General features: G+C 66.6%; 48 protein-coding genes, 1 tRNA gene and 1 pseudogene (1 of these 50 running past the window's edge). 23 read left to right on the top strand and 27 right to left on the bottom strand.

Annotated features, from left to right (window positions below):
* From VER16_RS17690 to thiS, 4 genes are all read right to left on the bottom strand, one after another.
* On the bottom strand, window positions 1–1,211 hold the 5' portion of the coding sequence (locus VER16_RS17690; protein ID WP_324810263.1) for an SLC13 family permease. Its footprint begins 637 nt before the window's first position; 1,211 of the gene's 1,848 nt are visible here — the first part of the coding sequence; the start codon lies at window positions 1,209–1,211; its stop codon lies off the left edge, out of view.
* A 27-nt stretch (window positions 1,212–1,238) separates the two neighbouring features.
* Window positions 1,239–1,973, bottom strand: a complete 735-nt coding sequence (gene trmB / locus VER16_RS17685) for a tRNA (guanosine(46)-N7)-methyltransferase TrmB (protein ID WP_313441802.1) — start codon at window positions 1,971–1,973, stop codon at window positions 1,239–1,241.
* Window positions 1,973–2,782 carry a thiazole synthase gene (locus VER16_RS17680; protein ID WP_324810260.1) on the bottom strand — a complete coding sequence of 270 codons (810 nt, stop codon included), beginning with the start codon at window positions 2,780–2,782 and terminating at the stop codon, window positions 1,973–1,975. The genes trmB and VER16_RS17680 overlap by 1 nt, the downstream gene beginning before the upstream one ends.
* 92 nt (window positions 2,783–2,874) lie before the next feature.
* Window positions 2,875–3,075 (bottom strand): sulfur carrier protein ThiS, encoded by a 201-nt coding sequence (gene thiS / locus VER16_RS17675; protein ID WP_164073625.1) that lies wholly within the window; start codon window positions 3,073–3,075, stop codon window positions 2,875–2,877.
* A gap of 208 nt (window positions 3,076–3,283) precedes the next feature.
* Here thiS and VER16_RS17670 point away from each other — a divergent pair, with 208 nt between their 5' ends.
* Both VER16_RS17670 and VER16_RS17665 read left to right on the top strand, forming a co-directional pair.
* Window positions 3,284–5,116, top strand: a complete 1,833-nt coding sequence (locus VER16_RS17670; protein ID WP_324810257.1) for an autotransporter outer membrane beta-barrel domain-containing protein — start codon at window positions 3,284–3,286, stop codon at window positions 5,114–5,116.
* Window positions 5,117–5,219: 103 nt separating this feature from the next.
* Window positions 5,220–5,293 (top strand) — tRNA-Gly (locus tag VER16_RS17665).
* 8 nt (window positions 5,294–5,301) lie between these two features.
* On the opposite strand, the pseudogene VER16_RS19450 reads toward VER16_RS17665, so the two are convergent.
* The 3 genes and pseudogenes from VER16_RS19450 to VER16_RS17655 all read right to left on the bottom strand — a co-directional run.
* Window positions 5,302–5,478: pseudogene (locus tag VER16_RS19450) on the bottom strand (XVIPCD domain-containing protein); the annotation flags it as partial.
* A gap of 28 nt (window positions 5,479–5,506) precedes the next feature.
* Window positions 5,507–6,223, bottom strand: coding sequence for a hypothetical protein (locus VER16_RS17660; protein ID WP_324810255.1), 717 nt, complete (start codon window positions 6,221–6,223; stop codon window positions 5,507–5,509).
* Between the two features lie 27 nt (window positions 6,224–6,250).
* Window positions 6,251–6,559, bottom strand: a complete 309-nt coding sequence (locus VER16_RS17655; RefSeq protein WP_324810253.1) for a hypothetical protein — start codon at window positions 6,557–6,559, stop codon at window positions 6,251–6,253.
* A gap of 462 nt (window positions 6,560–7,021) precedes the next feature.
* Here VER16_RS17655 and VER16_RS17650 point away from each other — a divergent pair, with 462 nt between their 5' ends.
* The 7 genes from VER16_RS17650 to VER16_RS17620 all read left to right on the top strand — a co-directional run bounded on the left by VER16_RS17650 (window position 7,022) and on the right by VER16_RS17620 (window position 12,481).
* Window positions 7,022–7,264: a hypothetical protein gene (locus VER16_RS17650; RefSeq protein ID WP_324810251.1), complete on the top strand. Its 243-nt coding sequence runs from the start codon at window positions 7,022–7,024 to the stop codon at window positions 7,262–7,264.
* A gap of 97 nt (window positions 7,265–7,361) precedes the next feature.
* Window positions 7,362–8,240: a 30S ribosomal protein S6--L-glutamate ligase gene (gene rimK / locus VER16_RS17645; RefSeq protein WP_324810249.1), complete on the top strand. Its 879-nt coding sequence runs from the start codon at window positions 7,362–7,364 to the stop codon at window positions 8,238–8,240.
* A 268-nt stretch (window positions 8,241–8,508) separates the two neighbouring features.
* Window positions 8,509–8,988, top strand: coding sequence for a hypothetical protein (locus tag VER16_RS17640; RefSeq protein WP_324810247.1), 480 nt, complete (start codon window positions 8,509–8,511; stop codon window positions 8,986–8,988).
* 96 nt (window positions 8,989–9,084) lie between these two features.
* Window positions 9,085–9,564, top strand: coding sequence for a hypothetical protein (locus VER16_RS17635; protein ID WP_324810245.1), 480 nt, complete (start codon window positions 9,085–9,087; stop codon window positions 9,562–9,564).
* Window positions 9,565–9,708: 144 nt separating this feature from the next.
* Window positions 9,709–10,386, top strand: a complete 678-nt coding sequence (locus VER16_RS17630) for a response regulator transcription factor (protein WP_005410804.1) — start codon at window positions 9,709–9,711, stop codon at window positions 10,384–10,386.
* Window positions 10,349–11,716: a HAMP domain-containing sensor histidine kinase gene (locus VER16_RS17625; RefSeq protein ID WP_324810243.1), complete on the top strand. Its 1,368-nt coding sequence runs from the start codon at window positions 10,349–10,351 to the stop codon at window positions 11,714–11,716. Before VER16_RS17630 ends, VER16_RS17625 begins: the two co-directional genes overlap by 38 nt.
* 348 nt (window positions 11,717–12,064) lie before the next feature.
* Complete coding sequence (locus tag VER16_RS17620) at window positions 12,065–12,481, top strand: hypothetical protein (RefSeq protein WP_324810241.1); 417 nt, start codon at window positions 12,065–12,067, stop codon at window positions 12,479–12,481.
* Between the two features lie 85 nt (window positions 12,482–12,566).
* On the opposite strand, the gene VER16_RS17615 is transcribed toward VER16_RS17620, so the two are convergent.
* The 4 genes from VER16_RS17615 to VER16_RS17600 all read right to left on the bottom strand — a co-directional run bounded on the left by VER16_RS17615 (window position 12,567) and on the right by VER16_RS17600 (window position 16,468).
* On the bottom strand, window positions 12,567–13,610 hold the full coding sequence (locus tag VER16_RS17615) for an AI-2E family transporter (RefSeq protein ID WP_324810239.1): 1,044 nt from the start codon (window positions 13,608–13,610) through the stop codon (window positions 12,567–12,569).
* 104 nt (window positions 13,611–13,714) lie between these two features.
* The gene (coaE, locus tag VER16_RS17610; protein WP_324810237.1) at window positions 13,715–14,326 is read right to left on the bottom strand and encodes a dephospho-CoA kinase; all 612 of its coding nucleotides are present in this window, start codon (window positions 14,324–14,326) and stop codon (window positions 13,715–13,717) included.
* A 10-nt stretch (window positions 14,327–14,336) separates the two neighbouring features.
* Window positions 14,337–15,200: an A24 family peptidase gene (locus VER16_RS17605; protein ID WP_324810235.1), complete on the bottom strand. Its 864-nt coding sequence runs from the start codon at window positions 15,198–15,200 to the stop codon at window positions 14,337–14,339.
* A gap of 8 nt (window positions 15,201–15,208) precedes the next feature.
* The gene (locus tag VER16_RS17600; protein ID WP_324810232.1) at window positions 15,209–16,468 is read right to left on the bottom strand and encodes a type II secretion system F family protein; all 1,260 of its coding nucleotides are present in this window, start codon (window positions 16,466–16,468) and stop codon (window positions 15,209–15,211) included.
* 357 nt (window positions 16,469–16,825) lie between these two features.
* Here VER16_RS17600 and VER16_RS17595 point away from each other — a divergent pair, with 357 nt between their 5' ends.
* The 3 genes from VER16_RS17595 to pilB all read left to right on the top strand — a co-directional run bounded on the left by VER16_RS17595 (window position 16,826) and on the right by pilB (window position 19,765).
* Window positions 16,826–17,269: a pilin gene (locus VER16_RS17595; protein ID WP_324810229.1), complete on the top strand. Its 444-nt coding sequence runs from the start codon at window positions 16,826–16,828 to the stop codon at window positions 17,267–17,269.
* A gap of 128 nt (window positions 17,270–17,397) precedes the next feature.
* Window positions 17,398–17,808, top strand: coding sequence for a pilin (locus VER16_RS17590; protein WP_324810227.1), 411 nt, complete (start codon window positions 17,398–17,400; stop codon window positions 17,806–17,808).
* 226 nt (window positions 17,809–18,034) lie between these two features.
* Window positions 18,035–19,765, top strand: a complete 1,731-nt coding sequence (gene pilB / locus VER16_RS17585) for a type IV-A pilus assembly ATPase PilB (RefSeq protein WP_324810225.1) — start codon at window positions 18,035–18,037, stop codon at window positions 19,763–19,765.
* Between the two features lie 128 nt (window positions 19,766–19,893).
* Here the strand turns inward: pilB and VER16_RS17580 are convergent, their stop codons facing one another.
* Together VER16_RS17580 and VER16_RS17575 are read right to left on the bottom strand one after the other, a co-directional pair.
* Entirely contained in the window at window positions 19,894–21,267 is a 1,374-nt protein-coding gene (locus VER16_RS17580; protein WP_324810223.1) for a sigma-54 dependent transcriptional regulator, read from the bottom strand.
* Window positions 21,268–21,321: 54 nt separating this feature from the next.
* Entirely contained in the window at window positions 21,322–22,935 is a 1,614-nt protein-coding gene (locus tag VER16_RS17575) for a sensor histidine kinase (RefSeq protein WP_324810220.1), read from the bottom strand.
* A gap of 422 nt (window positions 22,936–23,357) precedes the next feature.
* Between VER16_RS17575 and sucC the strand changes: the two genes are divergently transcribed.
* The 3 genes from sucC (at window position 23,358) to VER16_RS17560 (ending at window position 27,264) form a co-directional block, all read left to right on the top strand.
* Window positions 23,358–24,527, top strand: coding sequence for an ADP-forming succinate--CoA ligase subunit beta (gene sucC, locus VER16_RS17570; protein ID WP_324810218.1), 1,170 nt, complete (start codon window positions 23,358–23,360; stop codon window positions 24,525–24,527).
* 21 nt (window positions 24,528–24,548) lie between these two features.
* Window positions 24,549–25,424, top strand: coding sequence for a succinate--CoA ligase subunit alpha (gene sucD, locus VER16_RS17565; RefSeq protein WP_005410793.1), 876 nt, complete (start codon window positions 24,549–24,551; stop codon window positions 25,422–25,424).
* A gap of 205 nt (window positions 25,425–25,629) precedes the next feature.
* Window positions 25,630–27,264: an NAD+ synthase gene (locus tag VER16_RS17560; RefSeq protein WP_324810216.1), complete on the top strand. Its 1,635-nt coding sequence runs from the start codon at window positions 25,630–25,632 to the stop codon at window positions 27,262–27,264.
* A 189-nt stretch (window positions 27,265–27,453) separates the two neighbouring features.
* Here VER16_RS17560 and VER16_RS17555 read toward each other — a convergent pair whose 3' ends face one another.
* Both VER16_RS17555 and VER16_RS17550 read right to left on the bottom strand, forming a co-directional pair.
* Window positions 27,454–28,650, bottom strand: coding sequence for a lipase family protein (locus tag VER16_RS17555; protein ID WP_324810214.1), 1,197 nt, complete (start codon window positions 28,648–28,650; stop codon window positions 27,454–27,456).
* Window positions 28,651–28,810: 160 nt separating this feature from the next.
* Window positions 28,811–29,698: an outer membrane protein assembly factor BamD gene (locus VER16_RS17550; protein WP_324810212.1), complete on the bottom strand. Its 888-nt coding sequence runs from the start codon at window positions 29,696–29,698 to the stop codon at window positions 28,811–28,813.
* Window positions 29,699–29,811: 113 nt separating this feature from the next.
* Between VER16_RS17550 and rluD the strand changes: the two genes are divergently transcribed.
* Genes rluD through VER16_RS17535 form a run of 3 tightly spaced genes read left to right on the top strand, consistent with a single transcriptional unit; the run spans window position 29,812 to window position 31,984 of the window.
* Entirely contained in the window at window positions 29,812–30,801 is a 990-nt protein-coding gene (gene rluD / locus VER16_RS17545; protein ID WP_324810210.1) for a 23S rRNA pseudouridine(1911/1915/1917) synthase RluD, read from the top strand.
* Entirely contained in the window at window positions 30,801–31,568 is a 768-nt protein-coding gene (gene pgeF, locus VER16_RS17540; protein WP_324810208.1) for a peptidoglycan editing factor PgeF, read from the top strand. The genes rluD and pgeF overlap by 1 nt, the downstream gene beginning before the upstream one ends.
* Window positions 31,565–31,984 carry a thiol-disulfide oxidoreductase DCC family protein gene (locus tag VER16_RS17535; protein ID WP_324810206.1) on the top strand — a complete coding sequence of 140 codons (420 nt, stop codon included), beginning with the start codon at window positions 31,565–31,567 and terminating at the stop codon, window positions 31,982–31,984. Before pgeF ends, VER16_RS17535 begins: the two co-directional genes overlap by 4 nt.
* Window positions 31,985–32,069: 85 nt before the next feature.
* Here the strand turns inward: VER16_RS17535 and VER16_RS17530 are convergent, their stop codons facing one another.
* The 5 genes from VER16_RS17530 to VER16_RS17510 form a co-directional block, all read right to left on the bottom strand.
* Window positions 32,070–33,368 carry an OmpA family protein gene (locus VER16_RS17530; RefSeq protein ID WP_324810204.1) on the bottom strand — a complete coding sequence of 433 codons (1,299 nt, stop codon included), beginning with the start codon at window positions 33,366–33,368 and terminating at the stop codon, window positions 32,070–32,072.
* Window positions 33,369–33,755: 387 nt separating this feature from the next.
* On the bottom strand, window positions 33,756–35,120 hold the full coding sequence (gene otsA / locus VER16_RS17525) for an alpha,alpha-trehalose-phosphate synthase (UDP-forming) (protein WP_324810202.1): 1,365 nt from the start codon (window positions 35,118–35,120) through the stop codon (window positions 33,756–33,758).
* Complete coding sequence (locus VER16_RS17520) at window positions 35,117–36,898, bottom strand: glycoside hydrolase family 15 protein (protein ID WP_324810200.1); 1,782 nt, start codon at window positions 36,896–36,898, stop codon at window positions 35,117–35,119. The genes otsA and VER16_RS17520 overlap by 4 nt, the downstream gene beginning before the upstream one ends.
* Window positions 36,899–36,937: 39 nt before the next feature.
* Window positions 36,938–37,696 (bottom strand): trehalose-phosphatase, encoded by a 759-nt coding sequence (otsB, locus tag VER16_RS17515; protein ID WP_324810199.1) that lies wholly within the window; start codon window positions 37,694–37,696, stop codon window positions 36,938–36,940.
* 173 nt (window positions 37,697–37,869) lie between these two features.
* The gene (locus VER16_RS17510) at window positions 37,870–40,302 is read right to left on the bottom strand and encodes a TonB-dependent receptor (RefSeq protein ID WP_324810197.1); all 2,433 of its coding nucleotides are present in this window, start codon (window positions 40,300–40,302) and stop codon (window positions 37,870–37,872) included.
* A gap of 244 nt (window positions 40,303–40,546) precedes the next feature.
* On the opposite strand from VER16_RS17510, the gene VER16_RS17505 reads away from it, so the two are divergent.
* From VER16_RS17505 to VER16_RS17495, 3 genes are all read left to right on the top strand, one after another.
* Entirely contained in the window at window positions 40,547–41,023 is a 477-nt protein-coding gene (locus tag VER16_RS17505; protein WP_324810196.1) for a DUF3574 domain-containing protein, read from the top strand.
* Between the two features lie 135 nt (window positions 41,024–41,158).
* Window positions 41,159–42,877, top strand: coding sequence for a thiamine pyrophosphate-dependent enzyme (locus VER16_RS17500; protein ID WP_324810195.1), 1,719 nt, complete (start codon window positions 41,159–41,161; stop codon window positions 42,875–42,877).
* A gap of 615 nt (window positions 42,878–43,492) precedes the next feature.
* Complete coding sequence (locus VER16_RS17495) at window positions 43,493–45,100, top strand: hypothetical protein (protein WP_324810192.1); 1,608 nt, start codon at window positions 43,493–43,495, stop codon at window positions 45,098–45,100.
* A 26-nt stretch (window positions 45,101–45,126) separates the two neighbouring features.
* Here VER16_RS17495 and VER16_RS17490 read toward each other — a convergent pair whose 3' ends face one another.
* Window positions 45,127–45,837: a glutathione S-transferase gene (locus VER16_RS17490; protein WP_324810190.1), complete on the bottom strand. Its 711-nt coding sequence runs from the start codon at window positions 45,835–45,837 to the stop codon at window positions 45,127–45,129.
* Between the two features lie 164 nt (window positions 45,838–46,001).
* On the opposite strand from VER16_RS17490, the gene VER16_RS17485 reads away from it, so the two are divergent.
* Window positions 46,002–46,826: a DUF3014 domain-containing protein gene (locus VER16_RS17485; RefSeq protein WP_324810188.1), complete on the top strand. Its 825-nt coding sequence runs from the start codon at window positions 46,002–46,004 to the stop codon at window positions 46,824–46,826.
* A 6-nt stretch (window positions 46,827–46,832) separates the two neighbouring features.
* Here VER16_RS17485 and VER16_RS17480 read toward each other — a convergent pair whose 3' ends face one another.
* The 4 genes from VER16_RS17480 to VER16_RS17465 form a co-directional block, all read right to left on the bottom strand.
* Window positions 46,833–47,960 carry a cytochrome-c peroxidase gene (locus VER16_RS17480; protein WP_324810185.1) on the bottom strand — a complete coding sequence of 376 codons (1,128 nt, stop codon included), beginning with the start codon at window positions 47,958–47,960 and terminating at the stop codon, window positions 46,833–46,835.
* A gap of 27 nt (window positions 47,961–47,987) precedes the next feature.
* Window positions 47,988–50,759, bottom strand: coding sequence for a TonB-dependent receptor (locus VER16_RS17475; protein WP_324810184.1), 2,772 nt, complete (start codon window positions 50,757–50,759; stop codon window positions 47,988–47,990).
* A gap of 78 nt (window positions 50,760–50,837) precedes the next feature.
* Entirely contained in the window at window positions 50,838–51,788 is a 951-nt protein-coding gene (locus VER16_RS17470; RefSeq protein WP_324810182.1) for a FecR family protein, read from the bottom strand.
* Between the two features lie 32 nt (window positions 51,789–51,820).
* Window positions 51,821–52,336, bottom strand: a complete 516-nt coding sequence (locus VER16_RS17465; protein ID WP_324810180.1) for a sigma-70 family RNA polymerase sigma factor — start codon at window positions 52,334–52,336, stop codon at window positions 51,821–51,823.
* Between the two features lie 229 nt (window positions 52,337–52,565).
* Between VER16_RS17465 and clpB the strand changes: the two genes are divergently transcribed.
* Window positions 52,566–55,151, top strand: a complete 2,586-nt coding sequence (gene clpB / locus VER16_RS17460; RefSeq protein ID WP_324810178.1) for an ATP-dependent chaperone ClpB — start codon at window positions 52,566–52,568, stop codon at window positions 55,149–55,151.
* A gap of 21 nt (window positions 55,152–55,172) precedes the next feature.
* On the opposite strand, the gene VER16_RS17455 is transcribed toward clpB, so the two are convergent.
* Both VER16_RS17455 and VER16_RS17450 read right to left on the bottom strand, forming a co-directional pair.
* The gene (locus tag VER16_RS17455) at window positions 55,173–55,748 is read right to left on the bottom strand and encodes a hypothetical protein (RefSeq protein WP_324810175.1); all 576 of its coding nucleotides are present in this window, start codon (window positions 55,746–55,748) and stop codon (window positions 55,173–55,175) included.
* 18 nt (window positions 55,749–55,766) lie between these two features.
* Window positions 55,767–56,663: hemolysin (locus VER16_RS17450; RefSeq protein ID WP_324810173.1), on the bottom strand; the 897-nt coding region annotated here is incomplete at its 5' end.

The following is a 56,663-nucleotide window of genomic DNA, read 5'->3' as shown; positions in this document are numbered from 1 at the left end:
GCAGCCTGGGCCAGGTCGGTCCAGATGCTGTGGAAGACCAGCATGTCACCGGCACGCAGCTGCACATCGCGCACGTCTTCGCGGATCACCTGCTTGTCGCGGTTGATCGCCAGCAGGCTGATGCCGCGTTCCTTGCGCAGGCGCAGATCTGCAGCGCTCTTGCCGATGACGTTCGAGGTCGGTGGCACCACCGCCTCGGAAATGCCGGCCCGGCTCGGGTTGAACAGGTCGCCCAGGTGCTTCAGGCGCGAGGACATGCGCAGGAACTGGTTCTGCGCGAAATCGTGCACCTCCTCACGCGGCCCCATCGCACCCAGCACGCTCCCCACCCAGATGCGCATCTCCGCCGGCGGCGCCAGGCGGGTGTCGTTGCCGGTCTTCAGCGCCAGCAGCAGCGGCGCATCGTGCAGGGTCTCGGCCTCGCCCAGGGTCATCCCCACCAGCGGGCTTTCGGCGGTCACCACCAGTTCGAACACATCGCCTTCGATGCCGTAGGTCTTGGCGAAATAGCTCTCGGTGCGCGCCGGGGTCACACCGTCGTTGACCAGGCTTTCCTCTTCCACCAGCTTGCGGTCGCCGTAGTAGCGGAAGTACAGCAACGAGGCGATCAGCAGGGCCACGCCAATCGGCAGCGGCGCGAACATGCGCAGCGGCTCGATGGTGGCCAGGCCGGAGGGCAGGTTGTTGTTGGCCGAGGCCAGCAGATCGTTCAGCAGGATCAGCGGCGAGTTGCCGACCATGGTCAGCGCGCCGCCCATCACGATCGCCGCCGAGATCGGCAGCAGCAGCCGCTGCATCGTCAATCCGGTGCGCGCGGCCAGCCGCGAGGCCACCGGCAGGTACAGCGCCATCACCGACGGGTTCTGCATGAAGGACGAGTTGAGGCCGGCGATGGCCGTGGTCATCATCAGCAACCGCTGCTCGACGCCGTGGCCACGCCGCAGCAGCCAGGCGGCCAGGCGGTTCAGCGCCCCGGTACGGTCCAGGCCCGCACCGAGGATGGTGGTGGCGATGATGCTCATCACCGCGTTACCGGAAAAGCCGCCGAAGATTTCTTCCGGGGCGATCAGGCCGGTGACGCCCAGCACCACCAGCACCACCAGTGCCACCACGTCGGCGCGGATGCGCTCGAACAGGAACATCGCCATCGTGAAGCCGACCAGCCCGAGCACGAGCTTCATGTCGTTGGTCAGCGTCAGCGCGGTATCCATGTGGGGCGCAGCGTCCTCGGTCGTCGGTCAGGTGCGGTCGTACAGCAGGTCCCAGACGCCGTGGCCGAGCTTCTGGCCGCGGGTCTCGAAGTGCGTCTGCGGGCGCCAGTCCGGGCGCGGCACGCTGCCACGCGGGCCGGCGCGGTTGACCAGCCCTGCGGTGGCGTCGAGCACGTCCCACATCTGCTCGGCATAGTCTTCCCAGTCGGTGGCGCAGTGCAGGCGTCCACCCGGGCGCAGCTTGCGCACGATCAGCTCGGCAAATGCCGGCTGCAGCAGGCGGCGCTTGTTGTGGCGCTTCTTGTGCCACGGGTCCGGGAAGTAGATGCGTACTTCGTCCAGCGCACCATCGGCAATCTCGTTCTGCAGCACTTCCACGGCGTCGTGGTGGTACAGGCGCACGTGGTCGGCGTTGTCGTCGGCCAGCGCGTTCAGCAGGCGGCCCACGCCGGGGGCGTGCACTTCAATGCCGATGTAGTCGCGCGACGGATCGTGCTGTGCGGCAAAGCGCAGGGCCGCACCATTGCCGAAGCCGATTTCCAGCACCTTGTGCGCCGGGCGGCCAAAGGTGGCGTCGAGGTCGCGTGGCTGGCCGTTGTAGTCGATGCCGAAGCGCGGCCAGCGTTCGTCGAACGCGCGCTGCTGGGCGGGGGTGAAGCGGCCCTGGCGCAGCACGAAGCTGCGCACCTCGCGGCGGCCCTCGTTCACGGTGAAGGGCTTGGGCGGGGCCTTGGAACCGGCGCTGTCAAAAGGATTGGTCATCAGCCGATCAGCCCATCAAGCGGGGAGGAGGCGCTGGCGTAGCGCTTGCGCGGGATGCGGCCGGCCAGGAACGCCTCGCGGCCGGCTTCGACGGCCTTGCGCATGGCGCTGGCCATCAGCACCGGGTGGCGCGCACCGGCGATGGCGGTGTTCATCAGCACGCCGTCGCAGCCCAGTTCCATCGCGATGGCAGCATCGGAGGCGGTGCCCACGCCGGCATCGACGATGATCGGCACCTTGGCGTCTTCGATGATCTGCAGCAGGTTGTACTTGTTCTGGATGCCCAGGCCCGAACCGATCGGCGCGGCCAGCGGCATCACCGCGGCGCAGCCGATCTCTTCCAGGCGCTTGGCCAGGATCGGGTCGTCGGAGGTGTAGACCATCACTTCGAAGCCGTCCTTGACCAGCTGCTCGGCGGCCTTGAGGGTCTGCACCACGTCCGGGTACAGCGACTTCTGGTCGCCCAGCACTTCCAGCTTGGTCAGGTTGTGGCCGTCCAGCAGCTCACGGGCCAGGCGGCAGGTGCGCACGGCGTCTTCGGCGGTGTAGCAGCCGGCGGTGTTGGGCAGGATGGTGTAGCGGTCCGGCGGCAGCACGTCCAGCAGGTTCGGTTCGCCCGGGTTCTGGCCGACATCCTTATTGAAGAATGGGGTGCGGCGGATGGCCACGGTGACGATCTGGGCGCCAGCGGCCTCGGTGGCCAGGCGGGTTTCTTCCAGATCCTTGAACTTGCCGGTGCCGGTCAGCAGCCGCGAGCCATAGGTCTTGCCGGCGATCACCAGCGAATCGGGGGAGACAGGGAGGTTCATGACGCGATTATCGCTTATCCGCCTGAAGATGGGGTCACCATCCGGCGTCCGCCGGGCCATGCCCGGCGAGCGCCAAGCGCGGGGGTGCTGCCTCAACCACCGCCCAGCGCGTGCACGATCTCCACCACATCGCCTTCGGCCAGCACATGCTCGCCATGGCGGCTGCGGCTGACGATCTCGCCATTGACTTCCACCGCCACCCGGCGCTGCAGCAGCTGCTCGGCGGCGAGCAGGTCGTGGAGGGTCGCCGAAGCGGGCAGGGTGCGGGGTTCGCCATTGAGCTGGATGTTCATCGCGGCATTGTCGCCTACGCCCGGTTCGGATCGGAACTGTTGCATTTTGAGCGGTACGCCACCTCCGGCATACCTCGCCAGCGGGGGAACCGGCGACAATTCATGCGGCGGCGCAGCGTGAGCAATTGGCGACACGGTGAAACCATTCACCGTGCGCCGGCGTACGTGTGCGCTGGATCCCCACCCTTTCCTCCCCAGGAGTTTCTACATGCTGCTCAGCAAACGCCCGATCCGCTCCCTGATGGCGGCCGCGATCGCGCTCGCCGCGCTGCCGGCCATGGCAGGCGAATCCCCCTTCACCCGCACCGTGTTCTTCGGCGACAGCCTGACCGACAGCGGCTACTACCGTCCGCTGCTGCCGGCCGACGTGCGTCCGGTCACCGGCCAGTTCACCACCAACCCGGGTTGGGAGTGGTCGCAGTTCGTCGCCGATTACTACGGCACCAACGCCAGCCCGAACGGCAATGGCCAGACCGGTGACAACTACGCCGTCGGTGGCGCCCGCGTGGGCACCGACCTGACCCAGCCCGCGTTCGGCAACGTCGCAGTGCCGTCGCTGAAGACGCAGATGGCCAACTACCTGGCCGCCAACGGTGGCAAGGCCGACCCGAACGCGCTGTACACCGTGTGGGGCGGCGCCAACGACCTGTTCTCGATCACCGCCCCGGCCCAGGCGCCGGCCGTGATCGGCGCGGCGGTCACCACCCAGATCGGCATCGTGTCCAGCCTGAAGCAGGCCGGCGCGCAGTACGTGATGGTGCCGAACCTGCCCGACGTCGGCATCACCCCGGGGTTCATCGACCGCGGCGCCGCCGGCCAGGCGCAGGGCGCCGCCCTGTCGCAGGCCTACAACAGCGCCCTGTACGGCGGCCTGAAGCAGGCCGGCATCGAGTTCATCCCGCTCGATACCTACACCCTGCTGCACGAAATCATCGCCAACCCGGGCATGTACGGCTTCAGCAACGTCACCGGCCGCGCCTGCCTGGTGGCCTCGTCGCTGACCTGCAGCCCGCTGGCCTACGCCACCCCGGATGCGGCCAGCAGCTACCTGTTTGCCGATGACGTGCACCCGACCTCGGCCGCGCACCAGATGCTGGGCCAGTACGCCATCTCGATCCTGGAAGGCCCGCGCCTGCAGCAGATCCTGACCCATTCGGCACAGACCATCGGTCGCTCGCGTGCCGACCAGGTCAGCCTGCACCAGGCCGGCCGTCCGGCCGATGGCCTGTCCTGGTGGGGCGGTCTGCGTGGCGACATGCAGCGCTACGACCACGCCGATGTCTATGACGGCATGGCGCCGGCTGGCCTGGCCGGTATCGACTGGGCACGTGACGGCATGGTCTTTGGCGGCTTCGCCGGCTTCGGCCGCATGGATGCCGATTTCGGCAACAGCCGTGGCGACTTCACCCAGAAGGACACCACCGCCGGTCTGTTCGCCGGCTGGTACGGCGACCGCATGTGGGTCAACGGCCAGGTCAGCTACACCTGGCTGTCCTACGACGTGAACCGCAAGGTCCAGCTGGGCCCGGCCACCCGCGAACACGGCGGCTCGCCGGACGGCAGCAACCTCACTGCGGCCCTGAACGCCGGTTACGAGTTCGGCACCGAGGGCGGCTTCCGCCACGGCCCGATCGCCTCGGTGATCTGGCAGAAGGTGAAGATCGACGGCTACACCGAAACCGCTGACGCCAACACCCTGGCCACGGCCCTGGGCTACGGCAAGCAGGACGTGGATTCCACCGTCGGCCGCATCGGCTGGCAGGCCCGCTTCGACGGCGGTAGCGTCAAGCCGTACGCGCAGCTGACCTACGACCACGAGTTCGAAGACACCCAGCAGGCCAGCGCCTGGGTGCAGAGCCTGCCGGACGTGGGCATGTACCGCGTGCCGGGCATGGACTTCGACAAGAACTATGCAACCGCCATCGTCGGCGCGCGCATGGAACTGTTCGGCCTGCAGAGCAACATCGGCCTGAGCGCCACCACCCTGCAGAAGCGGGCGCAGGACGCGACGCTGTTCGCCAGCTTCAGCGGCAGCTTCTGATGCAAGGCGGGGTCGGATCCCTTTCCGAAAGGAAAGGGCTCTGACCCCATTGCCCCGGCATTGCGCAACACCGGCCGATCCGCATAGACTTTCACCCTGCAATGCGGGCGTAGCTCAATGGTAGAGCTGTAGCTTCCCAAGCTACTGACGTGGGTTCGATTCCCATCGCCCGCTCCATATGCCACACGCCCCCTGCGTCCGTCGGCCGGTGCGTTGCCCAGCACGACGTGGTCTATACGCTCCAGGCCGTGACCCTTGGCCGCTACGGGCAGTCCCGCGAAGATTCGTTCGCGGGTCTCGTCACACTCACGGTCGTAATGCCTATCGACGCTGGCCAGACCATTGCGATTGAATTGCAGCATGTCCCGATTTTTCTCAGGCAGCTGGGCATCACGAGATTGAACGCTCCATCTGGCCGCGTGCCTGTTCTGCACTGTTGAGCTGCGCGGTATGTGCTGCGGCCCTTTCGGCAAAGGCTTGGCCCGGTGCAGATTCCTGCAGGCGTTCCATGGCCTGTTGCAGGCGCTCGGGGTTCCCGGCGTTGGCCAGCAGTGCATTGACCTCCGTGTCGCGTCCTTCTTCCATGGAAAACGAGCTGGATGACGAACCGCGTTCTTTCGGTGCATCGACAGGTTCACGAGGAGCATCAGGGGACGTGTTGTGCTGGCGCTCAAGTGCATCGATGCTTTCGCGGATTTCCCGTGGCGTGTCGGTCAGTCCACCAAGCTCGGACGCGTTCACGCGCTCACCGGTAACGCGATACGCCGTATCGCTGGCCCACGATGCACAGGTATTCGCATAGCCCCAAGTGACCTTCTCACGCGATGCTTTCTCGAACTCGCGAAGCTGTTCGGCGGACAAGGAGTAATAGCGGCTCGCTGTTGCTTCGAAGTTGTTCTCGATGCCGCGACGGATGTCGGTTGCGGGCGGCGCGACCTCCTGGCTGAAGCGCGGATGATCTGCGGGCCAAAGCCCGTAGGCCTCGGTCTTGCCGTCACGGGTGATGGTGAGCCAGGAGTGCCCATCAATCAGAGGGGCCCCAGGCTTCGTGTTCGTATGAATGCCTAGTACCGCGCGCTCTTCGGGTTGCTTCTCGTGATCAGACATCCGTATCCTCCTGGGGGTGCGCAGTGATCAGGGATAGACCTGTTTCTCGCCGTCGGAATGCACAACGACCACACGTGACCCGTCGTAAGGGAGGTGCACTTCCGCCTGCCACGTGTCATCCAGCGGAATCACTGATTTGGCCATGGGTTCGCAGGGGGCACCCACTGCACATCGTCCAATGACCACGCGCAATGTGTCGCCGACGCGCTCGTAATCCACGCCGCCGGAGTAATGGCTGCTTTCAGGCTGGACCTTGTAACGCAGTGCGATCTCGGTTGCTGAGTGCTCTTGAACGCTGATGGGCTCGACCATCGATTGCGAATAAACCGGATTCATCCTTGCTCCTGAGCATGCGGGAAGGGCGATGACGAAAAGCATTGCCATTGCCAATGCTTTGAGTGCAGTTTGGCGTGGCTTCCTGAGTGACATGTCCACAACGGGTCTCTTGTGTCCATCCATGATCCGCGATCTTGCCATGCTGTGCATTTTTAGAGCAAGCATGGACGAGATTCATTAAATCAATGTGATTATGTCTGGGGCGAAAGTGTGCGGTATGCATCACGTTCATGTTTTCAGGGGATGTATTGGCCCACGGAACATCGAGCGTTGTGATACCCGCCATTTCCCAATGGCGGGCTGTATCAACGATGGAGCCGGCCCGGATCTATCGTCAGGCCCATGATTTCCTGGGTCGTTCAATGGTCATATCTTCCAGCGCCATCATTTCAAACAATTCTGATGGTGTGCGGCTCTGGTTCCCAGCTAGCGTTCTCTCTCTTTGCAGGGAGCAACTGGAACATGAAAACCAGAGACGATGTGGTCATCCGTTTGCATCAGATCCTCATGTCCGCCGGCACTGGCACGGCAAAGCAGCTGGAAGCGGTGCGTGCGCTTGGGCGAGCGGGTGGTCCCAAGGCCGCGTTGTTGATCCAGGAGGTCTATCAGGACCCTTTCAGCGGGTCAGCGCTGCAACTGGCCTGTGTAGCGGCGCTGGGCGAGGCTGCGCGCGGCTGCAGGGACGGCGCAGACGGCGGCGGCTGAGTACCGCCTGGCCCGACCGGCATGCCGTTGCCGGCAGCATCATCCCGCCGCAACGCGGCCGCGCTATGCTGCGCGCCTGCCGTCCACTGCCGCCGCGATGAAGCTCGCCATCCTGTCCCGCAACAGCTCGCTGTACTCCACCCGCCGGCTGGTCGAGGCCGCGCGTGCGCGTGGCCATACCGTGCGTATCCTCGACCCGCTGCGCTGCTACATGCGCATCGCCGCGGACGGCTTTTCCATGCACTACAAAGGCCGGCCGATGACCGGCGTGGACGCGGTCATTCCCCGCATCGGTGCCTCCATCACCCGTTACGGCACCGCCGTGCTGCGCCAGTTCGAGCTGATGGGCGCGCGCACCCCCAACCCCTCCGACGCGATCCTGCGCTCGCGCGACAAGCTGCGCGCACACCAGCTGCTGGCCGCCAAGGGCATCGACATGCCGGTCACGGTGTTCGGCGACAACCCGGACGACACGGTTGACCTGCTGTCCATGCTCGGCCCGCCGCCGCACGTGGTGAAGCTCAACGAGGGCACCCAGGGCCGCGGCGTCATCCTCACCGAGAAGGCCAGCGCCTCGCGCGGCATCGTCGAGGCCCTGCGAGGCCTGTACGCCAATTTCCTCATGCAGGAATTCATCGGCGAGGCCAAGGGCGCTGACCTGCGCTGCTTCGTGGTGGGTGACCAGGTCGTGGCGTCGATGCAGCGGCAGGCCCCGGAAGGCGATTTCCGCTCCAATCTGCATGCCGGTGGCACGGCGGTGGCGGCCAAGGCCAGCCGGGCCGAACAGCAGGTGGCGGTGCGCTCGGCCAAGGCCCTGGGCCTGTCGGTGTGCGGGGTCGACCTGATCCGCTCCGAGCGTGGCCCGCTGGTGCTGGAGGTCAATTCCACCCCCGGCCTGGAAGGCATCGAAGCGGCCTGCAGGGTGGACGTGGCCGAGCGCATCATTGCGCATGTCGAGAAGATAAAAAAGCCTTGATTATCAACAGCTTGAAAAATTTCTGAAGATTGACGGCCGGGTTTAACAAGCCTTTAATCGGTGCCGGCGTAGGCTTCAGCGAACCGCAGCTCTGCCTCTCAGCAGGATCGGTAATCGGGATACGACTTCAGACCCAGGCGGGTAGACCGCCTGGGTCTTTTTTATGTCCGTTGCCGGCAGCGGCGGGCCGTGCCAGAGGTCCCTTGTGGCGGCGCGGGCCGCCTCGTAGAGTTGGGCCTTCGTTCCGGGATGGATCGGGAGGTTGGCGATGTACCGCATCACGATGATGGTGTTGTTGCTGGTTCTGTCTGCGGCCGCCCAGGCGGCATCGGAAAAGCCGCTGGTGCAGATGGACAGGCAGGGCCCGGTGGCCGAACAGGTCCGCCAGGTCGAAAAGGCGCTGAACAACGGTGATTACGCTGAGATTTCGGCCGACGACCGCGCCCAGGTGCAGCAGTCGCTGCAGCGCATCACCCAGCGCATGGGTGACCACCAGACCGCGCAGGAACTGCCCCCCGCGGTGCAGAACGAGATCTTCAACGATCAGGAACGGATCAACACACTGCTCAGCCGCGCCCATGCCGACAGCCGCCTGATCTGCCAGTACACCCGCACCACCGGCAGCAACATGCCCAAAAGCCGCTGCCTGACCGTGGCCGAGCGCCGTCGGATCGAGGAAAAGGGCAAGGCGCTGCTCAACGACGAACGCAGCTACAAGACGCTCTCGCCGCCACCGGCAGGGCGGTGATCCACCGGCATTGGTCACCCTGCCGGTCGTCCCTTGCCGGTGCATCTGCAGGACCGTAGAGTGGCGCATTCTTCATGGACGATACGCAGGAAAACCATGCAACGTATGACCTCGCTTGCCCTCGCGCTGTCCCTTGGAATGGTGCTGGCTGTCACCGCCCAGGCCAAGGATGACAACGACGCCGATGTGACGTTCGATGCCAACCTGCCGGTCGCCGCGCAGGTCGGTGCGATCGAAAAAGCGATGGGTTCCGAGCATTACAGCGAGATCAGCAAGGACGACAAGGCCGCCGTGCAGCAGGCGCTGGACCGTATCCAGAGCCTGCTGGGCGACCAGGACCGGGTGGACGCAGTGGAACCGCAGGACCGCGCCGAAATCCTCAAGGACCAGGACGTGGTCAACACCCTGCTGGCCAAGGCCCGGGCTGACAGCCGGCTAAGCTGCCGCCGTGAGCGCCTGACCGGCAGCAACATGGCCCAGCGCGTGTGCATGACCGCTGCGCAGCGGCGCAGGTCTGAAGAGGCCAGCCGCAAAGCCATGGAAGACAGCAGCCGGGCCGGGGGTGTCAGGCCCTGATCCCAGGGCCCGATCTTCCGTACGAAATGTTAAGAATGGAACCTGTATCGTTCAGCGGGTAGACGTCACGTCCACCTGCCCGGGTGCATCCTCAGCCGGCGGGCGTGGCATCCCCCGACGACCCTTCAAGACCCAGAGGTCCCAGTGCGTATTCTCGTAATCGAAGACAACAGCGACATCGCAGCCAACCTTGGCGATTACCTCGAGGATCGGGGGCACACGGTCGACTTCGCTGCTGACGGCGTGACCGGCCTGCACCTGGCCGTGGTCCACGAGTTCGACGCCATCGTGCTGGACCTCAACCTGCCGGGCATGGATGGCATCGAGGTCTGCCGCAAGCTTCGCAACGAAGCACGCAAGCAGACCCCGGTGCTGATGCTCACCGCGCGTGATTCGCTGGACAACAAGCTGGCCGGTTTCGACTCGGGCGCCGACGACTACCTGATCAAGCCGTTCGCGCTGCAGGAAGTGGAAGTGCGGCTCAACGCCCTGTCGCGCCGCGGCAAGGGCGTGCAGACCCGGGTGCTGGAAACCGGCGACCTGGAATACAACCTGGACACGCTGGAAGTGCGTCGCCAGGGCAAGCTGCTGCAGCTCAACCCGACCGCGCTGAAGATCCTGCAGGCGCTGATGGAAGCCGCTCCGGCGGTGGTGACCCGCCAGGAACTGGAAACCCGCGTGTGGGGCGAAGAGCTGCCCGATTCCGATTCCCTGCGTGTCCACATCCACGGCCTGCGCGCGGTGGTCGACAAGCCGTTTGAAGTGCCGCTGATCCAGACCCGCCATGGCATCGGATACCGCATCGCTACCCCGGAAGCCTGATTCGGTGGCAACCCGGGGGGATCGTCGGCGCACGCCCTATCGGCGGCGCCTGCGCAGCCGCATCATCGTCTCGTTCGTGTTGCTGGGCTTCTGCCTGACGACACTGTTCGCGTTCGCCACCAACTGGGCCCGCATGCGCGTGGAAACCCAGCTGGTGGAAGACGTGATGAACCGCAACATCGACGAGTACGCGCGCCGGTACTACGAGGACCCGCTGCGCAGCCCCGACCTGCCGGTGCAGCAGATCCGCGCATTCGCCTACCCCAAGGACAAGTTCGAGCGGGTGCGGGAAGAGCGCGCGCAGTGGGCAGCATTCAACGACGGCATCCATACGGTCACTGGTGACGAGCACGGTGAGCAGTATTCGTACAAGCTGGCCGTGCGCAAGACGCCCGACGCCTGGTTCTTCCTCGCCTATGACATGACCGACAGCGTGCGTGGTGGGCAGCAGCTCAACCGCGCGCTGGTGCTGTCGGTGCTGGTGTTCAGCCTGTTGTCGCTGGTGCTGGGCTGGTGGTCGGCGTCGAAGGTGATGAAGCCGGTGTCCGACCTGGCGGCACGGCTGCGCGCCTACCGTGGTGGCACCAGCGATCCCGAGCCGTTGGCACCGCGCTTCCCTGATGACGAAGTGGGCCAGCTGGCGCAGGCGCTGGATGACTATTCCTCGCGCCTGACCGAGGTGGTGCAGCGCGACCGTGAGTTCAATGCCGATGTCAGCCACGAGCTGCGCACGCCGCTGGCGGTGATCCGTGGTGCGACCGAGCTGCTGCTGACCCGGCCCGGGCTGGACGAGAAGGTGCTGCAGCGCCTGCAGCGCATCCAGCGTGCCGAACAGCAGTGCAGCGATCTGATCGGCGCCTTGCTGCTGCTGTCGCGCAACGAGCGCGGGCAGGGCACCAGCAACGTGGCGCGCGTGGCCGAGCAGCTACTGGATGCGCACCGTGCGCAGCTGGGTGGCAAACCGCTGGACCTGGTGCTGGAAGGCGAGCGTGACCTGGTGATCGACGCCCCCGAGGCGGCGCTGTCGGTGGCGCTGGGCAACCTCATCGGCAACGCGGTGAAGTACTCGCAGGATGGCAGCGTGCGCGTGCACGTCAGCGCCAACGCGGTATCGGTCACCGACAGTGGCCCGGGCCTGAGCGAAGAGGATGCGGCCAAGCTGTTCCAGCGCGGCTACCGCGGCACCCATGCCGGGCATTCGCAGGGCGGCGGTATCGGTCTGTCGATCGTCAGCCGTCTGTGTGATCTGTATGGGTGGCAGGTCAGCGTGCGCCCCGGTGGCGACCGCGGTGTCATTGCCACGTTGACGTTCTCGCCGAAGCCGCTTTGATGCGGGCATCCACGCAGGGCGTGGATCTGCTCGTTGCCCCGCTCTGGTACATGCCAACCTTGGTTGGCATTGCCCCGCTCGGGTAGGTGCCAACCTTGGTTGGCAATGTCCCGCTCGGGTAGGTGCCAACCTTGGTTGGCATCAATGCAGTCGAGCACGGCTCGACTCTACAATTGCCCTCATCCACGCATGGCGTGGATCTACTGACGTAAGTGGCGTGCCTGGGCGCTCCGCATCCCGCGTTCCATCGCGCGCATCCCCACGCCCGTAGCTGCCCTGACGCATTTGCCTCCTGACAATCGTCCGTGCGAATGGCCAGATGCCCCGTCATCCGGGAGGAGCACTGCCATGTCACACCGTACCCTTTATCCCAACCTGCACCAGCTGCTCGGCGACGCCTCCGAGCTGCTCTCCACCGAGGTCGCCGAACGCATCGAGCGCCTGCTGGGCAAGCCCGGCGACCTGATGCCGATCCTGCAGGAGCGCCTGGAGGCCGACAAAGCCACCGAAGAGGCCGCCCAGCGCGCCGGCCTGACCGCCCAGCCATCGGGTACCGTCGCCAACCTGCGACGCACCGTGGCCGGCATCGGCACGCTGACCCGGGTGATGCATGCCGCGCACATCGCCCGTACGCACGGCGGCCCGCTGCAGGCCGTTCCGCCGGAGACCATGGAAGGGCTGATGCTGGCCGCCCGCGAACTGAGCCGCCATGTACAGCAGCAGCTGTACGCCGAACGCATCCGCGGCGAAGCAACCCTTCAGTAGCGCCGAGCCCACGCTCGGCTGCCTTGTGGTGGATGCGGACAGTTGGTCCGCATTGCCGTTGCTCTCATCCACGCATGGCGTGGATCTACTGGGCCTTCGGGTCGCCGGGAATCGGGGTCGAGGTGCCCAGCGCCTCGATCACGTACAGCCGCTTCACCAGCACATACAGCACCACCGTCAACGGCGCGGCCAACAGCACGCCGGCCGGGCCCAGCAGGGCACCGATGCCGAACAGCGAGAACAGCAGCAGGGCAGGGGGCAGGTCCACCGCGCGCTGCTGGATGAGCGGCTGCAGCAGGTGCCCTTCCAGCTGCTGCACCACCACGAACAGCGCCACCGTGGCCAGGGCGATTTCCGGGCTGACCGTGAAGGCCAGCAGGATGGCCGGCACGGCGGCCAGGATCGGGCCGACGATCGGTACGAAGTCCAGCAGCGCGGTGATGATGCCCAGCCCGAAGGCCACCGGTACGCCCAGCGCCCACAGGCCCAGGCCTGTGAGCAGCCCGACCACGGCCATGGCCAGCAGCTGGCCGCCCAGCCAGGCCTTCAGTGCATGGCCACTGGCGTCCAGAGCGTCATCCACCGCCGGGCGCTGCCGCGTCGGCAGCAGTTTGAGCAGCCCTGTGCGGTACAGCGTGGGCTGCGCGGCAAGATAGATGCCGCCAATCAGCACCAGGAACAGGTCCGCCACGCCACCGGTCGCCGACATCGCCAGCGACCCGGCGCGAGCGGCCATGGTCGATACGCTGGATTGCGCGTTCTGGGTCAGCTCGTGGACGGTAGGCCCCGCCGGGCTGTCGGCCAGCCAGGTCTGGAAGTTCTCCCATGCGGCCGGCAACGTCTGCCGCAGCGTGGCCACCTGCGCACCCAGCTGCGAGCCGAACAGCCACATGGCCAGCCCGAACAGCACCGCCAGCAGCACCACGGTCAGGCCCAGCGCCCAGCCCTCCGACAGGGGCGTGTAGCGCAGCACCATGCCGACGATCGTGCGCAGCAGGGCGGCGACCACGACGGCCCCGAAGATCAGCAGCATCAGTTGCGACAGCTTCCACAGCAGCAGGCCCAGCGCGATCAGCGCCAGGGTGACCACCACGCGGGCGGCGTAGGAGCGGAGGGAGGCAGAGGGCACGGGCAATCTCACAGGCAGGCGCAATGACAGGCGCAGGACCATAGCGGGGCGCGTGAGAAGGTGGTGTGTGTCTGCGGAGTTACCGCGGCCGCGCGATGCCCGCGTCAGCGCGCAGACAGCGCCAGATAGCGTGTGTGCAGCGCTTCCACCTGCGCCTGCAGGTCATCGGGCTTTCCATCGTTCACCACCACATCGTCCGCCAGCGCCAAGCGCTGCGCGCGACTCGCCTGGGCGGCAATCATCTGGTCGGCCAGCGCCGCATCAATGCCGTCGCGCTGCATCAGCCGGGCGTGCTGCACGGCCTCGGGGGCATCGACCAGCAGCACCCGGTCCAGCCAGGGGTAGGCCGTGCGGCCGCCCACCTCAGTCAGCAGCGGAATGGCCGCCAGCGCATAGGGGCTGGCCGCCTGTTCGCATTGCTGCTGCATCAACCGGCGGATGGCCGGGTGGGTGATCGCCTCCAGCGCGGTCCGCTCGGCAGGGTCGGCAAACACATGGGCCCGCAGCCGCGCCCGGTCCAGGCTGCCATCGGCCTGCAGCATCTGCGCGCCGAAGCGCTCGGCGATGGTGGCCAGGGCGGGGCTGCCGGTGGCAACCACCGCGCGGGCGGCCAGATCCGCGTCGGCCACCACGATCCCCAGCGCCTCGAAGCGCCGGGTCACTTCGCTCTTGCCGGCGGCGATGCCACCGGTCAGGCCCACCACATAGCGGCTCATGGCGGTGCCGTCAGCGCAGCCCGCTCATGACCAGGTACTGGTTCACCAACGGCTCGCCCCACATGAAGTACAGCCAGCCGGCCAGCGCCAGGTAGGGGCCGAACGGGATCGGCGTGGCCTTGTCGCGGCCGCGGGCATACAGCCACAGCGAGCCGATGACGGCCCCCAGCACCGACGACAGCAGGATGATGGGCAGGATGCCCTTCAGCCCGCACCACGCGCCCAGTGCAGCCAGCAGCTTGGCATCGCCGCCGCCCATGCCGTCGCGGTTCTTGATCAGCTTGTAGGCCTTGGCCACCAGCCACAGGATGAGGAAACCGGCGGCCGCACCGATCAGCGCCGGTTTGGCGGGCATGTACAGGTTGTCCATGCTGCCCACCAGGCCCAGCCACATCAGTGGCAGCGTTATCTGGTCCGGCAGGTACTGGGTGCGCAGGTCGATGCCCGACAGGGCAATCAGGAAGCAGGTCAGCACGATGGCGCCGAAGCCCTGCCAGCCGAAACCGAACTGCCACACGCAGGCCAGCACCATCACCGAGGTGAGCGCCTCCACCAGCGGGTACTGGATGGAGATGGGAGCCTTGCAGTGGCGGCACTTGCCGCCCTGGACGATCCAGCTGAACAGCGGGATGTTCTCGTACCAGGACAGCTTGTGCTTGCAGTGCGGGCAGTGCGACGGCTCGACCACGATGCCCGGTGGAGGCGGGTCATAGATATCCGGCTGCTCCAGGACCTCACGCGCGTCGCGCTTCCACTCCCACATGATCCGCTTGGGCAGACGCAGGATGACGACGTTGAGGAAACTGCCCAGTAGCAGCCCCAGGGCGGCCGCAGCGGGATAGCCGAGGCCGGGATGCTGGTCGAGAAATGCCATTGTTACCTTTAGCCGACGACGGCGCCGAGTTTGAAGATGGGCAGGTACATGCCGATGACCATACCGCCGACGATGGTGCCGATGAACACCATGATCATCGGCTCCAGCAGGCTGCTCAAGGCATCCACAGCATTGTTGACTTCCTGCTCATAATACTCGGCCACCTTGAACAGCATGGCATCCAGCGCGCCGGCCTCTTCGCCGATGCCGGTCATCTGGACCACCATATGCGGAAACAGGTTGGTCTGCTTCATGGCCATGTTGACCGGGTAGCCGACCGACACGTCATCACGCATGCGCAGGACCGACTCCTCATAGACCTTGTTGCCGGTTGCGCCGGCAACGATGCCCAGCGCCTCCACCAGCGGCACACCGGCCTTGAAGGTCACCGCCGTGGTGCGAGCGAAGCGGGCGATGGCGCTGTTGTTCATGATTTGCCCGATCACCGGCACCTTAAGGATCAGGCGATCCATGGTGTGCTGCATCTTAAGTGATCGTTTGTACGCCATGACGAAGCCCACAGCGGCGCCAGCCGTGACAATGGCGATCAACCACCACCACGACACCATGAACCGGGACAGGTTGACAATCAGCTGGGTGAAGGCTGGTAGTTCCGCCCCGAAGCTCTTAAACACGTCTTCAAACTGCGGAACGACAAAGATCAGCAGGATAGCGGAGACCAGCAACGCTACTACAACGACCATCGCCGGATAGAAGAGTGCCTTCTTGATCTTGCCCTTCAACGCTTCGATGTTCTCTTTGTACGTAGCCACCGTGTCCAGAACGGTTTCGAGTACGCCGGCGCCTTCACCAGCGCGCACAAGGTTGCGATACAACTCGTCAAACTGTACCGGGTACTTGCTGACGGCCTCGTACAGCGACGAGCCACCCTCGATGTCGGTGCGGATACCGTCGACCATCTTCTTCATGCGCGGGTTCTTATGACCGCTGCCAATGATGTCCAGTGCCGAGACGATCGGCACGCCGGACTTCATCATCGTGGCCATCTGCCGACTGAAGAAGGCAATGTCTTTCGGGCTGACAGGCTTGCCGGCTTGGCCGAAGAGCGGTTTCGGCTTGAGCTTGACCTGGCCGGGGTTTATGCCCTGCCGGCGAAGCTCAGCGCGGACCAGATTGGCATTCTTGGCCATCTGCTCGCCCTTCATCTTCACGCCCCGCTTGTCGGTCCCCACCCAGACAAACGGCTGCAGATCCATGGTGCTTCGCGCCACGGGCTCTTTCTTGATCGCACTGCGACTGACTGACATGTTGGCTCCCCAAGGCCCGCCATCCCCAGGCGGGCATCATGACCGGGGATGTTAGCCGGTTCCGGGGCATCCGTGGGGACCGCCAACGTGACGTGCCGCAGGGTTTCTGGCGTACCGGGGCAGGAGGTGACGCACTGCGTCACATTGACGGGTCCATCGCATTTCCTGTTCAGGGGGCTTCCCATACAAGAAATTGCTGCCATCATTGGCGCCGGGGAAATCCAGGGGGAGGCGTGCCGGGGTTGGCACGCAACCTGCGTTGATCCACCCGCAGGGCGCAGGACCCGCTCAGCCGGCCATCGGCCGGACCGCTCCTTCGCACTGAACTCAACCACCATCTATCTTGGGGATGTACACATGAAGAACCAGAAGGGCTTCACCCTTATCGAACTGATGATCGTCGTTGCGATCATCGCCATCCTGGCCGCCATCGCTCTGCCGGCTTACCAGGACTACACCGTCCGCGCTCGCGTTTCGGAAGGCCTGACGCTGGCCTCGGCAGCCAAGACCATCGTGGCTGAAAACGCCAGTAATGGTGCTGCTGATCTCGCACAGGGCTACACCTTCGACGCCGCCACTGCTGGCACCAAGAACGTCGACACCATTGCTGTGGACGATGGCACTGGCGTGATCACCGTCACCATGCAGGACAACGCCAAGGCCGTTGAATTTACCCTGACCCCGGAAAGCGGTGGTGCTGCTATCGCGGCTGGCACCGTGCCGGACGACGTGATCACTTGGAAGTGTGAAGTTTCCGCTGCAACCAACAACAAGTACGTGCCGGCCGAGTGCCGCGTCTAATACTTGATTGTTGCGCGCCATCTTCGGCGCGAAAGAAGTGAAGTTGGGCCCCTAGCCGCAAGGAAAGGGGCCTTTCTTTTAGGTTTTATTTTCAGCGCAGGCCGCAACGCCCTTGGGGGGAAGGAAGAATGGAGAGCAAAGGTTTCACGTTGATCGAGCTGATGATCGTCATAGCGATCGTAGCGATTCTGGCTGCAATTTCACTCCCGGCCTACCAAGATAACGTCATACGCGCGCGTGTTGCCGAGGGCCTTGTCAGCGCCGGATCGTTCAAGTCGCTGGTCGCCGAGAATGTTGCGACAGTTGCAGCTCTGGACGCGACCGCTTGCAACAATATGGAAGGAATTAGCGGTGCCACCAAGAATGTTGCCTCGATCGAATGCGAAGACAATGGTGTGCTGAAGGTCACCACGACCGATCGTGCCGGCTCAATCGTGCTTTTGCTGACGCCCGCACTGGGAGGTGATGCGACAATTGCTTGGGCATGCTCGTTGCAGAGCGGTGCGCAGCGCCACGCCCCAGCAGAGTGTCGCGGCTGAAGAAGGTGGGGCTCACGTTATTGCAGTGTCGGGCCGGATTTGCTGCATGCGCAATGCGGCTATGATGTCTGAACGTCTACACTGGTAGTGAAACTGGCAGTGATTGTCGGAGGGGACTGAGGCTTGCGGCATTGTTCGCGCCGTCAGTCGCTTGTTCCAAATTATTGAGGCCGCTTGCGCGCGAGGCCGCGCGCAAGCACTGTTCGCTTAGCCGTCCAGGAATCACATGAACACAGCCCCCCCCACCGCCAACCTCGTCGGCATCACCGGCCTGGCCCGCCGCCTGGTCCAGGACGGCGCGCTGGATGAAACCGCCGCCCGCGACGCCATGGCCAAGGCCGCGGCCGCCAAGCAACCGCTGCCGACCTGGTTCGCCCAGAACAAGCTGGTCAGCGCCTCCCAGTTGGCCGCCGCCAACGCGGTCGAGTTCGGCATGCCGCTGTTCGACGTGTCCACGTTCGACGCCAGCCAGAACGCCATGTCGCTGGTCAGCGAAGAGCTGCTGCGCAAGCACAACGTGCTGCCACTGTTCAAACGCGGCGGCAGGCTGTTCGTCGGCACCAGCAACCCGACCCATTCGCTGGATGAGATCAAGTTCCACACCAACCTGGTGGTGGAGCCGATCCTGGTCGATGAGGACCAGATCCGGCGCACGCTGGAACAGTGGCATGCCAGTCACGACACGCTGGGCGATTCGCTCGGTGGCGATGACGATGGCATGGCCAACCTCGACGTCTCCGGCGGCGACGAGGACATGTCCAGCAGCGACAGCGGCGTGGACGCCAAGGGCGATGACACCCCGGTCGTGAAGTTCGTCAACAAGGTGCTGGTCGATGCGATCCGCAAGGGCGCGTCGGACATCCACTTCGAGCCCTACGAAGATGATTACCGCGTGCGCCTGCGCATCGACGGCCTGCTGAAGATGGTCGCGCGCGCGCCGGTGAAGTTGAACCAGCGCATCGCTGCGCGCCTGAAGGTGATGGCGCAGCTGGATATCGCTGAAAAGCGCGTGCCGCAGGACGGGCGCATCAAGCTGAACCTGTCCAAGAGCAAGCAGATCGACTTCCGCGTCAGCACCCTGCCGACGCTGTTTGGCGAGAAGGTGGTGCTGCGTATCCTCGATGGCAGCGCGGCCAAGCTGGGCATCGACAAACTGGGTTACGAGCCGGAGCAGCAGAAGCTGTTCCTGGAGGCCATCCACAAGCCGTACGGCATGGTGCTGGTGACCGGCCCGACCGGCTCGGGCAAGACGGTGTCGCTGTATACGGCACTGGGCATTCTCAACGACGAGACGCGCAACATCTCCACCGCCGAAGACCCGGTGGAAATCCGCCTGCCCGGTGTGAACCAGGTGCAGCAGAACAACAAGCGTGGCATGACCTTTGCCGCTGCGCTGCGCTCGTTCCTGCGACAGGATCCGGACATCATCATGGTCGGCGAAATCCGCGACCTGGAGACGGCCGAGATCGCGATCAAGGCGGCGCAGACCGGTCACATGGTGCTGTCCACGCTGCATACCAACGATGCGCCGCAGACCATCGCGCGCCTGATGAACATGGGCATCGCGCCGTACAACATCACCAGTTCGGTGACGCTGGTGATTGCCCAGCGCCTGGCGCGTCGCCTGTGCAGCAACTGCAAGCGGCCGGCCAACCTGCCCGCGCATGCGCTGCTGGCCGAAGGCTTCACCCAGGAGCAGCTGGATGCGGGCATCGACCTGTATGAGGCCGTGGGCTGCGATGAGTGCACCGAAGGCTACAAGGGCCGTACCGGTATCTACCAGGTGATGCCGATGACCGACGAGATTTCGACGATCATCCTGGCCGGTGGCAACGCGCTGCAGATTGCCGAGGCGGCACAGGCGATCAAGGTGAACGACCTGCGCCAGTCGGCGCTGAAGAAAGCGGGTGCCGGTGTGACCAGCCTGGCCGAGATCAACCGCGTCACCAAGGATTGATGCGGTGCGGGGTCAGAGCCCTTTCCTGCGGAAAGGGATCCGACCCCGGTAGATCCACGCCATGCGTGGATGGCGGGGATAATCCGCCAACCAAGGTTGGCATCTACCAGAGCAGGACCTGCCGGCCCTTACTCCATCCCCAGCTTTTTCAGCTTGTAACGCAGCGCGCGGAAGGTGATGCCGAGCTGCGCGGCGGTCCGCGTCTTGTTCCAGCGGTTCTCTTCCAGCGCGCGCTGGATGGCGCTGCGCTCGAGCTGCTCGATGTAGGAGGGCAGGGCGGCGCTGCCGGGCTGCAGGTCGACCACGGCCTCGGGAGCGGCGGGGGCGCCGGGGGTGCGCGGGGCATGCTGCGGCAGGCGCAGGTCATCGGCCCCGATGCGGTCTTCCTCGGCCAGGGCCAAGGCGCGCTCCAGGATGTTTTCCAGTTCACGCACGTTGCCGGGGAAGCCGTACTGGCCCAGCGCGTCCAGCGCCGAGGGCGCCAGCAGCGGGGTGGGGCGACCGTGGCTGCGGGCCAGCCGGGCCAGGATCGAACCGGCCAGGTCCGGCAGGTCCTGGCGGCGCTCGCGCAGCGGCGGCACCTTCAGTTCAATCACGTTGATGCGGTAGTACAGGTCGTGGCGGAAGCGGCCGTCCTCGACCAGCTCGGCCAGGTCCTTGTGGGTGGCCGACAGGATGCGCACATCCACCGGTTCCTCGTTGGGTGCACCCAGCGCACGTACCGATTTCTCCTGGATGGCGCGCAGCAGCTTCACCTGCATCTGCAGGGGCAGCTCGGCCACTTCATCCAGGAACAGGGTGCCGCCGTGCGCGGCCTGGAACAGGCCCGGCTTGTCGGCGTGGGCACCGGTGAAGCTGCCCTTGCGATGGCCGAAGAATTCGCTCTCCATCAGTTCGGTGGGGATGGCACCGCAGTTGACCGGAATGAATGGCCCGGCCGCACGCGCGCCCTGCGCGTGGATGGTGCGCGCGACCAGTTCCTTGCCCACCCCGGATTCGCCCAGGATGTAGACCGGTGCCTGGCTGCGGGCAACCTTGCCGATGGTGGTGCGCAGCACATCCATGGCCGGCGAGTCACCCAGCAGGCGCGCGGCCTGTTCGGTGGCAACGGCAGGGGCCGGGCGCTCGCTGTTGTTGAGTTCCAGCGCGTGCTTGACCAGGCCGCGCAGCACGCTGATGTCCACCGGCTTGCTGACGAAGTCGAACGCGCCGGCCTTCAGCGCCTCCACCGCCAGGTCCATGCTGCCGAAGGCGGTGATCATCGCCACCGGCGTGCGCGGGTAGTGCTGGGCGATCTCACTGACCAGTTCGATGCCGTTGCCGTCGGGCAGCCGCATGTCGGTGATGCACAGGTCATACGGATTGCTGGCCAGCAGTTCGCGGGCTTCGGCGAGGTTGGCGGCGGTGCTGATGCGCAGGCCCATGCGGCCAAGGGTCAGCACCAGCAGTTCGCGGATGTCGCGTTCGTCGTCGACGACGAGAGCGCTGCGGGTTTCATTCATGGGCGGACACGATAAACGAGGGGGCTGGATGCGACAAATGTTTGACGCGGCGGATCAGTGTGGAAGCAGGGTGTGCGGGCCGGGCAGGACCAAGCGGAAGCACGAGCCCCCGGCCGGCACGGGGATGTAATCCAGCCGCGCCTGGTTGGCCCGGCACAGCTCGCGGGCGATATACAGCCCCAGGCCGGTGCCATGCTCAGAGGTGGTGAAGAAGGGGCGGAACAGCTGCGCGGCCACCGCCTCGGGAATGCCGGGGCCGCGGTCCATCACGTCGATCACCGCGCTGCGCTCGTGCTGGGCCACGCGCAGGCGCACGCGCGCCGGCTGCTCGCCGATGCGGCCGTACTTCAGCGCGTTGTGCACCAGTACGGTCAGCACCTGGTAGAGGTGGCGGGTGTCGACCAGCGCGGGTACGGAGGTGTCGTTGATGATCGGCTCGATGCTGTCGGTTTCCAGCGTCTGGCCCTGCTTGTACTCCAGCACGAAGCGGCGCACGAAGGCGGCCAGGTCGACGTTTTCGGGGGCGGCGCGCTCGCGCCGGGCCAGGCCCAGCACGCTTTCGACGATGCCATTGGTGCGCTGGCACTGCTGGTGGATGATCTGCAGCAGGCGGCGGTCGCTTTCGTTGAAGCCGGTGCCTTCTTCCAGCAGCTGCACGGCGTAGTTGATGGCCGCCAGCGGGTTGCGGATCTCATGGGCCAGGCTGGCCGAGAAGCGGCCCATCGCCGACAGGGTCAGCGATTCGGCGCGGCGCGAGACCACGCTGGAATCATCCAGGAACACCAGGGCCAGCTCGCTGCCGGCCAGCAGGCGGGCGAAGCGCGGCTGCACCTCGGGCTGGTCGGGGTTGAGCTGCAGCGGCATCTCGTCCTGGGCCCAGCCATTGCGCCAGCGGGTCAGGCGCCGGGCCAGCTCGGGGGCAACGCTGGACAGGTCCAGCTGGCCGCTCTCGCCGACGCCCTCGTTGTCGCCCAGCAGCAGGGAGGCGGCCTCGTTGGCCAGGGTGATGCGGTTGTCGCCATCGACGACGATCACGCCGGTACGCATGCGACGGATGATCAACTCGTTGATCTGGAACAGGTTGGCCACTTCATCGCCGCGCTGGTTGGCCAGCTGCTGGTTGCGGCGCGCGCGGTTGCCCACCTGGTAGCTGATGAAGGCCAGGGCGAGGTAGCTGGTAGCGAACATGGCCAGTTCGGCCAGGGTGCGGGTCGGGTCGCCGCCTTCCAGCACCTTCCACAGGTACTCGGCGGCGGTGGCGACGCTGGCGGCCAGGGCCAGCACCAGGCCCCAGCTGAGCGGCAGCAGGGTGGCGGCGGCGGCAATGTTGAACAGCAGCGACATCGAGATGCCGGCGCTGGCACCGGGCAGGGCGTGGGACAGCAGGCTGGCGGCGATGATGTCCAGCGCCACGCCGGTGACCACGATGGGCAGCAGCCAGCGTTCGCTGCGGCCCACCACCAGCAGCAGCAACGACAGCGCCAGGTAGGCGGTGCCGACCCCGTAGGCCAGGCGCGGGTGGTGCGCCTCGCCGACCATGGACGAGAGCGGGCTGAACAACAGAGCGGCAATGACCGAGGCGATCAGCACGCGGTACAGCGCGAAGAAATACAGCTCACGCCGTGGAATCGATTCGATACGGTCGATCAACGAAGCACTGGGTGACACGCCGGAACTCCCCTTCTGGCTGCCTGGAACTGGGTTTGACGGCGTTGGCCTTGCAGCGTACCCGACTTTCCCCCGATCGTCGGACCCGCGCTTTGTCCCTTGTAGAGTCGAGCCATGCTCGACTGCTTCATGCGTCAGTCGAGCAAGCTCGACTCTACCTCTACGCGACGGCACCCAGTATAGGCGTGTGTAAGCGTTTTCCTGCGCAGTCGGCCCCCAGCGGGCGGCGGCGGGCACCCTGCCGGGGCGCTGCAACTGCCTGAATGGCGGCGGAAATCTGCCCGGGTCTGGCCTTTTGTCCCTGCGTCTTTGCGCCCCGGCGCTGGCTCGGCCACAATAGTGGGCCCGCCGCGGTCCATGCCGGCGCCCCGCCGGGGCCCCTGAGGAATTGCGTGCGGTCGTTCCTATTCCCACGGTGACGCATGAATTTCCACGAATACCAGTCAAAACAACTGCTTGCCGAGTACGGCATCCCGGTCCCGGCCGGCAAGGTCGCTGCGACCCCGGACGAAGCGGTTGCCGCTGCCAACTCCCTGGGCCAGGGCCCCTGGATGGTCAAGGCGCAGATCCACGCTGGCGGCCGCGGCAAGGCTGGCGGCGTCAAGTTCTGCAAGACCACTGACGACGTGAAGGCCGCTGCGGCCAAGATGCTCGGCACCAAGATGGCCACCTACCAGACCGCAGGTGTTGAACTGCCGGTCAACCTGGTGCTGGTGACCACCGCCGGCGAGATCGTCAAGGAACTGTACCTGTCGGTGCTGGTTGACCGTGGCACCAGGACCATCACCTACATCGCTTCTTCGGAAGGCGGCGTGGAGATCGAGCAGGTCGCCGCTGAAACCCCGGAGCTGATCCACTCGCTGAACGTCGACTTCGTCGAAGGCGTGCAGGGTTACCACGGCCGTGATTTCGGCTTCAAGCTGGGCCTGACCGCCAAGCAGGCCGGCCAGTTCGCCAGCATCATGGTGAACCTGTACCGCCTGTTCAACGAAAAGGACCTGGCCCTGGTTGAAATCAACCCGCTGGCCATCCTGGACGACGGCAACCTGTACGCGCTGGACGGCAAGTTCGACAGCGACGACAACGCCGCCTTCCGCCAGAAGGCCCTGGTCGCCATGCGCGACAAGACCCAGGAAGATCCGACCGAAGTGATCGCTTCGGAACTGGACATCAACTACGTCACCATGGACGGCAACATCGGCTGCATGGTCAACGGCGCCGGCCTGGCCATGGCCACCATGGACGTCATCAAGCTCAACGGCGGCGAGCCGGCGAACTTCCTGGACGTGGGCGGCGGTGCCAACAAGCAGCGCGTCATCGAAGCGTTCAAGCTGATCCTGTCCTCGGACAAGGTCGAAGGCATCTTCGTCAACATCTTCGGCGGCATCGTCCGCTGCGACATGATTGCCGAAGGCATCATCGCCGCCGTGAAGGAAGTGGGCGTCAAGGTTCCGGTCGTGGTGCGCCTGGAAGGCACCAACGTGGAAGAAGGCAAGCAGCTGCTGCGTGACAGCGGCATGGCCATCATCCCGGCTGACAACATCAACGATGGCGCCAAGAAGATCGTTGAAGCTGTCAAGAACGCCGCCTGATACCGACACCAAGGAATTCCAATGTCTGTTTTGATCAACAAGAACACCAAGGTGATCGTGCAGGGCTTCACCGGCCAGCAGGGCACCTTCCACGCCACTCAGATGATCGAGTACGGCACCCAGGTCGTCGGCGGCGTGACCCCGGGCAAGGGCGGCACCACCCACATCGACCTGCCGGTCTTCAACACCGTTGCCGACGCCGTGCAGAGCACCGGCGCCAACGCGTCGGTCATCTACGTGCCGCCGCCGTACGCGGCTGACGCGATCCTGGAAGCCGCTGCTGCTGGCATCAAGGTCATCGTCTGCATCACCGAAGGCATTCCGGTGCTGGACATGCTGCGCGTCAAGAACGTGCTGACCCGTTCGCATCCGGACACCGTGCTGATCGGGCCGAACTGCCCGGGCGTCATCACCCCGGGTGAGTGCAAGATCGGCATCATGCCGGGCCACATCCACCAGCCGGGCAAGATCGGCATCGTGTCGCGCTCGGGCACCCTGACCTATGAAGCGGTCAAGCAGACCACCGAAGTCGGCCTGGGCCAGTCCACCTGCATCGGCATCGGCGGTGACCCGATCAACGGCCTGAACTTCGTTGACTGCCTGAAGCTGTTCAACGAAGACCCGCAGACCGAAGGCATCATCATGGTCGGCGAAATCGGCGGTGACGCTGAAGAAGCCGGCGCCGAGTACATCAAGAACCACGTGAAGAAGCCGGTCGTCGGCTTCATCGCCGGTGCGTCGGCTCCGGCCGGCAAGCGCATGGGCCACGCCGGTGCGATCGCCTCGGGCGGCAAGGGCACGGCTGAAGGCAAGTTCGCCGCCATGGAAGCTGCCGGTGTCGTCACCGTCCGCTCGCCGGGCGACCTGGGCGCTGCCATCGCCAAGCTGGTGAAGTAAGATCGACTGCCTCGGGCAGACGCTCTTGTAGAGTCGAGCCATGCTCGACTGACGCCAGACAGAAAAGCCGCCTCCGGGCGGCTTTTCTGCGTCTGGCGGTGTGCCGGCCGGCCCATCCACGCATGGCGTGGATCTACTGGGGATGGTCAGGCGGGCGCATGGCGCGGCGTTACAATGGGCCATTGCAACCACAGGCTGGATTCCCATGGCTTCGATCCGCATCGCGATGGCGCAGTTCGATTTCCCGGTCGGCGATGTCGCCGGCAACACCGAGCGCATCATCGAGATGATCGGCCAGGCGCGCGAGGAATACGGCGCCGAGCTGGTGATGTTCCCCGAACTGGCGGTGAGCGGCTACCCGCCGGAGGACCTGCTGCTGCGCCCCGGTTTCCTGTACGAGTGCGAACAGGCCATGGGCCGCATCGCCGCTGCCTGCCGCGGCATCACCGCCGTGGTCGGCTGGCCGCAGGCCGCCGGTGCGGTGGTCTACAACGCGGCCAGCGTCCTGCGTGACGGCCTGGTCGAGCGCACCTACCGCAAGCGCGAGCTGCCCAACTACGCGGTGTTCGACGAGCGCCGCTACTTCGATGTGGACCCGGACGGTGGCAGCTGCGTGTTCGACGTCAACGGTGTGCCGGTCGGCCTGCTGATCTGCGAAGACCTCTGGTTCGCCGAACCGCTGGCCGACACCGTGCGCGAAGGTGCGCAGCTGGTCGTGGTGCCCAATGCCTCGCCCTACGAGCGCGGCAAGCATGCCCAGCGCGATGCGGTGCTGGCCGCGCGCACCCGCGAGAGCGGGGCGGCGATCGCCTACCTCAACGTGGTCGGTGGCCAGGATGCGCTGGTGTTCGACGGCGCGTCGGTGGTGGCCGATGGCGACGGCACGGTGCACCCGGCGGCGGCGGCCTTCGTCGACCAGTGGCTGGTGGTGGACTACGACGGCGAAACCCGCCGCTTCCTGCCGCACGTGTGGATGGACGACGGCGACGAGAGCATGGACGCGCTGGCCTGGCGCGCGGTGACCCGCGGCATCCAGGACTACTGCGGCAAGAACGGCTTCAGGAAAGTGTGGCTGGGCCTGTCCGGCGGCATCGATTCGGCGCTGGTGCTGGCGCTGGCCGTCGACGCGATGGGCGCGGAGAACGTCACTGCCGTGCGCCTGCCGTCGCGCTACACCGCTGGCCTGTCCAACGACCTGGCCGCCGAGCAGTGCCAGGCACTGGGCGTGAAGCTGGAAGCGGTCTCGATCGAGCCGGCCTTCAAGGGCCTGATGGAAGCGCTGGCGCCGATGTTCGAAGGCACCACCCCGGACGTGACCGAAGAGAATCTGCAGTCGCGCAGCCGTGGCGTGATCCTGATGGCGCTGGCCAACAAGTTCGGCGGCCTGCTGCTGACCACCGGCAACAAGAGTGAGTACGCGGTGGGCTACGCCACCATCTACGGCGACATGTGCGGTGGCTACGCGCCGCTGAAGGACCTGTACAAGACCGAAGTGTTCGGCCTGTCCAAGTGGCGCAACACGGTGGGCGGCGCGCCGGTGATCCCGCCGGCGGTGATCAGCCGCCCGCCATCGGCAGAGCTGCGCGACAACCAGCTGGACCAGGATTCGCTGCCGGCCTACGACGTACTGGACGGCATCCTGTACCGCTACGTGGACCAGGAGCAGTCGCGCACCGAGATCGTGGCCGCCGGCTACGATGCGGCCGTGGTCGACCGGGTGCTGCGCCTGGTGCGCATCAGCGAGTGGAAGCGGCACCAGGCCGCGCCGGGCCCGAAGGTCTCGCGCCGGGCGTTCGGGCGTGAGCGCCGGTATCCGATCAGCAACGGTTACAAGGGCTGAGGCAGCGGCCGCCTGGCAGGGCCCGGCGTTGCCGGGCCCCATCCACGCATGACGTGGATCTACTGGGCAGCGGCCGCCTGGCAGGGCCCGGCGTTGCCGGGCCCCATCCGCGCATGGCGTGGATCTACTGGGCAGCGGCCGTCTGGCAGGGCCCGGCGTTGCCGGGGCCCATCCACGCTTGGCGTGGATCTACTGGGCGTCGTCCAGCACGCGCTGCAGATGGGCGGCCTCGGCCGTTTCATTGAAGGATTGATCGGCCAGCCGTGCGCGCACGAACGCCAGGCCATCGGCGGCGGACGCATCGAGCGTGCCGCGGTGATCCACCGGGTACTGGCGGAACGCCACCGGCTCGCCACGCAGGGCCAGCCCTGCGGCGTACAGCACGGTGGTCAGGTAGGGGACGTCGCGGTCGCGGGTACCGTGGGCCAGCAGCAGCGGCTGGCTGAACCCCCGCCGCGGCACCCCCAGGTAGTCGTGCAGCAGCGGCCAGATGCCGGGGACCGAGGTCAGCGGCGCGGAGAACATCTCGCCGGTGCTGGCACCTTCCAGCTGCGCGGCCAGGTCGGTCAGGCAGTGCTGGCGTGCCAGGGCGATGCGCGCACGGCCCTGCGGGCTCAACACGCGGTCGATCTGCGGCGCCACCTGCAGCAGGCCGCCCAGCAGATAGGCGTGGTAGGCATTCAGTGCACCGGGATTGGCGGTGCGGCTGCCGGGGTGCATGACCACCGCCGTCACTTCCACCGCTGTGGGCGTACCGGCGATGAAGCTGCCCTTGTACTGCAGGCCCGGGCCGCCATAGCCCGCAGCCTGGTGGCCGGCGCTGAGCGCGGCCGCGCCGCCCTGCGAATAGCCCACCGATACCCAGCGCGGGGATAGACGGTGGCTGCCCAGGAAGTGGTGGCTGGCCTTGACCATGTCGATGCTGTTGCGCGCGGCCGAGCGGACGTGCAGATAGGCGTGCTCGCCCGGCGTGCCCAGGCCCTGGTAGTCGGCAGCGACGACGGCATAGCCCTGGCGCAGGAAATGGTCGAGGAAGCGACCGTCGCGTTCGGGGTGGGTGGGACCCGAGACCGACGGCGCGCAGTGGTCGGCGATGCCCTGGGTGCCATGTGCCCACGCCACCACCGGCCAGCCGCCGGCAGGCGGCGCACCGGCGGGAAGGTAGAGCAGGCCGCTGCCTTCGGCCAGCCGGCCGTGGGGATCGGGGGTGCGGTAGTGCAGCTTGTAGGCCTGGGCGGCCTGCGAGGGCACCCAGCTGGCCCGGTACGGCGCGGCGGACACCAGGTCGCCCGGCGCGGCGGCGGTGACACTACCGGCCGCCAGCCCCAGGGCGATGGCGGTGATGAGGGCGGACGTGCGCGGGAAGCGGCGGGCGGATCGGGACATTGCGGGCTCCTGGCCGGCCGGGATGGCCGATGCGCCGCAGTGTGGAGGTGTCGCGCGGGTGCCGTTTGCGAAGGACGTCGCAGAGGCTGTGGATTCGTAGAATTCCTAGGGGCGCCGCACGCGCAACATGGAAGAAGGGCCCCTTGCGGGGCCCTGTCTCTTATTTCTTTTCCAGCCGCGCGTTGCGCTGGCCGGTGCTGGCCGACTTCTCGCCGGCAAACGGGTTCAGCTTGCGGATCATCCACGGGTACTTCGGCCACTTCCCTTCCAGCCACGGGTGGGTCGGCTGGTTCAGGGTCAGCACGCGGCGGGCGTCGTCGGCCAGGGTCTTGTTGCCCAGGTGGGTGTAGGACTCGCCCAGCACGGCCACGGCGTCGTACTGGAAGGCGCTCTGCGGGTAGGTTTCCAGCAGGTAGTTGGCGCGGCCGGCAGCCGACACGTAGGCGCCGCGGCGCAGGTAGTACAGCGCGTTGTCCAGCTCGTGCTGGGCGAACACGTCACGCAGCTCGATCATGCGCTGGCGCGCATCGGCGGCGTAGCGGCTGTTCGGGTAGCGGTCGACCACGATGTTGAAGTCTTCATACGCCTGGTGCGGCGTGGACAGATCGCGGCGGCTGGGGTCCAGTGACCATACGCGACGCAGGAAAACCGTATTGCGGTTGGAGTTGGCCAGGCCGCGCAGGTAGTACAGGTACGCGATGTTGCGGTGGGTCGGGTAGGTACGGATGAAGCGGTCGATGCTGGACACCGCGTCATCGTGCTTGCCGGCCTTGTACTGGGCGTAGGCGGTTTCGATCATCGCCTGTTCGGTGTACGGGCCGTACGGGTACTGGGCCACCAGGCGGCGGAAGCTGGCTTCAGCGCCGCTCCAGTTGCCACCCTGCATCAGCGTGTGGCTCTTGTCGTACAGCTGTTCGACCGGCGTTCCTTCATCGGGGCGATCACCCTTCTTGGCGCCGCGATGGCAACCGGTGGCGGCGATGACCAGCACCAGCAGCAGGGCGGTGAGGCGGACGGGCGCGGAGAGCATGGAGGAGCGTCGGATCATGGGGTCAAGGCGGGACGCGTCTGGAATACGAAGGGTCGATGATAGCCTAGTGTCCTGTCCAGCGACTGAAACCGGTCGACCGGACCCCAAAATTTCGAAGATACCCCCCTGCCATGTCTGAACAACCCTCCGAATCGGCCCGCCAGGCCATCGTCCCCGACACCTCCGCCGGCCGTCGTTTCGACGCGGTCGTGGCCGAGCTGTTCCCCGAATACTCGCGCTCGCGGCTGACCGAGTGGATCAAATCCGGCGACGTGCTGCTGGACGGCGCCCAGGCCCGCCCGCGCGACCCGCTGCGCGGTGGCGAGGTGGTCACCCTGAACGTGGTGCTCGATACCCAGACCGACGCCCAGCCGGAAGACATTCCGCTGGACGTGCTGTTCGAGGATGAGCACCTGCTGGTGATCAACAAGCCGGTGGGCCTGGTGGTCCACCCCGGTGCCGGCAACCACAGCGGCACCCTGGTCAATGCGCTGCTGTACCGCGACCCCTCGGTAGCGGTGCTGCCGCGCGCGGGCATCGTGCACCGCCTGGACAAGGACACCAGCGGCGTGATGGTGGTGGCGCGCACGCTGGAAGCGCAGACCGCGCTGGTCGAGCAGCTGGCTGCACGTGACGTGCACCGCCAGTACCTGGCCGTCGTGATGGGCTCGATGGTGGCAGGCGGTACCGCCGACGCCCCGATCGACCGCCATCCGCGCGACCGCCTGAAGATGGGCGTGCGCGAGGACGGCAAGGAAGCCATCACCCATTACCGCCTGCGCGAGCGCTTCCGTGCGCACACCGCGCTGGAATGCCGCCTGGAAACCGGCCGTACCCACCAGATCCGCGTGCACATGGCGCACATCCGCCACCCCATCATCGGTGACCCGCTGTACGGCGGCGCGTTGAAGCTGCCCAAGGGCGCCAGTGACGAGCTGGTGGCTGCCCTGCGCGGCTTCAAGCGCCAGGCCCTGCACGCCGAAACCCTGGAGTTCGTGCATCCGATCACCGGCGAGCAGGTGCGCAATACCGCGCCGGTGCCGGCGGACATGCTGCACCTGATGAAGGTGCTGCGCGAGGACAGCGCGGCCTTCGCCGAGCGCGAGCGGGACCGCTGGTGATGGATGCCGCGCTGCCGTTGCTGCAGGCCGATTGGCCGGCGCCCCCGGGCATCCGTGCGCTGACCACGCGCCGGCATGGCGCGGGGATCTCGCCGGCGCCGTTCGCGCAGTTCAACCTGGGCAACCGGCACGCGGCCGATGGCGATACCCCGGCCAATGTCGAACACAACCGGCAGCTGCTGCAGCGGGGCCTGGCCCTGCCGTCGGCACCGCATTGGCTGCGCCAGGTGCACGGCACCACCGTGCTGCGTTTCGACGCGGCCCCGGTGGCCGGTGCCAGTGAGCCGGTAGCCGATGCCGCCGTGACCTCGGTGCGCGGCGTGGTGCTGGCCATCCTCACCGCCGACTGCCTGCCGGTGGTGTTCGCCGCCGCCGACGGCAGCGAGATCGGAGCGGCACATGCCGGCTGGCGCGGCCTGGCCGACGGCATGCTGGAAGACACCGTGGCAGCGATGAACACCGCTCCGGCGCAGCTGCGCGCCTGGCTGGGCCCGGCGGCCGGCCCGCAGGACTATGAGATCGGCGAAGAGGTCTATCACGCCTTCGTCGGCCACGACCCGGGCGCGGAAGAAGCCTTCGTGGCGACCCGCGAAGGGCATTGGAAGGTGGACCTGTTCGCTCTCGCCCGGCAGCGGCTGCAGGCGGCCGGGCTGGAGGCGGGCAACATCCACGGCGGCACGGTGTCGACCATGGCCGATCCGGACCTGTACTCGCACCGCCGCGACCGCCGTACCGGACGCATGGCGACCCTGGTGTGGATGGAATGAAGCCGGTTGGCGGTCCCAACCAGACGTCGGTGATCGTCTTCGACGGCGTCTGCGCGCTGTGCAGCCGCTGGGTGCGTTTCCTGCTGCGGTTTGACCGGCGCGGACGCTACCGCTTCGCGGCGATGCAGGGCGCACAGGGCAGCGCCTTGCTGCGCACGCACGGGCTGGATCCGGACGACCCGCTGTCGTTCCTGCTGGTGGACGCGCAGGGCGCCTGGACCGACACCGACGCGATCCTGCGCGTGCTGACGGGGCTGGGCGGCGTCTGGCGGCTGGCCGGTCTGGTGCGCGTGTTGCCGCGTGGCGTGCGTGATGTGGCCTACCGCGCGCTGGCGCGCAACCGCTACCGCTGGTTCGGGCGCCATGACGCCTGTTTCCTGCCGAGCCCGGAACAGGCCGCGCGCTTCCTGGATTGACCACCGCCGCTTTTCTGTAGCGTCGAGCCACGCTCGACTGATTTCAGAGCAGTCGAGCAAGCTCGACGCTACAGGCGGCTGCGTCTCATTCCAGCAGCTGGTAGGCGATGCGCCGGTTCTGCGCGCGCCCGGCATCACTGCGGTTGTCGGCCACCGGCTGGTCATGGCCATAGCCCACGGGCACCAGCATGGCGGCAGGTGCACCGCGCTCCTGCAATGCCTTGACCACGGCATCGGCGCGCTGCTGGCTCAACTGCTGGTTGGAATGGGCGTCACCGTGGCTGTCGGTATGGGCCGCCACTTCGACCCGCGTTCCGGCGGGCGCTTGGCGCAGGGCGGTGGCTACGGCGTCGAGCGTCTCCAGTGAATCACCGGTCAGCTCGGACGAACCCATGTGGAACTTCAGCCGGGTGAGATTCAGTGCGGCCACGCGCTCGCCACTGCCTGCGCTGGCCGGCAACCGCGCCAGCGCGGCAAGCCCCGGGCCCCACAGCCCCTGCATCTGCAGCGCGGGGAAGTCCTGGCGCAGGCGGTGCGAGATCGCCAGGCGCTGCGCGTCCGCCATGCCCGTGGTGACGATGCGCAGCTGTGGGCCGTCGAACTCCAGACGCAGGCCGTCACCCTGCAGGTGGGGCAGATCATTGATCAGGCGGTCCAGCCAGCGCGGCGGCTCTGCACGCGGGTCAAGCGCAATGCTGCCGCTGAGGTTCTGCTGGCCGTGGACAGCCTTCAGTGCACTCCACAGGCGCCTGCGGTCGGATTCGTTCGGCAGGCTGCCCTCCACCTGCAGACGCATGCCGTCCTGCTGCAGGACAACGCGCGAGGTGTGGTCGTGGGAAAGCGCCTGCGACGTCCACAGGGGCGTGCGCGCCTTCAGCAGCAGCAGGGTGGTCAGGATGAGCACGGTCGCCGCCGCCAGCATCCACAGCAGGCTGCGCAGGGCCATGCCGTACATCGCGTGTGACGGAACCACGCCGGCCATGCGTCGAAACGCTGCGCCCGGTGCCGGCGGGGCGGCCGGCGCTGCCTGCTGGGATACGGCGGCCGCCGACATCAGGCCGACCACGCCTGGCAACAGCTGGCAGGCCACGACCCGGAAGGCGCCCGGCGACATGTCACTGCGCTGCGCGATGACGGCCAGGGTAGGGGCGCCGAGCGCGCGTTCCAGCTCGCTGGCAACGATGGGCAGGGGCACCTGTGCCGGCTGTCGCCACGAATGGAAGCGTGCGGCCAGTCCGGCGTCCTCGAACTGCTGCTGCAACCCCTCCAGTCCGCCGGGCCGGGTAGCGATCCAGGCCTGCAGGACGTCGATGACCCAGCGGGCACGGTGGCCCAGCTCAAGGCGGATGGCAGCATCTTCAACAAAACGGTCGTAAGCGCTCATGCAGAGAAATCCCAGGAATGTGATGTACGTCGTCGCTTGCTCGCCAGAGGCGGCGTGCGAGGGCCCCGGGGGCGCTACTTTGGGAAACGCGTGTCAACGCGAAATGAAATATCGACAGCCCCGCAGCTTTCGTTTTCTGCCGGCATGTCGCCCAGTGCGGCGCGCTGCGTGAACCGCCTTGTGCGAAGCGCGTTTGATCGAGGTGGAGTGCGAATTGCGACATCTCATGGCGTCTTCCACATGCGGCGAACATTCGGTTTCATCCGAAAGCACTTCGTGCTGAAAGCGACAAATCTGGCCGGTGCCGAGACCCGGCATACGCGCACAAAAAAAACGCCGGGCAGTCGCCCGGCGTCGGAGGCACATGCGCGCGTGGAGCGCCGGACGTCAGCTTTCCAGCGCTTCCAGATAGCTGCGGCGCCAGTGGTTGATGTCGTAGGTGCGCAGGTGGTCCATCATCGCGTGCCAGCGTTCCTGGCGCCGGCGCAGCGACATCGTTGCCGCGGTGGCGATGGCATCGGCCACGCCGTCCAGGTCGTGCGGGTTCACCAGCAGCGCCTGCTTCAGTTCGTCGGCGGCGCCGGCCAGCAGTGACAGCACCAGGACGCCGGGATCTTCCGGGTCCTGCGAGGCCACGTACTCCTTGGCCACCAGGTTCATGCCATCGCGCAGCGGCGTCACCAGGCCTACGGCGGCGGCGCGGTAGAAGCCGGTCAGCGTGGCATGGGTGAAGTTCTGGTTGACGTAGCGAAGCGGGGTCCAGTCCGGCTCGGCATGGCCGCCGTTGATGTGCCCGGCGATCTGTTCCAGTTGGCTGCGCAGCTGCCGGTATTCGGTGACATCGCCACGCGAGACCGGGGCGATCTGCAGGTAGGTCAGCGAGCCGCGCTGGTCGGGGTGACGTTCCAGATAGCGTTCGAAGCCGAGGAAGCGCTCGGGCAGACCCTTGGAATAGTCCAGCCGGTCCACGCCGATGGCCAACTGGCGGTTGCGCAGGCTGCTGCGCAGGTCCTTCACCGAGGGCTTGCTGGCGGCCGCCGCAGCCTGGCGGGCAATGTGGTCGGTGTCGATGCCGATCGGGAAGGCGGCGGCGCGGAAGCGGCGTCCGCCCGGGGCCTCCAGGCGGCCGTCTTCCAGTACGCGGCCGCCGCCGAACAAGCGCAGGTAGGTCTGGAAGCGGTCGGCGTCGCGCTGGGTCTGGAAGCCGACCAGGTCGTAGGCGTACAGCGAGGAAAACAGCCGCAGATGGTCGGGCATGGCCTGCAGCAGGTCGGCCGACGGCATCGGGATATGCAGGAAGAAACCGATGCGGCAGCCGATGCCGCGCTCGCGCAGCATCGCGCCCAGCGGGATCAGGTGGTAATCGTGGATCCAGACGATGTCATCCTCGCGCAGCAGCGGCGCGAGCCTGTCGGCGAACAGTGCATTGACCTTGTGGTAGGTCTCGCGGGTGCCCCGGTCGTAGTCGACCAGATCCAGGCGGAAGTGCAGCAGGGGCCACAGCGTGCGGTTGGAAAAGCCGTTGTAGTAGCCATCCACATCGCGCTTGGCCAGGTCCATGGTGACGTACTCGATGTCACCGTCCTTCTGCTGGTGCAGCGTGCCGCTGGCATCCTTGGCGCTCTTGCCGCTCCAGCCGAACCACAGGCCACCACGCTCCTTCAGCGCGGCCAGCAGGCCGACGGCCAGGCCGCCGGCGCGGCTTTCACCGGGCACGGCCACCCGGTTGGAGACCACGACCAGACGGCTCACGAAGCCTCCTGCCAGGAACGCGACAGGCGCATGGCGGCGGTGATCAGGCCGACGTGCGAATAGGTCTGCGGGAAATTGCCCCACGCTTCGCCACCATCGAAGGCCAGATCCTCCGAGAGCAGGCCCAGGTGGTTGCGCTGCTTCAGCAGCAGCTCGAACATCTCGCGCGCTTCATCCATGCGGCCGATCGCTGCCAGTGCGTCGATGTACCAGAACGTGCAGATGGTGAAGCTGGTTTCCGGTTCGCCGAAATCATCCGGCGCCACGTAACGGTACAGCGAATTGCCGTGCTTGAGGTCGCGCCCGATCGCTTCGACGGTGGCGATGAAGCGCGCGTCCATTGCATCGATGAAGCCGATGTCGGCCAGCAGCAGCAACGAGGCATCCAGGCGGTGGCCATCGAAGGTATCGGTGAAGTGGCCGAGTTCCTCGCTCCACGCCTTGTCCATGATGCGTGCGTGGATGGTGTCGGCACGCTCGCGCCAGTAGTTCGCGCGGTCGTCGAGCTTGAGGCGCACGGCGATCTTGCACAGTCGGTCGCAGGCGGCCCAGCACATTGCGCTGGTGTAGGTGTGGACTTCGGTGCGGCCGCGGAACTCCCACAGGCCGGCATCGGGGACGTCGTGCAGGGCGAAGGCCTGCTCGCCCAGCGGCTCCAGCCGCGCGAAGGTGTGCGCGTCGCCGGGGTCCTGCAGGCGGCGGTCGAAGAACAGCTGGGTGGACGCCAGCACCACGCTGCCATACACATCGTGCTGGCGCTGTACCCAGGCCAGATTGCCGCGGCGCACCGGGCCCATGCCACGGTAGCCGGACAGGGTGGGTACTTCGTCCTCGTCCAGCTTGGCCTCGAAGCCGATGCCGTACAGCGGCTGCAACGTGCCATCGGTGGTGGCGAGGTTGAAGATGTAGCCGAGGAACTGTTCCATCGTGCGGGTGGCGCCAAGGCGGTTCAGCGCACGCACCACGAACGCCGCATCACGCAGCCAGCAGTAGCGGTAATCCCAGTTGCGCACGCTGCCGGGTGCCTCGGGAATGGAGGTGGTCATCGCCGCGATGATCGCGCCGCTGTCCTCGTACTGGCACAGCTTCAGGGTGATCGCGCTGCGGATGACGGCGTCCTGCCACTCCAGCGGAATGGACAGGTAGCGCACCCATTCGCGCCAGTAATTGGCGGTGCGCTGGAAGGCTTCCTGCACGTAGCCGCTGATGGAGCGGTTGAGCGATTCATCCACGCCCAGGATCAGGTGGACGGGGTGGTTGAGCACGAACGGCAGGCCTTCGCGCACCATGCGTACGGGCACGTCGGTGGTCAGCCGCAGCACGTGCTCGGGCAGGATCCAGCGCACGTGGTTGCTGCCCCAGGTCGATTCGGGCACGCGTGCGCCCCAGTCGGCCAGCGGCCGCGCCAGCACAGTGATGCGCGGGCTGCCGGTGAGCGGGCGTACCTGGCGGATCAGGCTGACCGGCCGGTAGAAGCGGTCGTTCTGCCGCCAGCGCGGGGCGAAATCGAGGATTTCCAGCGAGCCGCCGTGGCTGTCATGCAGCACGGTGCGCAGGATCGCAGTGTTGGTCAGGTATTCCTGTTCGCTGCGGGCGAAGTCTTCCAGCTCGATGGCGAAGTCGCCGCCGGTCTGCTGGTTGGGCCCGAGTAGGGCGCAGAAGGTGGGGTCGCCGTCGAAAGTGGGCAGGCAGCTCCAGACAACGCGGGCATGTTTGTCGACCAGGGCGCCGAAGCTGCCGTTGCCGACCACGCCCAGATCAAGATCGGGTTGGGTCATCACGCGGTACATCTCGGTTGCGGCCGTGGGGTGGCCGGGTCAATACGCATTCTCACGCAGCCAGGCGTGCACGCTGCGTATGTCGGGCAGCGCGAACACGGCCGCGCTGGGTTCACGTTCGCCGATCAGCACGCTCCAGCCATGCTGTCCGTTGGCGGCCTCGAAGCCGAACTCATCGGTGAGGTCATCACCAAGGAACACCGGCAGGCGGCCACGGAAGGGCAGGTACTGCATCAGCCGGCGCACGGCGCGGCCCTTGTCGGTGCCGACGGGCACGAACTCAATCACGTGGTCGCCGGGTTGCAGCCGATAGCTTGGCCGGCCGCGTGCATGGCGTTCGGCGAAGGTGCGGACCTCGTTGGCGGCATGCGGTGCGCCGCGCCAGTGCAGGGCCAGGCCAGCGCCTTTTTCCTCCACCAGCACGCCGGGGTAACCATGGGCGAAGCGCATGGCCTGCTGGTGCAGGGCATGCAGCCATTCGGCGGTGTCATCGTCCTGTTCCTCACGCAGCACGCGCCCGTCCTCGCCACGCAGTTCGTGGCCGTGCAGGCCGGCGGCCGGCAGTTGCAGGGGGGCGAACAGATGGTCCAGCTGTTCCAGTGGGCGGCCACTGACGAGGGCGACCGCGCCTTCGAGGCGGTCGCTGATACGGCCGATGGCCTCACGCACATCTGGCAGGAGCTGCACGGCGTCCGGGCGCGCAGCGAATTCTATGAGGGTGCCGTCGACATCGAGGAACAACGCACAGGCGTCGTCCAGCAATGGCGGTGGCGGACGCAGGGGGAGCGGTTCAGCCATATCAACCAGCATGCCAGTGCTGGCGTGTAGGGCAGGTCGAGGCGAGGCGACAGTTCCTGATGGGCGCCGAACGCTGGTCGACTATCGCGCGCAGCGCGGGATTCCCAGCAGTCGACCAACGGTCGACGCTACCCAGGCCGGCCCATCACGGGGATGGGCCGGCCGGTTGCAGATCAGAACGAATAACGCACGCGGCCGTAGTAATACGCGCCGTTGCTGCCGATCGGCGACAGCACGTCGTACGGCAGGTTGCCGTAGTAGTAGATATCGTCGTTGGACTTGTCCGGGTAGTTGTCCGTCAGGTTCTGCCCGCCGATGGCCACGCTCCACCGCGTGTTGAAGCGGTATTCCACTTCCGCATCCAGCTGCCATTCGGCCTGGTAGGTCTGGCGGGGGATGTAGCCATCACCGAAGTTGAACACGCGGGTGGCGCTGCCATAGCGGTTCACGCGGCTGCTCAGCGACCAGTGGTCATTGCTCCAGGCGGCAGAGAAGCCGGCACGGCTGCGCGGGGTGGCGTCAGTCAGGGTGTTGGTTTCTTCGATGCCGAACAGCACGTAATCCGCATCCAGCGCCTGCAGCTGGGCCGGGGTGGCCAGCACGTTCTTCAGCGTGGTCTTGGTGTAGGCATAGGTGCCGGTCAGCAGCAGCTGGCCATCGCCCAGTGCCTGGCGCCAGTTGGTCACCAGCTCGGCACCGCGGGTGCGGGTGTCGGCGGCGTTGACGAAGAAGCTGGCGCTCTGCAGGCCGGTGACGCCGTAGTTGGCAGCCACGAAGTCGGTCAGTGCATCGCCGGTGATGCTTTCCGACAGCGCGATGCGGTCGTCGATGTCGATCTGGAAGAAGTCCAGCGACAGGTCGAAGTGCTCACCGATGCGGCTGGTGAAGCCCAGCGAGGTGTTCAACGACTTCTCCGGCTTCAGGTCCTGCGCGCCCAGGCCGCGCGCGATCGGGTTGTTGACCGACAGCAGGCGGCCCTGCACCAGCTGGCCAGCGGCGTTGTAGCCGGTGGACGTGGATTCGTAGCCGATCTGCGCCAGCGACGGTGCGCGGAAGTTGTTGGAGATGGCACCGCGCAGGGCGAAGGCCGGGGTGAACTCGTAGCGCAGGCCCAGCTTGCCGGTCAGCTCGCCACCGAAATCGTCGCTGTGCTCGTAGCGCGCGGCCAGGTCGGTGGAGAAGTGGTCGCCGAACTGGCTGGCCAGGCTGGCGTAGGCACTTGCCACGTCGCGGGCCAGTGAGGTCGCATCCTGCGGGGTCAGGCCGCCACCGGCCTGCGAGCCGGTCGGGCGGTCGGTGTAGGGGCCCGCCGCGTAGCTGGCCGGGTCACCCGGGCGCGTTTCATAGCGCTCGTGACGCACTTCGGCACCCAGGCCCAGGGTGTGGGTGATGCTGTCGCTCTGCGAAAACACGCGGCTCAGGTCGAGGTTGCCCACGGTCTGCGCGTACTGGTAATCGGCGGTCTTGAAGCGGGTCGGGCTGGTCGGGCCCAGCGAGGCGTTGAGCGAATCGCGCAGGCGGTAGGTGAAGTCGTTCTGGCCGTAATCCACGCTGCCGTCATAGCTCCATTCGCCCCACTGGCCGCGCACGCCGGCTACGGTCTGCACGTCGCGGTTCTCGCCTTCGGAAATCGGGCGGTAACCGTTCGGGTAGACCTCCTTCCAGTTGGCGTCGCTGTCGGGGTAGCGGAAGTAGTTCGCGCCTTCGGTATCACGCTGGTTGAAGGTGCCGAAGGCGTAGAACGTAGCGGTCTTTCCCACCGGAATTTCGGTGTTCAGCCACAGGTTGATGTCCTTGCTGGCGCCATCGCCGAGCACGTAGTTGCGCTTGCCCTGCAGCGCCAGGTTGGCCTCGGTCTGGTCCCACGGCGGAATCAGGTCGTAGCCGGCGCGGTTGGTGCCGTTGCGCTTCTTGTATTCCAGGCCCACGCGCAGGAAACCGCCATCCTCGCCCAGCGAGGTGCCGACCTTGGCGCTGATGTTGCCGGTCTGGCCATCGGTGAGGGTGCGGCCGATCGGCTTGAGGTCGGTGTGGTTGGCACCGTAGCTGGCTTCGATCTCGCCGCCGTCGCCGCCGTTGTCCAGGATCACGTTGATCACGCCGGCCACCGCATCGGAGCCGTACAGCGCGCCGGCGCCATCACGCAGCACTTCGATGCGCTTGATGGCGCTGACCGGAATCGAGTTGAAATCGACCGGGGTGGTGCCCTTGCCGATCTTGCTGTCGGTGTTCACCAGCGCGGTGTGGTGGCGGCGCTTGCCGTTCACCAGCACCAGCACCTGGTCGGGCGACAGGCCGCGCAGCTGCGCGGCACGCACATGGTCGGCACCGCCGGAGTTGGACTGGCGCGGGAAGTTGAACGACGGCAGCAGGGCCTGCAGCGCACTGCCCAGCTCGCCGTTGACCACGCCGGCCTTGCGGATGTCCTCGGCGGTGAGCACGTCCACCGGCGAGGTGGATTCGAGCACGGTGCGGTCGGCGGCGCGGGTGCCGGTGACGATCACCGTGTCCAGGTTGGTGGCCGCATCCTGGGCAGAAGCCAGGGCGGGGGACAGGGCGAGCGCGATGGCGAGGCCGAGCGGCGACGCGGACAGGCGGGGGGACATGCGGACTCCAGCAACTACGACGTGGGGAAGGGGCGGGGGGAGAGATGGTTTCACTTACATCCATCCGGATGAAGCGATATATTATCTTGGCGTGAGGAGGGGGTGTGACGCAAGCCCCGCTTCTGATCGCATCAGCTGATGCCCCTGTGGCATGAACAGTTGGTTGCAACCGCAACCGAAACGCAGGTGTACCCTCCGTGCCCCTTCGTCGTGCTTTTTCCCCTTCCCCGGAGTGCTGTCTCCCATGAAACACCTTGGCCTGATCTTCGCCGTGCTGCTGGCCACCAGTGGCTGCGCGAGCCTGTCCTCGAAGGCGCCCAGCGCCTATGCCACCACCGCCGAGATGCAGGGCGATGCCGCGCGGCCCTCCAATGGCACCGGCTGGGTGCGCAGCGAGCTGTACTTCGGCGTGGGCGAGGAGCAGGGCGCGGGTGACCGTCCGCAGGCCGACACCATCAGCGAGGCGCAGTGGCGCGCGTTCCTGGACAAGGAAGTGACGCCGCGCTTTCCCGACGGCCTGACGGTCTTCGATGCCTACGGCCAGTGGCTGTTCCGTGGCGATGCTGCGCCCAACCGCCTGCGCACCAAGGTGCTGGTGGTGCTGCACGAAGACAGCCCGCAGCGCCGTGCAGACATCGAAGCGATCCGCCTGGCGTGGAAGCAGCAGACCAAGCACCAGTCGGTGCTGTGGTCGCGGCAGGCGGTTGACGTATCGTTCTGACCTCCTGAAAAAGGGGACGGAGGGGATTAAGTCGTCTGTGGCATAAACGACTTAATCCTCTCCGTCCCCTTTTTTGCGGGAGCGTCACTTTGCCGGGGCTAGCCTCGAGTTTCTCCCCCGAACCGGCTGTGCCCCATGAGCAAGCGCGTTGCAGAGATCGTCATCGATACCCTCCAGCAGGCGGGTGTCCGCCGCTGTTACGGCATCGTGGGCGATACCTTGAACCACGTGACCGATGCGATGCATCACAGCGACATCGAATGGGTGCACGTGCGCCACGAAGAGGTGGCCGCCTTTGCCGCCGGTGCCGATTCGCTGGTGAGCGGGCAGCTGACCGCCTGCGCAGGTTCGTGCGGGCCCGGTGGCCTGCACTTCATCAACGGCATCTTCGAAAGCAACCGCAACCGTGCGCCGATGGTGCTGATCGCCAGCCAGATCGTCACCAGCGAACTGGGCATGGAGTTCCCGCAGGAAGTGGATTTCAAGGCGGTGTACGGCAGCTGCACGGTGTTCTGCGAGCAGGTGCACAACCCCGAGCAGGCGCGGCGGGTGGTGGCGCTGGCCTGCCAGGCCGCGATCAGTCGTCGCGGCGTGGCGGTGGTCATCCTGCCGGCGGATATCAGCGAGGCCGAGGTGAAGCACGACGTGCCGTTCTCGGTGCATTACGCCCAGCCGGTGCTGCGACCCTCCGATGCGGAGCTGCAGCGCATCGCCGAGCTGCTGGGCCAGGGCAAGCGCATCGGCATCTATGCCGGTGCAGGCTGCCAGGGCGCACATGCGCAGCTGCTGGAACTTGCCCGGCGGCTGCAGGCGCCGGTGGCGCATACCTCGCGCGCCAAGGATTTCGTCGAGCCGGACAACCCCTACAACATGGGCATGACCGGCATCTTCGGCATCGAATCGGGCTTCCACACCTTGATGGCGTGCGACACGCTGCTGCTGCTCGGCGCGGATTTTGCCTGGGGCCAGTTCTACCCGGACAAGGCGACGATCATCCAGGTCGACCGCGACGGCAGTCATCTGGGCCGCCGCCACCCGGTGAACCTTGGCGTGGTCGGCGATATCGCACCGACCCTGGATGCGCTGCTGCCGATGCTGCCGCCGCGCGAAGACAGCACCTTCCTCGACGAGTGCATCACCCATCGCGACAAGGCGCTGCAGACGCGCGAGCAGGAAGAACAGCCCGGCGAAGGCGAGCTGATCCATCCGCAGCACCTGACCGCGCTGCTGTCGAAGCACGCCAGCGACGATGCGCTGTTCACCGCCGATGGCGGCTCGCCAATGGTCTGGGTGCTGCGCCATATCCGGGTCAACGGCCGCCGCCGCACCCTGACCAGCCTGCTGCACGGCACGATGGCCAATGCGATGCCGCAGGCGCTGGGCCTGCAGAAAGCGTTCCCCGGCCGCCAGGTGATTTCCCTGTCCGGCGATGGTGGCCTGGCGATGCTGCTGGGTGACCTGCTCACCGCGGTGCAGGAAAACCTGCCGATCAAGGTGGTGGTGTTCAACAACGGCTCGCTGAATTTCGTCGAGCTGGAGCAGAAGGTGGAAGGTCTGCTGGACAATTACACCGACCTGAAGAATCCCGATTTTGGCCGCTTGGCCGAGGTGATCGGTTTCCATGGCCGCACGGTCACCCGCAGCGAGGACCTGGAGGAGGCGGTGCTCGACTTCCTGGCCCAGCGCGGCCCGGCGTTGCTGGACGTGCATACCAGCCGCGCGGAGCTGGTGATGCCGCCGCAGATCGAGGCCAGGCAGGTGGCGGGCACGGCGTTGTATGCGGCCAAGGCGGTGTTGAATGGCCGCTTCGATGATGTGAAGCACCTGCTGGTGGACAACTTCCTGAAGAAGTGAGGGCAGGGCGATGCAGGGCTGCGCCCTGCACCCGCAGAGGCCAGAGCCAAAGCAGAAGCTGGTTTCCTGAGCGATGGCGGGGTGGGTCCGGTTGCGGGGGACGCCGCAAGTACGTCCGTGTAGGCTCGGTCGCCGCATCCATGCGGCTCACGCCCCCGCAACCGGACCCACCCCGCCTTCGACAGTTGGCCGCGAGCTGTTGGAACGGCACGGGGTCGGATCCCGTTGCTGCGCAACGGGGTCCGACCCCGGAGTGATTTCGATATCTGCGAGATTCATCCACGCCATGCGTGGATGACCGAGCGCAGCGACCGGCTCTTGCCTTTGATCTTTTTATTCTCTTCCATGGCTGGCGCCCGCAGGAAACTGTCAGGGGCCGGGCGGGTGGGTGACGCGGGGGTGTCCGTGGCATGGATGCCGCGGCCAAGCCCCCAAGGACGGGTTTACGGCGTCCCCCGTGACACCCACCCGCCCGGACCATTCCGATACCCAGCAGTTGGCGACCATGCCACGAGGGGCTCCGCCGTTGGCTGGAACCCATCATTCCACCACGGAATTGGCGCCCGGGCCCCGCTGGGCCTACCATCGGCGGTCCCCACCCCCACCGCCCCTTCCATGTCCGCTCCCGCTCCCGCCGCACCACGCCGCTGGTTCGTCGCTGGCGACTTCAATGGCTTCTTCGGCCTGGTCGTCGACAATCTTTCCATCCTCGGCTTCATCGCGATGGCCCTCATCGGCCTGTTCCAGTTTCCCGCCGACGTGGTGTTTGGCCGCATGTTCCCCGGCACCGCCTTCGGCGTGCTGGTCGGCAACCTGCTCTACACCCTGATGGCGCGCCGCCTGGCCGCGCGCACCGGCCGCGATGATGTCACCGCCATGCCGCTGGGCCTGGACGCGCCGACCAGCATCGGCATGGCCCTGCTGGTGCTCGGCCCGGCCTTCGTCGCCTTCAAGCAGCAGGGCATGGACCCGCATGCGGCGGCCATCGCCACCTGGCAGCTGGGCATGGCCGCGCTGGTCATCATGGGCGTGCTGAAGCTGATCCTGTCCTTCTTCGGCGAAGCGGTGACCCGTGCGCTGCCGCGTGCGGCACTGCTGGGCTCCATCGCCGGCATCGCGCTGGTGCTGATGGGTCTGCTGCCGTTGCTGGAAACCCTGCGTTCGCCGCTGGTGGGCTTCACCACGCTGGGCCTGCTGCTGTACGTGCTGATTGCCAAGGGCAAGCTGCCGGTGCGCGGGCCGGGTGTGCTGCTGGCCTTCGTGTTCGGCACCGTGCTGTATTACGGACTGGGCCTGGCTGGCCTCGGTGTGCCCGGCTTCGCCATTCCGGCCTGGGTACCGCCACAGGTGGTGCTGCCGCTGCCCACGCTGGGCTTCATCGACGGCCTGCCGACCGCGATGACCTACCTGCCGCTGCTGCTGCCCTTCGGCCTGCTGATGGTGGTCGGTGGCATCAATGTGTCCGAGAGCGCGCGTGCGGCCGGTGATGACTACCGCACCCGCGACATCCTGCTGGTGGAAGCGGTGGCTACGCTGGTGGCCGGTGTCTGCGGCGGCGTCGCCCAGACCACGCCGTACATCGGCCAGCCCGCGTACAAGCACATGGGCGCACGCAGCGGCTACACGCTGCTGACCGGTCTGTTCGTCGGCATCGGCGGCATGCTCGGCATCATTTCCGGGCTGGTGCAGTGGCTGCCGCTGGCGGTGCTGGCGCCGATCATCGTGTACGTGTCCATCGACATCACCACCCAGGCGTTCCAAGCGACGCCGCGCCAGCACGCCGGTGCGATGGTGCTGGGCTTCCTGCCATCGGCCGCCTACCTGCTGGCGATCAAGGCGCCGGGCTGGATTCCCGCCGATCAGATGGGCGCGCTGCTGACCCACGTCGACGGCCATGGCCTGCCGGAGCTGGCGGTGATCTTTGCGTTGGGCAACGGTTTCATCATCACCTCCATGCTGTGGATCGCCACGGTGTCGGCGATGGTTGATGGCCGTCTGCGCCGTGCCTGCGGTTTCCTTCTGGTGGCCGCCGGTCTGACACTGTTCGGCCTGATCCATTCGGTCGACCCGCGCGGTGGCATCTACCTGCCGTGGGATCTGCAGGGCCTGGCGCGCATCATCAGCTGGCAGTTCGCCGGGGCCTACGTGGCGCTGGCCGTGCTGCTGGGGCTGCTGTCGCTGCAGAAGCAGCCGGTGAAGCCGTTGGCTGACGCCGGACATTGACGGGGGACGCCGGGCATGGCCCGGCGTCAGGTGTCCCCATCCAGCTCGGGGTAATGGCGGAAGATGCCGTTCTCGTTGAACGCCAGCCGCCGCTCCGAGGCCAGGTACGCGGCGATGTTCGGCCGCTTCGCTACCCGCTCCTGCAGCGCCCGCAGGAGGGGCAGGGTGGGCGACAGGGCCTGCATCCGCTTCGGGAACATGTAATCCAGCCCGCTCAGCAGCTGGAACAGCGAGAGATCCACATAGGAATGCCCGCGCAGCGGGTGGCGGCCACCATTGGCTTTGATCACCTGTTCGAAATAGCCGAGAAACTTCGGCAGGCGCTCGCTGCGCATCGCCGTGGCCCGCGCCTTGGCCTCGGCCTTCTGCTCCTCGTAGTACTTCGATGCGGCAATCGGATGATGGGTGTCGTGCACTTCGGCGACCAGGTCGGCGATGGTCAACTGCAGCTGCAGGGCCTGCACCCGTCGCGAAGCGGCCTGCGGCACCAGATCCAGCGTGGGGCCGAGGAAATCCAGGATCGCCGCGACCTGCGCGATCACCTGGCGCCCGGCTTCCAGGAACGGTGGTGCGAAGGGTTGGCCGCCCTCGGCCTGGCCCTGAAGGAACGGCTCCATCACCGCATCGCCGTGGACGCGTGCCATGTCCACGTATTCCGCGCCGGCATCTTCCAGTGCCAGCCGCACGAACTCGCCACGGCCCTGGATGCCGGTCCAGTAATACAGCGCGTAGTGCATGTCCCTCTCCGCGAAGAAGTGCCATCAGCCTCGCGCGTTGCACGCAAAGCAGGCGTGAGCATCGCGTTCATGCCAAGCACAACGCAGGCCAAACAGCAGAGGAACCGCCTGCGGTGAAGCGGGTCATACTCAGGTCGTGCACGTGAAAAACGAGGTACTGCATCATGCAGAAGAATGGAAAGGCAGTGTGGCCCTGGGTACTGGGCGTAGTGGTGGTAGGTGGTGCGGGCGCGTGGTTGTTCCGCGATCAGTGGCAGGGTCTGGCCGACCGCGTGGAGGTACCCACCCAGGCGGCCGCACCTTCGACGGCAGTGCCACCTGCAGCGCCCACCGCTGAACCCGCGTCGTCGACACCGGCCATCCAGCATCCGCTGGATACCGACGCTGCAGCTGATCCCGCGCTGCCGAAAATGGAAGACAGCGATACCGCCGCATGGACCGCACTGAGTGGCCTGTTCAATGGCGAAAGTGGACTGGCCCTGCTGCTGCGTGACCACCTGATCCAGCGCCTGGTCACCCACGTGGACAACCTGGACAAGACCAGCGTGCCGCCGTCTGCGCTGGCCACGCGGCCGCTGCCCGGCAGCCTGCAGGTGGAAGCCGGCGACAACGGCGAGCAGATCGCCGCAGGCAACGCGGCGCGCTATGCGCCCTACGTACAGGCGTTCACCGCGCTCGATCCCGCCGCAGCGGGCACCGCGTACAAGCGCTTCTACCCGCTCATCCAGCAGGCCTACGTCGACCTGGGGCGGCCGCAGGGCTACTTCAACGACCGCCTGGTGGCGATGATCGATCATCTGCTGGAAACCCCGGAACCGGCGCGACCGCTGGCCGTGGTGCGTGATGAGCGTGGCCGCTATCGCTTTGCCGATCCGGATCTGCAGTCGCGCTCGGTGGGGCAGAAGGCGCTGCTGCGCATGGATGCCACGCAGGAGCGCGCGGTGAAGCAGCAGCTGCGTGCGATCCGCGCGGCGATCACGCGCGGCTGATGGCGGCTACAGGCTCTGCAGGAAGGCTTCGATGTCCTGCAGATCCTGGCGGCTGAGGCCGCGCGGCCGCAGCAGCGGATCAGGCAGCGGGAGGGGCGGCGCATCCGCTGGCAGCGAGGCCGGTGCACGCGGCCGCCCGCCACCCACGTTGTAGAACGCCAGCACGCCGGACAGGCGCGGGATCAGGCCGTTGTGCATGTATGGCGCGGTGTTTGCCACGCCGCGCAGCGAGGGCGTGCGGAAGCGGCCGCTGTCGGCCGGATCACCGGTGACCTCATAGCGGCCCAGATCCTGGCGCGGGCGACCATGGAAGTGCAGCCCCAGGTTGTGGAAGCCGTTGTCGGTCAGCGCGGGCCCGTTGTGGCAGTTCATGCAGCCGGCCTGCGTGCGGAACAGATGCAGACCGCGCAGCTGGGCATCGTCCAGCGCGCGCGCATTGCCGCGCAGGAAGCGATCGAAGCGGCTGCTGCGCGGTGACAGGCTGCGCTCGAAGGCGGCGATGGCCTGGCCCAGTTGGGCCGCATCGATGCGCGGTTGGGCGAACACCTCGTTGAACTCACGGCGATAGGACGCATCGCGGCGCAGGCGACGCAGGGCGCCTTGGGTACTGAAGCCCATTTCGATGGGATCGGCGATGGGATGCAATGCCTGCGCTTCCAACGTGGCCGCGCGTCCATCCCAGAACAGTGGTGCCACGTGCGCGCTGGTGGCCACGCTGGGCGCGTTGCGGCGCCCGGACTGGCGGTCGTGGCCGAACGACACCCGGCGGCCATCGGCCCAGCCCAGGTCCGGGTCGTGGCAGCTGGCACAGGCCAACTGCCGCGATTTCGACAGGACCGGATCGAAGAACAGCCGACGCCCCAGTGCGACCTTGGCTGGCGTGGAGGGGTTGCCTGCGGGATCGACCGGTGCTGGCAGCGGCGCCAGCTCCTGCCAGGCTACGCCGGACTCGATCTCCGGCGCGGGCCAGCGCGCAGCGGGGCTGCTGTAGAGTGCGCGCAGGCAGGCCGCGTCCGGGCGTGCGGGCAGCACCTTGGGGCAGGGCGTGTCCTGTGCGGGCGCAGGCATGCCCGCGCCGCCCAGCAACAGGGCGGCGACGGGCAAGGCCAGGCGCAGTGGGTGCAGCCGCTTCATCGTCGGGCGTCAGCCACGGTCAGGCACTCAGAACCGGTAGCCCACTTCCAGCGAGAACTGGCGGCCGATGTCGTAGTACAGGGCATTGCCCACCGACGAGGACACCCCGTTGATGTTGCTGCGGTCGAGCACGTTGGTGATGTCCAGGTTGGTGTAGACCGTGCCACCCTTGCTTCCCAGATCCTGTTCCCAATGCACCCGCATGTCCCAGGTGATTCTCGGTGCGAAGCTCGTCTCCTCCCACACGTCGATCGACTCACCGTTGTAGATCTCGTTGAGGCCGGTGTCGTAGATGCGCCTGTAGCCGGCGCTGTAACGCAGCTGGTTGGTCAGCTGCAGGTTCAGCGGTTCGATCCGGGTGATCGCCGTGAGTGCCGTCGTCCACGGCTGCGTGTAGTTGTCGGCAGGCCTTTCCTGGTAGCGCAGGTAGCGGCCGTCGTAGCGGATCATCGGATTGAGGTAGAACAGGTCCGACTCGTCCTCGTAGGTGGGCACGGCACGCTTCACGTCCATCCAGCTGGCCGAAAAGTGCAGCTGGGTACTGGTCGCGCCCAGCACCCACGGTTCGCGGGCATCGATGGTCAGGGTGTAGTTGGTGGATTCGCCGCGACCGTTGCTGACCCACGTGCGGTAACTGCTGGTCAGGTCGGTGTCATCCGGCGTGGTGCCTGCATTGCGGCCGCTGACATTGATCGGCTGGTCGTAAGCCTTGCGGTTGACCACCTTCAGCAGCGAGTGCAGGTTCCCCCATTGCTGGTCCCAGGCCAGCATCAGTTCGTCCTGGTAGCCGATCCGGTGCAGGTCGAAGTAGGTATCGTTGCCTGGCTGGGTGCCCACGGTCCAGCCGCTGTCCAGGCTGGTGCGGCGCTCACTGTTGTAGCGCAGCAGGTTCATGCCGTCGCGCAGCTTCCAGATGGCCATGCTGCGGCCGTAGTAGCGGTTGGCGCCGGCGGTCAGCAAGGTACCTTCGCGCGGTGCCCAGTTCATCGCAAGGCGCGGCGACACCGTGGTCTGGCCCATGTAGCTGTCACGTTCGATGCGGATGCCGGGGCGGATGGCCACGTTGCCGTACTGCATCGTGTCGTCGATGTAGGCGGCATAGTTCTCCACGTCGAAGCCGATCTGGCCGGCGGCGTAGCGGGTGCGGCGGCTGAGGTACTGGCCGGGCCAGCCGGAGGTGGTCAGGCCGATGTCGCAGGCATCGGCCAGCACCCCGGCCGAGGTCGTGCAGGTGCTGGTGCGTACCGGTGTGGTGTAGGTGCTGCTCTCACTCAGGCGGCGGTAGTCGTAGCCGTCGCGGGTGATCGCCAGGCCGCTGGTGAAGGTGTGCACGCCGCCGGCCCATTCAATGAGGTCGGTGCTGGCGTCCAGGTTGTACATCAGGCGGCGCTGGGTCTGCTCCACATCGCCGAATTCGCCTTCCAGGGTGAGCGCGGTGGTGCCCCAGTCCTTGGTCTCCGAGCGTTGCCAGGTGTAGTAGTCATCGCTCTCGGCATCGCGGCTCTGTTCGCTGCGGCTCCAGCTCAGGCGCTGTTCCACCTTGCCCCAGTCGGTCAGCCAGGTGGCGCGGGTGTTGGCGAAGGTGCCGCCGCCCTCGATGTTGATGCCCGCGCCACGGATGTTGGAGCGGAACAGCTTGTTTTCCGATGGCGCATGGATCAGCGTTGCGTCAACCGTCAGGCGGTCATTGACGTCCCAGACCGCCTTCAGCGTGGCCTGGTCGTTCTGCTGGCGCTGCGTCTGCTTGTCGGTCCCATAGGTGTCCACCAGGTGCGAGGAGTAGAAGTAGGTCGGGATGGTTGATCGGGTGCGGGTGAAGTTGCCCAGCAGTGCCACCGAGTCGCTGACCCTGCCTTCCAGGGTGGCATTCCAGGTTTCCTTCTTGAATTCAGGCTGGCCATCGCCCCAGGACGACGCGTTTTCATAGTCCTCCTTCAGGCTGTCGGCGATGTGGTACTGGGTCCATGCCGAGCGCGAAGTCGTGTAGCCGAACTTGCCGGAGAACTCATCACTGGGTCGGCGCAGTTCTGCCTGGATGACACCGCCGTTGAAGCCGCCGTAGCGGGCAGGAATGTTGCTGTCCAGCACGGCCAGGCGCTCGAGCAGGTCGGTGTCCAGCGCCAGCGCCTGGCTGCTGCCCGGCGCTGCGTACAGCCGGTACGGCGAACTGTCGCCAGCCGGGTCGATGTCGTTGTTGATGTTCATGCCATCGACGGTGAACGCGTTCTGGTAGAACGGCGCGCCGTTGATGCTGACGTTGGCCGGGCTGATGTTGCCGGGCGTGAAGTTGCTCATCTGGGTGTTGTCGAAGCGCGCGGCCGGATTGGTCAGCAGCAGGCGGCCGATATCGCGGTTGCCTGCGACCTGGGCGTGGATGTAGTCCTCGTCCAGCTGCATGCCTTCGGCGAAGCGGAAGGCCCGGCCGTCACCGCCCACGCGCAGGGGCTGGGTGCGGCGCGTGCTGTCGGCAGGGCGCGCCTCGGCCGCTGCCAGGGTGTAGCTGCCATCGGGCAGTGGCTGCAGGCGCAGCCCGGTACCGGCCAGCAGGCGGGCAAAGCCCTGTTCGGTACTGAAGGTGCCTGACAGCGCCGGCGCGGTGCGCCCGGCGGCCAGTGCAGGATCGAACGACAGGGCGACGCCGCGCTGCGCGGCAAAGGTGCTCAGGGCCAGACCCAGCGGGCTTTCGGCCTGCTCGGTGGGGGCGACTGCCTGCAGCGGGGCATCCTGGGCGAAGGCGGGAGTGGCGGCCAGGGCGGCGGCCAGCAGGCTGAGCCGGAAGGTACGGGTGATGGAAGGCATGAAAGGCACGCGAGGGAAGGATTCACTACCTCTGCCACCCAACTGCGGAAAAAGTGTCACCGCAGCGGGCGCAGGCGATCAACGTGGGGTCGCGGGGCGCAGGCGCGTCCACAGCCCGGCCGGGCCGTGCTGCACCTGCAGGTGATGGACGGTGGCCAGCATCGCCACGCTGCGGGCCGGATCATCCACGGGGAAAGCGCCGGACACCGGCTGCGTGGCGATCGCATCGTCACAGCCCAGCCAGCCGGACTGATAGCGCCCGAGCTGTTCCAGTACACGGCGCAGCGGCTGCGCATCGACCACCAGCATGCCGGTGCCCCAGGCATCGATGGCCGGTGTGACGGGCTGTACAGCCTCGAAGGCATCGGCGCTGAAGCGGACCTGGCTGCCGGCGTTGATGATGCGCTGCTGGCCCTGTGCGGCCAACGTGACCTGCACGGCCCCTTCCAGCACGGCCAGCGCGGTGCTGGCTGCTGCGTGGTGCACGTTGAAGCGGGTACCCAGCGCACGCATGCGCCCGGCGGGGCTGGCCAGGACGAAGGGGCGGGCAGGCTGCTGCGGGTCGGCTGCCGTTTCCACCAGCACCTGGCCACGACGCAGCCGCAGCAGGCGCTGCTGGCCATCAAAGGCGATATCCACGGCCGTGCCGGTGTCCAGCTGCAGCACACTGCCATCGTCCAGCACGTGGCGGCGGCGTTCGCCCACGGCGGTCCGCAGGCTGGCGTTCCAGGCGGCATCGTCGTACAGGCGCCAGGCCAGCCAGCCTCCCAGGGGGGCGACCAGCAGTGCGGCAATGCTGCGCAGCACGACACGGCGCCCTGGCGATGCAGGGCGCTGCAGCGCGTCGTGGGCCAGCGCGGGCGGCACCTGGCCACTCAGCGCCAACAGACGCTCGGCGCGTTGCCAGGCCCGCGCATGGTCGGGGTCGGCATCGTGCCAGCGCTGCCACTGCGCGCGCTGAACGGCGCTGCCATCGTCGTGCAGGCGCATCAGCCAGTCGGCAGCCTGTTCCAGTACACGGGGCGACAACGTGCGTTCGCCTGCGGCCTCGGCGCCCATGTTCAGCAGGCGTGCGCCAGGCAGCCCATCAGGGCGCGCTTCATGTGCCGCTTCACCGTGGACAGAGACAGCCCCAGCTGTTCGCTGATGGCCTCGTAGCGCAGGCCATCGAACTGCGCCAGCAGGAAAACGCGGCGCGCCATCGCCGGCAGGCCGTCGAGCATGGCGTCGATCTGCTGAAGTGCTTCGCGCACCAGCGCCTGTTCCTCCAGCGAGGGCAGCACCGGTTCGGGGAACTGCGCCAGGTACTCCAGGTAGGCCCGTTCCAGTGCCTGGCGGCGGAACCAGTTGGCGGCCAGGCCACGTGCCACCGTGGTCAGGAACGCGCGCGGCTCGCGCAGCGCGGCCAGATCGCGGCCCTGCAGCAGGCGCGCGAAGGTGTCCTGGGTAAGGTCGTCGGCAACATCCCGGTTGCCCACACGGCCGCTCAGCCAGCCCTGCAGCCACCGATGGTGGTCGCGGTACAGCGTGCCGAGTTGCTCGTGATGTGCGTGCATGCGGAAGGCGCGGTAGCGCATGGATCGAAATGAGAATGATTCGCAAGTATGGCATTGACGCGTCTGGCATGCCAGTGCCAGCGCCGTTTGCGCAGGATCAACGTGGCACCCACGGCCGCAGGCGCATGCTTGCCACTGGCTGACCGACCCAGCGGTGCAGTCGCAGCCACCCTTGAAACCGGGTGGGGCAACCGCATCTTCCCTGCATCGCCGGCGCGGGCCGGCACTAGATGACCGATGAGGATTCGCAATGCGGATGGACAAGCTCACCTCGCGTTTCCAGCAGGCGCTGGCCGACGCGCAGTCGCTGGCCGTGGGCCGCGACAACAGCATCATCGAACCTGCTCACCTGTTCAGCGCGCTGCTGGACCAGCAGGGCGGCAGCACGCGCCCGTTGCTGGCCCAGGCCGGCGTCAACGTGCCGGTGCTGCGCGAGCGCCTGACCGAGGCGCTGGATGCACTGCCGAAGGTGTCCGGCCAGGCCGGCAACGTGTCGATGGGCAATGACCTCGGGCGCCTGCTCAACCACACCGACAAGCTGGCCCAGCAGAACGGCGATGCCTTCATCGCCAGCGAGTGGTTCGTGCTGGCCGCACTGGAAGACAGCGGCACGCTGGGCATGGCGCTGCGCGCCGCCGGCGCCGACAAGGCGCGCCTGCAGGCCGCCATCGACACGCTGCGTGGCGGCGAGAACGTGCAGTCGGAAAACGCCGAAGAACAGCGGCAGGCGCTGGAGAAGTACACCATCGACCTGACCGCGCGCGCCGAGAGCGGCAAGCTCGACCCGGTGATTGGCCGCGATGAGGAAATCCGTCGCACCATCCAGGTCCTGCAACGCCGCACCAAGAACAACCCGGTGCTGATCGGCGAACCCGGCGTGGGCAAGACCGCCATTGTCGAGGGCCTGGCCCAGCGCATCATCAACGACGAAGTGCCCGAAGGCCTGCGCGGCAAGCGCGTGCTGTCGCTGGACATGGGCGCGCTGATTGCCGGTGCCAAGTTCCGCGGTGAGTTCGAGGAGCGCCTGAAGGGCGTGCTCAACGACCTGGCCAAGAGCGAAGGGCAGATCATCCTGTTCATCGACGAGCTGCACACCATGGTGGGTGCGGGCAAGGCCGATGGCGCGATGGATGCGGGCAACATGCTCAAGCCGGCGCTGGCCCGTGGCGAGCTGCACTGCGTGGGTGCCACCACGCTGGATGAGTACCGCAAGTACATCGAAAAGGATGCCGCGCTGGAGCGTCGTTTCCAGAAGGTGTTCGTGGGCGAGCCGTCGGTGGAGGACACCATCGCCATCCTGCGTGGCCTGAAGGAAAAGTACGCGGTGCACCATGGCGTGGAAATCACCGATCCGGCCATCGTTGCCGCCGCCACGCTGTCCAACCGCTACATCACCGACCGCCAGCTGCCGGACAAGGCCATCGATCTGATGGACGAGGCCGCTTCGCGCCTGCGCATGGAGATCGATTCCAAGCCGGAAGAGCTGGACCGCCTGGAACGCCGGGTGATCCAGCTGAAGATCCAGCGCGAGATGCTGAAGAAGGAAAAGGACGATGCCTCGCGGCAGCGCCTGGCCGATCTGGAAAATGACATCGAGGGCCTGGAGCGCGAGTTCTCCGACCTCAATGAAGTCTGGAAGTCGGAGAAGGCCGCCCTTCAGGGTGCCACGAAGATCAAGGAACAGGTGGAGCAGGCCAAGCTGGACCTGGAAGCCGCGCAGCGCCGCCAGGATTTCGCCCGCATGAGTGAGATCCAGTACGGCCTGCTGCCGCAGCTGGAAAAGCAGTTGGCCGCGGCGCAGGAACTGGATGCCAACGACTTCAAGCTGGTGCAGGACAAGGTCACCGACGAGGAAATCGCCGAGGTCGTCTCACGCTGGACCGGCATTCCGGTCAACAAGATGCTGGAAGGCGAGCGCGACAAGCTGCTGCGCATGGAAGAAGTGCTGCACAACCGCGTGGTCGGCCAGGAGGAAGCGATCAAGGTCGTGTCCGATGCGGTGCGTCGTTCGCGTGCCGGCCTGTCCGATCCGAACCGTCCGGGCGGCTCGTTCCTGTTCCTCGGCCCGACCGGCGTGGGCAAGACCGAGCTGTGCAAGTCGCTGGCCGAGTTCCTGTTCGACAGCGCCGACGCGATGATCCGCATCGACATGAGCGAGTTCATGGAGAAGCACAGCGTCGCCCGCCTGATCGGTGCGCCCCCGGGCTACGTGGGCTACGAGGAAGGGGGCTACCTGACCGAGGCCGTGCGCCGTCGCCCGTATTCGCTGATCCTGCTGGACGAGGTGGAGAAGGCGCACACCGATGTATTCAACATCCTGCTGCAGGTGCTGGACGATGGCCGCCTGACCGATGGCCAGGGCCGTACCGTGGACTTCCGCAACACCGTCATCGTGATGACCTCCAATCTGGGTTCGCACCAGATCCAGGACATGGGCAGCGATGACAGCCCGGAGGCCTATACGCAGATGAAGGCGGCGGTGATGGGCGTGGTGCAGGCGCACTTCCGCCCGGAATTCATCAACCGCCTGGACGACATCGTGGTGTTCCACCCGCTGGACAAGCAGCAGATCAAGCAGATCGCGCGCATCCAGATGCGTGGGCTGGAGAAGCGCCTGGCCGAGCGGGGGCTGAAGCTGGTGGTGTCCGATGCCGCATTCGATCTGCTCGGCAATGTCGGCTTCGATCCGGTGTACGGCGCGCGTCCGTTGAAGCGTGCGATCCAGGCGCAGCTGGAAAATCCGTTGGCGCAGAAGATCCTCTCGGGGGCCTTCGTCAACGGCGATACCATCGAAGTCGGCAACGACGGCGGCCATCTGGTGTTTGCCAAGGCCTGACCCGGCAGCGTTCGTCCCCGTCTACGGGCGGGGACGAATCTGTCGGTAGCGTCCGTCCTCGCCGAGCCCCTTGCCGCGGGTGTCGACGTTGGCACACAGCTGTTCCTTCCCGCACAGCACCACATCGGCGCGGTTGTAGGCGCGCAGCAGCTGCGTTTCGATCTGGCTGCGCTCGATTTCAGAGGTGTAGCGTGCGCCCAGCCAGGTGGCGCCCCCCAGCAGGATCGCCACCGAGACCACAGCCACGGTGATGCTTTTCCACAGCACGCCGCGTGATGCCATCTGCAGTCGCTTCACTTCGGCAGCCAGGGCATCGCTGCTGCGCCCGACCTTGTCGGCCGATGCCGCCAGTTGCTGCTCGTAAGCGCCCACCGGCGCAAGCAATGCCTGCTTGACCACCTGCGTGCTCTCCCGGCTCAGACCGGCGACGGCAGCATCGGCGCTGGCGCGGAACTGCTCGGGAAGTGACTGTGCCAGCCCGTTCAATGCGGCCGAGAGCTGTGACTGCTGCTGGCCCAGTTCGGTGCAGATCCGTTGGTAGCGCTCCATCAGCAGGGCGGTCCTGCTGATCAGATCTTCCAGTTCGCGTTCATCCATGAGGGTGTCTCCGTCGGGTCAACGGCCCATGGCCGATGTTGCCTGTTCCTGTCGTGCAGCCTGGGCGGCCTGGTCGTGACTGTGCCCGCGTGCGCGGTCTTCGGCGTCTGCCTGTGCGCGCGCCTGCTGGTCCAGGGCCTGGCCGGCGTGGAGCGTGGACATCTGCTGGTTGAGGACCTTGAAGCGGTCGGGGTCTGCGTTGAGCAGGTCGTTCAAGCGCTGGCCCAAGGGGGAGGCCGTCTGGAACTCTGGCTGCTCGCGTAGCGGTCCGCCGTGGGAACCCGGCGCATTGCGTTGCTCGGCTGGATTGAACGGATGCGCGGCAAGCCTTGCTGCCTCCGCCTGGCGCTCGGCGTAGGCACCGGGTTCATCCGGACCGCGGATGGCATCGATGGCATCCATGGCCAGGCCCGGTGGCCCACGGGAAACCACCGTGGCGGTGGCACGCACCTGGTGGATGCTGGTGCGGTAGGCATCCACGCGGCGCTGGTCGTCGGGATCAGTGATGCGCGCCGAAGGGTCATCCAGCACAGACCTGATCTCGACGCCATTCTCGACGCGATCGACAAAGTGCTTCATCCGGTGCGAATCGGACAGAGCGGCAGCTGCCAGCGGCCTGACAGTCTCGGCGGCCGCTCCACCAACCAGGCGGGAAGCGAATTCGAAATTGCGCAGCGTCTTCAGTTCGCTGGGCAGCGCATACATCTCGACACTGCCGTAATGCTTGCCGCCCGCACTGACAAAGTCGCCGGCCATCACATGATTGGTGAAAGGTGCAGCGTTGCTGGGCTGGCCTGCTGGAATGCGGTAGCCCAGGCTGTTGGCGCCATAAGGATTGAAGGCTTCGCCGGGCAGGTTGTAATGATGCGCGGTGACCTGCGCCAACGCACCGCCCAGCGAATGGCCGGTGACGGA

The organism is Stenotrophomonas sp., from assembly GCF_035634915.1.
Lineage (GTDB): Bacteria > Pseudomonadota > Gammaproteobacteria > Xanthomonadales > Xanthomonadaceae > Stenotrophomonas.
Note: the sequence above shows the minus strand (reverse complement) of the source record. Positions and strands in the feature narration are given on the sequence as shown.

What these genes read in the sequence shown, in the direction of transcription:
- trmB (WP_313441802.1), bottom strand. Translation starts at nt 1,973, where the DNA reads ATGACCAATCCTTTTGACAGCGCCGGTTCCAAGGCCCCGCCCAAGCCC.
- VER16_RS17680 (WP_324810260.1), bottom strand. Translation starts at nt 2,782, where the DNA reads ATGAACCTCCCTGTCTCCCCCGATTCGCTGGTGATCGCCGGCAAGACC.
- thiS (WP_164073625.1), bottom strand. Translation starts at nt 3,075, where the DNA reads ATGAACATCCAGCTCAATGGCGAACCCCGCACCCTGCCCGCTTCGGCG.
- VER16_RS17670 (WP_324810257.1), top strand. Translation starts at nt 3,284, where the DNA reads ATGCTGCTCAGCAAACGCCCGATCCGCTCCCTGATGGCGGCCGCGATC.
- VER16_RS17660 (WP_324810255.1), bottom strand. Translation starts at nt 6,223, where the DNA reads ATGTCTGATCACGAGAAGCAACCCGAAGAGCGCGCGGTACTAGGCATT.
- VER16_RS17655 (WP_324810253.1), bottom strand. Translation starts at nt 6,559, where the DNA reads ATGAATCCGGTTTATTCGCAATCGATGGTCGAGCCCATCAGCGTTCAA.
- VER16_RS17650 (WP_324810251.1), top strand. Translation starts at nt 7,022, where the DNA reads ATGAAAACCAGAGACGATGTGGTCATCCGTTTGCATCAGATCCTCATG.
- rimK (WP_324810249.1), top strand. Translation starts at nt 7,362, where the DNA reads ATGAAGCTCGCCATCCTGTCCCGCAACAGCTCGCTGTACTCCACCCGC.
- VER16_RS17640 (WP_324810247.1), top strand. Translation starts at nt 8,509, where the DNA reads ATGTACCGCATCACGATGATGGTGTTGTTGCTGGTTCTGTCTGCGGCC.
- VER16_RS17635 (WP_324810245.1), top strand. Translation starts at nt 9,085, where the DNA reads ATGCAACGTATGACCTCGCTTGCCCTCGCGCTGTCCCTTGGAATGGTG.
- VER16_RS17625 (WP_324810243.1), top strand. Translation starts at nt 10,349, where the DNA reads ATGGCATCGGATACCGCATCGCTACCCCGGAAGCCTGATTCGGTGGCA.
- VER16_RS17620 (WP_324810241.1), top strand. Translation starts at nt 12,065, where the DNA reads ATGTCACACCGTACCCTTTATCCCAACCTGCACCAGCTGCTCGGCGAC.
- coaE (WP_324810237.1), bottom strand. Translation starts at nt 14,326, where the DNA reads ATGAGCCGCTATGTGGTGGGCCTGACCGGTGGCATCGCCGCCGGCAAG.
- VER16_RS17605 (WP_324810235.1), bottom strand. Translation starts at nt 15,200, where the DNA reads ATGGCATTTCTCGACCAGCATCCCGGCCTCGGCTATCCCGCTGCGGCC.
- VER16_RS17600 (WP_324810232.1), bottom strand. Translation starts at nt 16,468, where the DNA reads ATGTCAGTCAGTCGCAGTGCGATCAAGAAAGAGCCCGTGGCGCGAAGC.
- VER16_RS17595 (WP_324810229.1), top strand. Translation starts at nt 16,826, where the DNA reads ATGAAGAACCAGAAGGGCTTCACCCTTATCGAACTGATGATCGTCGTT.
- VER16_RS17590 (WP_324810227.1), top strand. Translation starts at nt 17,398, where the DNA reads ATGGAGAGCAAAGGTTTCACGTTGATCGAGCTGATGATCGTCATAGCG.
- pilB (WP_324810225.1), top strand. Translation starts at nt 18,035, where the DNA reads ATGAACACAGCCCCCCCCACCGCCAACCTCGTCGGCATCACCGGCCTG.
- VER16_RS17580 (WP_324810223.1), bottom strand. Translation starts at nt 21,267, where the DNA reads ATGAATGAAACCCGCAGCGCTCTCGTCGTCGACGACGAACGCGACATC.
- sucC (WP_324810218.1), top strand. Translation starts at nt 23,358, where the DNA reads ATGAATTTCCACGAATACCAGTCAAAACAACTGCTTGCCGAGTACGGC.
- sucD (WP_005410793.1), top strand. Translation starts at nt 24,549, where the DNA reads ATGTCTGTTTTGATCAACAAGAACACCAAGGTGATCGTGCAGGGCTTC.
- VER16_RS17560 (WP_324810216.1), top strand. Translation starts at nt 25,630, where the DNA reads ATGGCTTCGATCCGCATCGCGATGGCGCAGTTCGATTTCCCGGTCGGC.
- VER16_RS17555 (WP_324810214.1), bottom strand. Translation starts at nt 28,650, where the DNA reads ATGTCCCGATCCGCCCGCCGCTTCCCGCGCACGTCCGCCCTCATCACC.
- VER16_RS17550 (WP_324810212.1), bottom strand. Translation starts at nt 29,698, where the DNA reads ATGATCCGACGCTCCTCCATGCTCTCCGCGCCCGTCCGCCTCACCGCC.
- rluD (WP_324810210.1), top strand. Translation starts at nt 29,812, where the DNA reads ATGTCTGAACAACCCTCCGAATCGGCCCGCCAGGCCATCGTCCCCGAC.
- pgeF (WP_324810208.1), top strand. Translation starts at nt 30,801, where the DNA reads ATGGATGCCGCGCTGCCGTTGCTGCAGGCCGATTGGCCGGCGCCCCCG.
- VER16_RS17535 (WP_324810206.1), top strand. Translation starts at nt 31,565, where the DNA reads ATGAAGCCGGTTGGCGGTCCCAACCAGACGTCGGTGATCGTCTTCGAC.
- VER16_RS17530 (WP_324810204.1), bottom strand. Translation starts at nt 33,368, where the DNA reads ATGAGCGCTTACGACCGTTTTGTTGAAGATGCTGCCATCCGCCTTGAG.
- VER16_RS17520 (WP_324810200.1), bottom strand. Translation starts at nt 36,898, where the DNA reads ATGACCCAACCCGATCTTGATCTGGGCGTGGTCGGCAACGGCAGCTTC.
- otsB (WP_324810199.1), bottom strand. Translation starts at nt 37,696, where the DNA reads ATGGCTGAACCGCTCCCCCTGCGTCCGCCACCGCCATTGCTGGACGAC.
- VER16_RS17510 (WP_324810197.1), bottom strand. Translation starts at nt 40,302, where the DNA reads ATGTCCCCCCGCCTGTCCGCGTCGCCGCTCGGCCTCGCCATCGCGCTC.
- VER16_RS17505 (WP_324810196.1), top strand. Translation starts at nt 40,547, where the DNA reads ATGAAACACCTTGGCCTGATCTTCGCCGTGCTGCTGGCCACCAGTGGC.
- VER16_RS17500 (WP_324810195.1), top strand. Translation starts at nt 41,159, where the DNA reads ATGAGCAAGCGCGTTGCAGAGATCGTCATCGATACCCTCCAGCAGGCG.
- VER16_RS17495 (WP_324810192.1), top strand. Translation starts at nt 43,493, where the DNA reads ATGTCCGCTCCCGCTCCCGCCGCACCACGCCGCTGGTTCGTCGCTGGC.
- VER16_RS17490 (WP_324810190.1), bottom strand. Translation starts at nt 45,837, where the DNA reads ATGCACTACGCGCTGTATTACTGGACCGGCATCCAGGGCCGTGGCGAG.
- VER16_RS17485 (WP_324810188.1), top strand. Translation starts at nt 46,002, where the DNA reads ATGCAGAAGAATGGAAAGGCAGTGTGGCCCTGGGTACTGGGCGTAGTG.
- VER16_RS17480 (WP_324810185.1), bottom strand. Translation starts at nt 47,960, where the DNA reads ATGAAGCGGCTGCACCCACTGCGCCTGGCCTTGCCCGTCGCCGCCCTG.
- VER16_RS17475 (WP_324810184.1), bottom strand. Translation starts at nt 50,759, where the DNA reads ATGCCTTCCATCACCCGTACCTTCCGGCTCAGCCTGCTGGCCGCCGCC.
- VER16_RS17465 (WP_324810180.1), bottom strand. Translation starts at nt 52,336, where the DNA reads ATGCGCTACCGCGCCTTCCGCATGCACGCACATCACGAGCAACTCGGC.
- clpB (WP_324810178.1), top strand. Translation starts at nt 52,566, where the DNA reads ATGCGGATGGACAAGCTCACCTCGCGTTTCCAGCAGGCGCTGGCCGAC.
- VER16_RS17455 (WP_324810175.1), bottom strand. Translation starts at nt 55,748, where the DNA reads ATGGATGAACGCGAACTGGAAGATCTGATCAGCAGGACCGCCCTGCTG.